The following is a 57,671-nucleotide window of genomic DNA, read 5'->3' as shown; positions in this document are numbered from 1 at the left end:
GACGGCCTTGCTGATGGCATCGACCGTAGCGTCGATCTGCGCCTGGGTGCGCTCGAGGGTGCGGTCGTGCTCGCGCTGCAGTTCGATCTGCTTGGAGCACAGGTTCAGGGCGGCCAGCACCAGCAGCTTGTCGCCGATCAGGGTCGGGTAGCTGCGCTTGGTCTCGGCCAGGGCGACATTGAGCATGCGCACGGCCTGGTTCAGGGTTTCTTCCTGGCCCTCGGGGGCCTTCAGCGAATAGTCGTTGCCCAGGATCGACACGACGTTGACCGGCTGCGCTTGCAGTCTCATGCGTTCACGACACCTGCGCTGGCGCGCTCGACCAGGGCCTGGATGCGCGCGGCGGTGGCGCCGTGCTTCTCTTCCTGCTCCATGAGCGACAACTGCAGGCTGTCGTTCTCTTCCTTGGCCTGGGCCAGTTCCTGGCTGAGGTTGGCGTTCTGTTCGGCCAGCTGTGCGTTCTTGTGCATCAGGTCGCTGACCAGTTGCTCGAGTTGATTCAGGGAAGTTTCCAACATGCGTCTATCTCGGTTGTTGCAAAGGGCGCACACGATAAGGAAAAACCTGCGCCCCCGCCATTAAATATCGGATTCAAAAGGTGTTTGCCGGGTTCAGGTTGACCCAGGATCAGCCCCCTTGTTCCGACCTGGGTCAACCGCTGGTCAGGAAAATAGTTAGCTGCCTCACAATTTCATCAAGTCAGCCTAAAGACTGGCCGGTCACGACCGATAGGCAGGCAGGTCTTCTTCCGTCGCATGGATCGCGGCACCTCTTCTGCCTTGGAAACCGCCTCCATGTCCTTACGCAATATGAATATCGCGCCCCGCGCGTTGCTCGGGTTCGCCGTGATCGGTGTGCTGATGCTCGGCCTGGGTATCTTCTCGCTGATCCAGATGGGCAACATCCGCCAGGCCGGCGTGACCATCGAAGAAGTCAGCGTGCCCAGCATCAAGACCCTCGACGAGCTGACCGCATTGAACCTGCGCCTGCGCACCCTCTCCTACCGCCTGCTGCTCAACCGCGAGCCGGCCACCCAGCAAGACACCCTGCGCCTGCTGGACGAGCGCAACGCGCAGATCGACAAGGCGCGCCGCGCCTACGAGCCGCTGGTTACCGCCGCCGACGAGAAGGCCGCCTTCGACCAGTACGGCCTGCTGCTCAACCAGTACCGCCAGCTCGAGGCACGCATGCGCAGCCTGAGCCAGGGCGGCGACCTCGATGCCCTGCGTGACCTGCTCAACCGCGACCTGCTGGACAACTCCGAGCAGATCAACAAGGTCATGGACGCGCTGGTGCGCATCAACACCGACCAGACCAGCGCCACCAACGCCCAGGCGGCCGAGCAGTATAGCGGCGCCTTCGCCCTGGTCATCAGCCTGCTGGTGGCGGCCACGGTGCTGACCTTGCTGTTCGCCTTCCTGCTCACCCGCAGCATCGTCAAACCCATTGACGAGGCGCTCAAGGCCGCCGAGCAGATCGCCGAAGGCGACCTGACCCATAGCATTCACGCCGACGGCACTGACGAGGCCGCGCGCCTGCTCAAGGCCATGGCCAAGATGCAGGACAAGCTGCGCGACACCCTGCAACTGATCGCCGGCTCCGCCACCCAGCTAGCCTCCGCCGCCGAAGAGCTGAACAGCGTCACCGACGAAAGCGCCCGTGGCCTGCAGCAGCAGAACAACGAGATCGAGCAGGCCGCCACCGCCGTTACCGAAATGACCAGTGCCGTCGAAGAAGTGGCCCGTAACGCGGTCAGCACTTCGGAAGCCTCCAGCGAAGCCAGCCGTTCGGCCGGCGATGGCCGCGACCTGGTACTGGAGACCGTGGGCGCCATCGAGCGCATGAGCGGCGATGTGCAGGCCACCGCCAAGCTGATCGCACACCTCGCCGAGCAGTCCCGTGATATCGGCAAGGTGCTCGACGTGATCCGCGGCCTGGCCGACCAGACCAACCTGCTGGCGCTCAACGCCGCCATCGAGGCCGCCCGCGCTGGCGAGGCCGGTCGTGGCTTTGCCGTGGTCGCCGACGAAGTGCGCGCCCTGGCTCACCGCACCCAGCAGTCCACCAGCGAGATCGAGCGGATGATCGGCAGCATCCAGGGCGGTACCGAGCAGGCCGTGGACTCGATGCGCACCAGCACCGAGCGCGCCGAATCGACCCTGAACATCGCCCGTGGCGCGGGCCTGGCGCTGGACACCATCGCCGGGGCGGTGGCGCAGATCAACGAGCGCAACCTGGTAATCGCCAGCGCCGCCGAAGAGCAGGCCCAGGTGGCCCGCGAGGTGGACCGCAACCTGGTGAACATCAACGACCTGTCGGTGCAGAGTGCCACCGGGGCGCACCAGACCAGCGCGGCGAGTGCCGAGCTGTCGCGGCTGGCGGTGGATCTGAACGGGTTGGTGGCGCGGTTCCGGACCTGATCGGAAACTCCCGGGGCTGAAGGCTGGCCCCGGGAGTGCTTGCTTTCCCCTAACAAATCCCCTGCAAGTCATCTCACGGCATTTCCTGGTAGCCCTCACGCATGTTTTGGCCTACACCTGAAAGCCACTCTATTACCAGCCCTGCTCCACTAACCTCATAGGCTGTACGCGCCAACACTTTTGGCCATAGCGTGTAGTTCGTACCCACTTTTTTCACAGCATCGACTAATGCGGGCCGGTACAACATAAAGGCCCCAGAGGTACCCGCAACCGTCATTCCAAGTTCGGCTAGCGTAAAATCCGTGGGCCCAATCTCCTGCCCGTGCAGAAAGGCATTAGTGATCCCCGAGTACATTAGAAGCACGTTAGCCCCTCTCCACTCCTTGCTCTTCTCCACATATTGGCCCACTGGGGTGGTTTCGCGATTGACCGCCTCAACAAACGTCCTTGCAACCGCGCCCATAGCAGTGTTGGCACTTGCTACCACCATGGCCCCCTTCGCGAATGCATCTTTATCGGGGACTGTTAGCCCAAGTAGCCGAGTACGAGGTACGGTCCCGATCCCGTTGCGATTTCTACCTCTAGGATCAGAATAATTGACCGGATCACCCGCACAATAGCCATAGGCATTGATCCCTCCCTTGCCAAACGGACTGAGCCCATCGGAGGACTGGAAACGCATGAGCACAGGATTGTAGACACGATGGCCGTTACCCAGGTGGTAGCGATCCATCCCGCTGTCACGCGGCTCCCCGCAGTACGCGACTACCGGCCCGTCGTGAGAAGGCAACGCGCCGTAGGGCGTATGGCAACGGCTGGAAAAACCTGTGCCAGAGAGTGGCGTTCTCTGCTTGTCCGCAGCGAGCAGATGGGAAGTCGACATATCCGTTCAACCTGCGTTCGTTTGCCGTCCCAGACATACTGACAGCAGTCCCCGCAGGTATGAAACTGACAGAATTACCAGGTAGCACTACTCACAGGCCAATGCGGGCGCAATCTCCGCAGAGGATTACCCAGCCAGCTGGGCTGGGCATAGCACAGAGAACTGAAGCTGAAGGCGGAGCATGTGGGAGCGCACCTGCCCAAGGCGCTCCCTGATGGATCAATACTCGATCCGCACATCCCCCTTCGGCACGCTGCAGCACGACAGGATGTAGCCCTCGGCTTCGTCTTCCTCGGTGATCCCGCCGTTGTGCTCCATCTCCACCTCGCCGCCGAGCTTGAGCACCTTGCAGGTGCCGCAGATGCCCATGCCGCAGGCCTTGGGGATCATCAGCCCGACCTTGGCCGCCGCCGCATGCACGGTCTCGCCCGGGGCCACGCGGATGCTCTTGTCGCTGCCGACGAACTCCACCAGGTTGAGGTCGGCCACATCCACTTCCGGCGCATCGGCAGCCGCTTCGGCATGCTCCACCGCGTCGGCCTTAGCTTCAGGCGGCGTCGCGCCGAACGATTCCTCGTGGTAGTTCTTCATGTCGAAGCCGACCGCTTCGAGCATGCGCTTGACCGCGCTCATGTAGGGCGTGGGGCCGCAGCAGAAGATGGTGCGCTCAAGGTAGTCCGGGGCGATCAGTTCCATCAATCGTTGGTTGAGATAGCCGCGATAACCCGCCCACGGCTCGCCCAGCCCGTGCTTCTCGCAAATGATATGCAGGCTGAAGTTGGGGATGCGCGAGGCCATCTGCTCCAGTTCACGGTGGTAGATGATGTCTTTCGGCGAGCGGGCGCTGTGCACGAACACCATGTCGACATTGGCGTTGGTGTCGTAGAACCAGCGGGCCATGGACATCACCGGGGTGATGCCGACGCCGCCGGACAGGTACAGGGTCTTGCCGGCCGGGAAGTCGATGGCGTTGAACAGCCCCACCGGCCCGTGCACCGGTAGCTCGGCGCCTTCGTGCATGGTGTCGTGGAGGAAGTTGGACACCAGCCCGCCCGGCACCCGCTTGACGGTGATCGAGAAGCTGTAAGGCACTGACGGCGAGCTGGAGATGGTGTACGAACGCATCACCGGCTTGCCTTCGATCTCCAGCTCCAGGGTGACGAACTGCCCGGGCTTGAAGAAGAACATGATTGGCTGGTCGGCCATGAAGCAGAAGGTGCGCACGTCCCAGGTTTCCTGGATGACCTTGACACAACGCACGATGTGGCGGCCATTGGCCCAGGTCTGGGTGGTAACCGGGTTGAGGAAGGTATCGGACATGTTCATCTCCAGCAGCCGACTGTCGGCCTTTCTTATGGCTCCGATAATGCGCATAGCGCCGTCTACGTACATTCCCATCCGCGACATCGGCGTGCTTATCGCGACCAGCCCCGCGCTACAAGGGCTGGCGCGTCGGAATTCGATGCGGCCATGTCGCCCGTGGATATGGTCCTTTCACTGCCCGGACGCACACTCCTCGGCAAAACAACACGCTGTTTATCTCGAAGAACAGCCTTGCGGCACTACAACAACGATTAGCCACTTCAGCCGGCCGCATGCGGCCACGAGGACCACACGATGGACGTCACCGCAACCCTGAGCCTGGGCGATCCACTGGAACCTGCACGCAAGGCCACCGCCGAGATGCTGCAGACCCGCGAGCGCACCTACTCGCTGCCGCAACCGTTCTACTGCGATGAACGCCTGTTCCAGATCGACATGCAGGAGATCTTCCACAAGGAGTGGCTGATCGCCGGCATGGTTTGCGAGATCCCGACCAAGGGCAACTACATCACCCTGCAGATCGGCAAGAACCCGATCATCGTGATACGCGGTGCCGAAGGTAAAGTGCATGCCTTCCACAACGTCTGCCGCCACCGCGGCTCGCGGCTGTGCGTCAGCGACAAAGGCAAGGTGGCCAAGCTGGTCTGCCACTACCACCAGTGGACCTACGAACTCGATGGCCGCCTGCTGTTCGCCGGCACCGAGATGGGCGCCGACTTCGACATGAACCAGTACGGCCTGAAACCGGTGAACGTGAAGGTGGCCGGGGGCTACATCTTCATCAGCCTGGCCGAGAATCCGCCGGCCATCGACGAGTTCCTCGCTACGCTCGAGCATTACATGGAACCGTACGACATGGAGAACACCAAGGTGGCGGTGCAGACCACCTTGATGGAGAAGGCCAACTGGAAGCTGGTGCTGGAGAACAACCGCGAGTGCTACCACTGCAACGGCTCACACCCAGAATTGCTGAAGACCCTGCTGGAATGGGACGACACCAACGACCCGCGCGCCAGCCAGGAATTCAAGGACCACGTGGCCGCCTCGGCCGCTGCCTGGGATGCCGAGAAAATCCCTTACCTGCACAAGAGCCATGGCCTGCGTAACCGCATCGTGCGCATGCCGCTGCTCAAGGGCACCGTGTCGATGACCATGGACGGCAAGGTGGCGTGCAAGAAGCTGATGGGGCGCATTAAGAATCCGGATCTGGGCTCGATGCGCATCCTGCACCTGCCGCATTCGTGGAACCACTGCATGGGCGACCACATGATCGTGTTCACCGTGTGGCCGATCAGCGCGCAGGAAACCATGGTCACCACCAAGTGGCTGGTGCACAAGGATGCGGTGGAGGGGGTGGATTACAACCCTGAAGAGATGCGCAAGGTGTGGGATGCCACCAATGACCAGGATCGCCGGTTGGCCGAAGAGAACCAGCGGGGGATCAACTCCACGGCGTATCAGCCGGGGCCATATTCGAAAACTTATGAGTTTGGCGTGGTGAATTTTATTGACTGGTATAGCCAGCGGGTTTTGAACAATTTGGGGGCGGAGCCTGCTGCATACCTTAAGGAAGTAATGGCGCAGTAATAGAGCGACCACGCCTGCGGTGGGTCGCAGGCGTGGCCATTTGTATCAGAGCTCAGTTCTACTCTCTACGATATTTTTGCTAGCGGGATAGGCTGGATTTATTCAGGTATTTTGCGTACGCACATGCACCTGTATCCCATCTAGAGAGAAAGGATCTCCACTATTCAAAGACGTCGGGCTTGATACAGGCGAACCATCTCGAGAAGACCTAGCACTCGTACTGCGCCTATGTCTCACGCCGTCATCAGGCGAAAGGTCCTGGCCTTGTGAAGACGAATTAACAGATTCTTCAGAACGCCCCCCTTGACGCCAAGAATGGTATCGATTCGATACATAATTGTACCCTGTTTTAAACCAATCGACTACATTTCCCATTAGGCTGACGATAGGTTTCCTAAGTACAACTGCCGCCGTTAAGACTGCTACATCATTGGCCATACTGTCGCCAAGCGGCTCCTTATATAACTGTAAAACTCCAGCAATACCAGTATAAACAGCAGTAGTGCCACCAATGGCAGCTTCCGCCAATTTCCCGCTAGAATAAGTCTGATTATTTTTCAATGATTTACTATCCTTGTATGCCATATAGCCACCGGCTAACGCACTAGCAAAAGAAGCTGCCCAACTTGGAAGTCCTAATATACGCCCACTAGGGTCGATGAAATTTATTGGATCACCCTTACAATACGCATAGCTATTCACCCCGCCTCTACCCATTGGACTCAACTGGTCAGCTGACATGAAACGCATCAATACCGAGTTGTAGGCGCGATGGCCATTACCCAGTAAATAAATTTCCAATCCAGGTTCTCGCAACTGTCCGGTGAAGCCAAGGGCTGTCATTTCTGGACGGCTGCCGCGACCATACGGCATGTATGCCTTATTCATGCATTCGGTTCGAGCCACCGACGTAATCGGGCTTGAAAGATGGTCAACTGCCAACAAGCGCATACTCATATGATTTCCTCGCCAACCAGACGATCAGTCCATACTGAATTACGCTATCACGACCGCTGACAAAGGGTACTGGCAAAAATGCTAGGTTGCCTTGCCTGCCGAAATGTCCCATCCTCCAGACTTCGCCTCCCCGGAGGGAAAGCCTTGAAAAAGTCCGATGCCTTCCGCCTGCTGGCAACCGATGCGCAGTGCTCGACAGTGCACCACTGTTCGGTCTGGGCAAATACTTCGATGGTTTACACGGTCTATGGGCACACACCTTCAGCAAGCCACCCAACATTGATGTACACAGGAAAGCTACGTGAACGCTCAGGCTTTTACAGCCTTGGAAATGGATATCGCGTCTACAACCCAGTGCTGATGCGCTTCCACTCGGCGGATGTGCTCAGTCCATTTCTAGCAGGCGGGATAAACACATATGCCTATTGCGAAGGGAATCCTGTGGGCTGGCAAGACCCTTCCGGGCATTACCGGTGGGGAAAGCGTAGTTTCATTCCATTACCAACGATCGTGGAGGAAAACACAACGACAACGAAGCCGACACTTTTGGCCTACCCTATTGAGGAGGCAGTGAAATCTGTACTAGAATCCCCAATTGACGCTTTTCCACAACATATGCAAAAAAACATAAAATCAATAAATGAGCAAAAGAGCAACATACTAAAGACCAAGGACGAGATAGACAAATACAGCATTTCCATTACCTATTCCGGCACACCAAATAATAAACTCCCACTTCCCGTTAGTGCACTCCTCACCTACATCACCATGAACAAAAAAATCCAGCACACTCACGAGACAATAGAACATAACGCGACGCACAGCTTGTTTCACCACATAAGAACAATGCCAATTGAGTCATTTATTGAAATTATCAGAAACATACAAGCCATCCGTAATGTCGAATCCGCCTAAATTTGACATGCACAGTGAATTGCAGCCCTCGCGCATCCCAATCAAGGAACCCTCAAGCTCCGTCGGCAGTGGTTTCTGATGTCCAGTGCCAACCCCAAACCTTATCCACAACCCTGCTGGTGCAGTAGAAGCCCCATCCGGCCTGGACAACCCTCCACCACCGCATCTGTGCAAATGGTTGTTTTTTGATCAAACCTATGGAAGCCGCGCCGTGCAAGGCCGACGATAAAAGCCGAACAGATTATCCACAGCCTGGCCAACAGCAATTGTGGGCAACTGGAAGGATCATGGAAATCCATTCACATAAGACTGCATACATGGCATTGATCGATTATTGCTCAATCGCTTGAAGGCCACGCTATACAGGCCCTGGAGAGATTGGCAAACACTTTATCCACAGAATCTCGAACAGATTTGGTGGGTAAAACACGCCATTTTTTTGAACAGTCACGGGTACGGCAGAGTAGGACTGATGAATTATCCACAGCCTGAAACTGCGTACGGAGCAGTAGCTATTTTGCAGAACGCCTATTCTTACCCCATTGCAGGGTAAGCCCACTGCTGAAAAAAGGGCGCAAGGCTCGCAGGAGTGGGTATTCCGGGAAACAGCGGCAGCGCTGAATAGATTCAGCGCAACACCCCTTCCTCCACCAGCAACTTCAGGATGGCCTCGGCACCTTCCTGCGCAGAAACATCCTTGAGCACTTTGCCTGCGCCACCACTGGCCTTGGCCGTGGCAGCCTTCATGCGGTCGGCACCGCTCTTGGCCTTGATCACCTTGAGCCGCTTGGGCCGCGGCCGGGCCGGTTGTAGGGCACCTTCGGCCCGCAGCGGATCGTCCACGACTTCTACCGTGCGCGCCGCCAGCACACCGCGCCGGGCCGGGCCGAAGGCCGATTGCCGTGGCTTGGGCGCGGCGTTATCCACAGTGGCCAGCAACGGCAGGCGCACTTTCAAGCGACGGCGCTGACCACGAGGGAGGGCCTGCAGCACCTGGGCGGTGCCGTTATCGATGGATTCCACCTCGGCCAGCCCCACCACCAGCGGCCAGCCCAGTTTCTCGGCCAACAGGAACGGCAGCATGCCCGAGCCTTCGCCCGTCTCGGCCTGGCTGCCGGTCAGCACCAGCTGGGCACCGGCATCGCGCAGGTAGTCGCCCAGCACGCCCAGCACATCGGCGCCAGCGGGCTGCTCCAGTACGTCCAGGTGTTCAAGCCCCATGCCCAGGTAGGCACGTAGCGCCTCTTCGCGAGGATCGCCGGCATGCACCACCTGCAAGTTATCCCCAGCCAGTTGCAAGCCCAGCTCCACGGCGCGAGCGTCCTGCTCTGCGCGTCGAGCGCGGCCTGAGCTGGGGTGGGCGCCGATCGACACCAGGCTGATGACTTTGGTACTCATGCTCGTGCCCCTATGCCGCGTCGCGCTGGCCGCTGCTGCGGAAGTTATCCACAGCCTCGATCAGTGCCTGGAGAATCGCCGAGCTGTCGCCAATCACCGACAGGTCAGCCCGTTTGATCATGTCGCAGCCCGGGTCCATGTTGATTGCCACCACCTTGTCGCAGGCGCCGATGCCCTGCAGGTGCTGGATGGCGCCGGATATACCCACAGCCACGTAGACCCGCGCCGTGACCCAGGTGCCGGTGGCGCCGACCTGGCGGTTGCGCGGCATGAAGCCGTCGTCCACTGCCACTCGCGAGGCACCCTCTGTAGCGCCAAGCGCCGCCGTGGCCCGGTGGTATAGGTCCCAGTCCTTGACACCGTTGCCGCCGGAGACGATGAACTCGGCTTCGGCCATGGCGATGGCCGCCGGGTCCACGGCCACCGAGCCGAGGTCTTCGATGCGCGACAGGCTGCGTGCTACACCTGTGGACAACTCCACCGGCAAGGCTTCATGGCGGGTTTCACTAACCGGTTCGGCGCATTCGGCAGCGGCGAGGATCAACCGCGGCACGTCGCGCTGGATATCCTGCTGGCCCGCGCCGGCACGGCCGATGCACTGGCCATCCTTGACCTGCCACACCCTCGTTGCCGGGCGCTCACCCAGGGCTGCGGCGAAGCGTCGGCCCAGCTCGCCGCCACCGCTGCGGCTGTCGGGCAATAGCCAGTGGCGTGGGGCGAACTGGTTATCCACAGCCCGCAGGCCCTGGACCAGTTGTTCCGGTGCATAACCCTCGAAGGCCTCACCCTCGATGACCAGCAGGCGGTCCACGCCGGCTGTGGAAAAGTTGCTTTCCTTGTGCTCGCCGAACACCACGGCCAGCACTGCGCCGTCGTTGCCGACGAGGCTGTGGGCCAGGCCCAGCAGGTCGCGGTCGTGGCTGCCGAGACGGCCACCGACCATGTCCGGTACCACGGCGATATAGAACGCAGGCGCGGCAACCTGGTGCAGCGGCAGCTGCACCTCGGCGGCGGCTGTGCGCCGCCCACCCACACCGGTGCCCTGCTGGGCGCCGCTGCGGTCGATGCGCTTGAGGCCGTTGGGGCCGATGAAGCCGGCGGCAATCGCATGGGGGTTCTTGCGCATCAGCCCATTGGGGCCCATCCAGCTGGTTTGTTGCGTCTGCATGGCCGCATGCAGCGGGTGCAGGCGGTTACGGGCGATCCACTCGGCGCGTGGGTCGCGGCGGATGATGTCGCTCATCAGTGCACCTCCGCAGGTTCACGTTTGGCCGCTGGCGACTTTGCGCTGGCGGGGGCCTCATCTTCGATCAGTACATCGGCGACCAGCTCGGCCAGGTCCTTGATCTGTGGGCGTGGTTCGACCACGCCTTCGAGCATCGCCGTGCACTGTGGGCAGCCCACGGCCACCAACTCGGCCTCGGTCTCGCGGATATCGTCCATGCGCATGTCGGGGATTCGCTGCTTGCCGGGGATATCGGTGATCGGCGCACCGCCGCCTCCGCCACAGCAGCGGGAACGGAAGCCCGAGCGCTGCATTTCGCGTACCTCGATACCGAGGGCCCTGAGCACGTCGCGCGGGGCTTGGTACTCGCCGTTGTAGCGGCCCAGGTAGCAGGGATCGTGATAGGTGACGCTGCCGCCCTTGTGCTGGCCGAGGTTGAGCTTGCCGGCGGCGATCAGTTCGGCGATGTAGGTGCTGTGGTGCTGCACCTGGTACTCGCCGCCAAGGGCGCCGTATTCGTTCTTCAGCACATGGAAGCTGTGCGGGTCGCAGGTGACGATGCGCTGGAACTGATATTTGGCCAGGGTCTGGATATTGCGCTTGGCCAACTGCTGGAACGTTGCCTCGTCGCCCAGGCGGCGCGCCACGTCACCGCTGTCGCGCTCTTCCAGGCCGAGCACGGCGAAATCCACGCCGGATGCCTTGAGCACTTTGACGAAGGCGCGCAGGGTGCGCTGGTTGCGCATGTCGAAGGCGCCATCGCCGACCCAGAACAGCACCTCGGTGGTTTTCACCTCTGAGAGCAGCTGCAGGTTGAGATCGGCCGCCCAGTTCATCCGCCCGCCCGGGGCGAAGCCGCCCGGGTTGTCGGTGGCGATCAGGTTGTCCAGCACCTCGGCGCCCTTGTTCGGCGTGGCGCCCTTTTCCAGGGTCAGATGGCGGCGCATGTCGACGATGGCATCGACGTGCTCGATCATCATCGGGCATTCCTCGACGCAGGCGCGGCAAGTCGTGCACGACCACAGCGTCTCGGCATCCACCAGGCCGTTGACGATCGGCTGGTGCGGGTGGCCGCCATGTTCGCCGATCGGCTTGCCCGGGTACGGGCTGCCGGCGAACCGCGCGTCGGTGCCACCGGCCAGGCCGATGACCATGTCCTGAATCAGCTTCTTCGGGTTCAGCGGCTGGCCAGCGGCGAACGCCGGGCACATGGCCTCGCATTTGCCACACTGCACGCAGGCGTCGAAACCGAGCAACTGGTTCCAGGTGAAGTCCACCGGTTTTTCCACGCCCAGCGGCGCATTCGGGTCTTCCAGATCCAGCGGCTTGAGGCCCGTGGAGCGGCCACCGCCAAAGCGTTCGGCGCGGCGGTGCCAGGCCAGGTGCAGGGCACCGGCGAACGCGTGCTTCATCGGCCCGCCCCAGGTCATGCCGAAGAACAGCTCGGACACGCCCCACAGCACGCCGATACCCAGCAGTGCCACCAGTACCCAGCCGCCCGTGCCTTCAGGCAGGATCCCCGCCACCGGCAAGGTGGCAATGAAGAAGCTCGCCGCGAACATCAGCAGGCTCTTGGGCAAACGCATCCACGGGCCCTTGGACAGCCGGGAGGGCGGGTTCAGCCGGCGTTTGAAAACAAACAGGGCGCCACTGAACATGATCACCGTGGCCACCAGCAAGGCGTAACCGAGGATCTTGCTGTGCAGGCCAAAGCCATGCACCAGGATCGCCAGCACGGCCGAGAGCACGAAGCCGCCGGCGGTGGCCACGTGGGTCTTGGACATGTACTTGTCGCGCTCGACCACATGGTGCAGGTCCACCAGGTAGCGCCGTGGCATGACCAGCAGACCGCCGATCAGGTCGACCTTGCTTGGCCGCCCGCGCCGCCACATGCGCACCCGGCGCAGGGCGCCGAGCACCGCCAGGGCGAGGGCGGTGAACAGCAGGATGGGTAGAAGGGTGTTCAACATGGGAGGCTCCCACAACAGCTGGATTCTTGCGCCACTCCCAAGAGCGGCGCGGAGCCCTGTAGGAGCGGATTTTTCCGCGATGAGGCCGGCACAGGCTGATGGGCTCTGTCGACGCTATCGCGGATAAATCCGCTCCTACAGGGGGGCCAATCCCGCCTCTAAGGGCGGTGCGATCAGAAATCCTTGCACAGCCGCAAGGCGTCGTAGATCGCCGCATGCACGTTGCGCTGGGCCACACAGTCGCCGATGCGGTACAGCAGGTAGCCCTCGCCCGGCTGGCTGAGGATCGGCTGCGGCTTGATGGCGAACAGCGCCTCCACATCGATCTGGCCCTTGTTGCGCGAACCGTCCTTGAGCGCGTAGTACAGCTGCTCGTCGGGACGCACACCGTTCTCCACCACCACCTGGTCGACCACCCGTTCTTCCTTGGCGCCGGTGTACTCGTTCTCGAGCACCGCCACCAGCTTGTCGCCTTCGCGGTAGACCTTCTCCAGCATCATGTCGCCGGTCATGATCACTTCTTTCGGATACATGCTGCGGTAGTAGGTCGGGAAGGTGGTGCCGCCCATGGCCACGCCCGGCTTGATGTCGTCGGTGACGATCTCGACCTGGCTGCCCTTGTCGGCAATGAAGTCGGCCACCGACATGCCGGTGAACTCGCAGATGGTGTCGTACACCAGCACGTTCTTGCCCGGCGCGACCTTGCCGTCGAGCACGTCCCAGCTGCTGACCACCAGGCCTTCGGCAGCGCCCCAGTGCTCGTTCTGTTCAAGGAATGAGTGTCCGCCCACCGCCAGCACGATCACATCCGGGCGCAGGTCCTGGATGGTCGCCACGTCGGCGGCAGTGCCCAGGCGCAGGTCGACCTTCAGGCGTGCCAGCTCCAGCTGGTACCAGCGGGTGATACCGGCAATCTGGTCACGCTGCGGGGCCTTGGCGGCGATGGTGATCTGCCCGCCAATCTGCTCCTTCTTCTCGAACAGGGTCACGTCGTGGCCACGTTCGGCTGCCACGCGGGCCGCTTCCATGCCGGCCGGGCCTGCGCCAACCACCACCACCTTGCGCTTGACCCCGGTGGTCTTCTCGATGATGTGCGGCACGCCCAGGTATTCACGGGAGGTGGCGGCGTTCTGGATGCACAGCACATCCAGGCCCTGGTACTGGCGGTCGATGCAGTAGTTGGCACCGACGCACTGCTTGATCTGGTCGATCTGGCCCATCTTGATCTTGGCGATCAGGTGCGGGTCGGCCATGTGCGCGCGGGTCATGCCGACCATGTCCACGTAGCCGCCTTCGAGAATGCGTGTGGCCTGGTTCGGGTCCTTGATGTTCTGCGCGTGCAGCACCGGGACCTTGACCACTTCCTTGATGCCGGCCGCCAGGTGCAGGAACGGCTCCGGCGGGTAGCTCATGTTGGGGATGACGTTGGCCAGGGTGTTGTGGGTGTCGCAGCCCGAGCCAACCACGCCGATGAAATCGAGCATGCCGGTGGCGTCGTAGTAGGCGGCGATCTGCTTCATGTCCTCGTGGCTGAGGCCATCGGGGTGGAACTCGTCGCCGCAGATGCGCATGCCCACGCAGAAGTCGTCGCCGACTTCCTTGCGCACGGCCTTGAGCACTTCCAGGCCGAACTTCATGCGGCCTTCGAAGGTGCCGCCCCATTCATCGGTACGCTTGTTGACCCGCGGGCTCCAGAACTGGTCGATCATGTGCTGGTGCACGGCCGACAGTTCGACGCCGTCCAGGCCGCCCTCCTTGGCCCGACGCGCAGCCTGGGCGTAATTGCCGATCACCCGCCAGATCTCTTCCACCTCGATGGTCTTGCAGGTGGCGCGGTGCACCGGTTCACGGATGCCCGAGGGTGACATCAACGTGGGCCAGTTGAAGCCGTCCCAGCGCGAGCGCCGGCCCATGTGGGTAATCTGGATCATGATCTTGGCGCCATGCTTGTGCATGGCGTCGGCGAGGTTCTGGAAGTGCGGGATGATGCGGTCGGTGGACAGGTTGACCGAGGCCCACCACTCCTGCGGGCTGTCGATGGCCACCACCGACGAGCCACCGCAGATCGCCAGGCCGATGCCGCCCTTGGCCTTCTCTTCGTAGTACTTCACATAGCGGTCGGTGGTCATGCCGCCATCGGTGGCATACACCTCGGCGTGCGCGGTGCTGAGCACGCGGTTGCGGATGGTCAGCTTGCCGATCTGGATCGGCTGGAACATTGCTTCGAAGGCCATGACGCTATCTCCGGCTTACAACGGCTTTGTAACGAACAGGCCATCTTCGTGGCCTTCTTCCGACCCGCCGTAGACCTGCTCGGCCACGGTGCGGATCGAGCTGCCGCGAGCGGCGAGAATCTGGTCCATGGCGCCGGCGAACCAGCCGGTGAACATGTAGTCGACCTTGCGGCCGCACTTGCCGTACACGTACACGAACGCCGAGTGCTTGAGCTTGACGCTGCAGGTGCCTTTGTCCAGGTCGATGTCCTGGATCTCGAACAGGCCCCAGCCACGCTGGCTCAGGCGCTTCATGTAATGCTCGAACACCGCCACGCCTTCGAGGCCATGGCATTCGGCCTCTTTCTCGCACCAGTGCCAGGCGGACTTGTAGCCGGCCTTGTAGAGGATCTCGGCATAGGCATCGGCGCCCAGCACTTCCTCGATGCCCATGTGGTTGTTGACGAAGAAATGCCGCGGCACATACAGCATCGGCAGGGCGTCACTGGTCCAGACACCGGTCTCGCTGTCGACTTCGATTGGCAATTGCGGGGCGATCTTGGCCATGGAAACTCAACTCCATACAAATTTTTATTGGTGTGCCCCGGCGTTGCTGGCAGGGGCTTTCAGGCTTGGAGAGCGGCTTACTCGCCCCAGACGTCTTTGAGTACGTTGACCCAGTTTTCACCCATGATCTTGCGCACCACGCGCTCGCTGTGGCCGCGCTTGAGCAGCGTCTCGGTCAGGTTGGGGAACTCGCCGACGGTGCGGATGCCCAGCGGGTTGATGATCTTGCCGAAGTTGGTCAGGCGCCGGGCGTAGCCCTTGTCGTGGGTCAGGTACTCGAAGAAGTCCTGGCCATGGCCCTGGGTAAAGTCGGTACCGATACCGATGGCGTCTTCACCGACGATGTTCATGGTGTACTCGATGGCTTCGGCGTAGTCGTCGATGGTCGAGTCGATGCCCTTGGCCAGGAAAGGCGCGAACATGGTCACACCGACGAAACCGCCGTGGTCGGCGATGAACTTCAGCTCTGCGTCGGACTTGTTGCGCGGATGTTCCTTGAGGCCTGAAGGCAGGCAGTGGGAATAGCAGACCGGCTTCTTCGATTCGAGGATGACTTCCTCGGAGGTTTTCGAACCGACATGGGACAGGTCGCACATGATGCCGACGCGATTCATCTCGGCGACGATCTCGCGACCGAAGCCCGACAGCCCGCCGTCGCGCTCGTAGCAGCCGGTACCGACCAGGTTCTGGGTGTTGTAGCACATCTGCACGATGCCCACGCCCAGTTGCTTGAACACGTCGACGTAGGCGATCTGGTCCTCGAACGCGTGGGCGTTCTGGAAGCCGAAGAGGATGCCGGTCTTGCCCAGTTCCTTGGCCTTGCGGATGTCGGCGGTGGTACGCACCGGCATCACCAGGTCGCTGTTGTCGCGGATCAGCTTCTGGCTGGAAGCGATGTTGTCGACGGTGGCCTTGAAGCCCTCCCACACCGACACCGTGCAGTTGGCCGCGGTCAGCCCGCCTTTGCGCATGTCCTCGAACAGCTCGCGGTTCCATTTGGCAATGATCAGGCCGTCGATGACGATGCTGTCGGCGTGAAGTTCGGCTGGGCTCATCAGGCTGTCCCCTTTTATTGAAGTTTGCAGGCGCCGAACCTTGTGCCGACGCTTTGGGGCCAGCATATGCCTGCGGCCCGAGGCGCCCCGATGCAAAAACGACAGGGGGTTTGCCGAAAGCGTCAATGGCCGACCTGGCACGCTCTAACGCGCCCCTCGGCAATGAGAGCGAGTCTCGACAACGCTGTTTCATGAACATTTTCTCGGGGAGCTATCGCCCGGGCCTGGGCTGAGCGAGAATCCAGCGACTCGCAGCCTCTTCAGGAGAAACCCGATGAAATCAATGGCATGGCTGGTCTTGCTGGCAGTGGCTTTCGGCGCTCACGCCGCCGAAGAGGAAAGCACCCCCTGCGACAACGTCGAGACCGACCAGCAGGGCTATGTCTGCGCCGCCTACAACAAGCAGACCGCCGAACGCGAGCTGAAGGCGGCCTATGACGACCTCATGCAGCGCATTCGCGACCAGTACGCGGATGAAAGCGACAAGGCCGCGGCGCTGAGCGGCAAGATGGAAGCCGCCGAGAAGCTGTGGACGCAGCTGCGTGACGCCGACTGCAAGGTCGAGACCTGGGCCGAGAAACCCGGCAGCAAGGCGTTCGAGGCAGCGTGGGACACCTGCGTGGCGCAACGTAGCGATGAGCGGTCGGAGTACCTGCAGGGCATCGGCCAGCAATGACCTTTTGCCCGCGACGGGCCGCCCAGCGGCCCCCGGGGAGTTCCCGCGCCGGACGCTAGCGCCTGAAGTCAGGCCGCAGCTCCTGGCCATCGATGCTCAGCGTCTTGTAACGCGGCGCCACCAGTTTCACCGCCCCCTCGCGAATCCCGTTGGCCAGGCCTTCGAGGTTTTCCATGTTGCCGCTCAGGCTGCCCACCTCACGCCACTCGCGGTCCTCCCAGGTGAACACGAACAGCTGCGATGCATAGGTGTGCCGGGGGATCATCAGCACTTCGTTGTGCCCGTCGCCATCCAGGTCGACTGCCCACAGGTAGCAGCCCTTGCCACCGCACTGGCTTTGCGCAAGCGTCGCGTCGGCCAATGACTCGCTGCTCGATTGCACCGGCCCGAGCCACTCGAACTTCGGGCCATGGTCTTCGGCCACTGTCGGTTGACGCACCTGGGCCATCTGCGCCAGCAACTGCTCACGGCGACCCGCATCGAACAGTTCATCCGTCTGCAGCCGCTGCTCGAGCTGCTCGAAGGCTTCACGCCCCGGCTGGCCGAGGTCGCGATACAAGGTCTCGGCGTCGAACTCGGTGATCGCCGTGTGCCCGTTGACCAGACGCTGCACCTGGCTCCTCGCACTCAATGCCTGCGGATCGAGCAGCGGCGTGTAGAACACCACCACCAGCAGCGCACTGAGCAGGGCGATCCATGGATTGCTCAGGCGCAGGCTGTGCAGCCAGGCCTGGCGCGAAGCCAGCACCGCCCAGACCGCCGCCAGGCCATGCGCCAGCATCACGCCCACCAGCATCGACGCCATGATCCGTGTCGGTGTCAGCCCGTACTGATCGATACGCAGCCAGCTCGCATAGGCCGCCAGGCCCACCAGCACCGGCAGGCACAGCAGGCTGGCCTCCACCAGACGCTTGAGCGGCGCGGGGTAGACGCTACCTTGCCGGCCATCCTGGAACACGCCGTTGACCAAAAATAGGTTGATGCCCGCCAGTACCAGCAGAAGCGTGGTCGAATAGCCGGTGTCCCATACCGGTTGCAGGCCGGAGAACGGCAATGTCAGGGTGAACAGCACGGCGATCAGCGCACTGAGCGGCAGCAGGAAGCGGCACAGCGTCAGCAGGATGCCGCGCAGCAGGCCGATGATCTTCTCGTTTTCCCGGCCCATGCGCATGCCCAGCGAAAACACCACCGGCAACACCAGCCAGAGAAACACCGGTGACTCCACCGCGTCCTTGACCTGCGCAACGCCCAGCATGCTGAAAAGCAGCGCGCACAACCACAGCAGTTGCCAGAACAGTCCGGTCAGCAGCTGTGCCAGGAAGACGATGAAAACGTTGTTCCAGGCATGCCGGAACAGGTCTTCGTAGCGCGGGCGCAACCCTTCGCCGGTCGGCCAGGCGAGAATGAACGCAGTGCCGATATAGGCCAGCACGATGGCGGCCAGGAACCAGGTCTGCTGCAGCCAGTCCATTTGCCCGGTATCGAAGAGCCAGGCACTGATCCCGCTGAGCAGCACGGTCAGGCCCAGTACCAACCAGCCGGTGCCACGCTGCAGCACCGCGCTGCCAAGCAGCTGCAGGTTCACGCCCGCTACCGCCACCGCGACGCACAGGGCTACCGACAGGCTGAAACCCAGCAGCTGCCCCTCTCCCTTCACGGTGGTGAGCCACACCAGGCCCTGGATCAGGCCGATGACGACGTAGAACAACAAGGAGCGACTTGGCGCTGGCATTGCAAATCCTTTTGGCCAGTGAGGTAGGAGGCGCGCAAGTCTACCGAAACCGGCTCGTACCACGCCAAGGCCTTTACCTTGCGGGCTGGTGACTGCCAATTATCACAACGCCATTCCCTCACGAGCGCGGCGGTGTAGAATCGAGCCATTCATCGCCAGACACCCCCGGCGGGTTTATGAGCTCTGGTCGAGCCTGCGGCGATCCCGCGCGGTCCTTCGACCCCCATCCGTGCCTGTGGCAACCGGCCTTCGGCGTTTTTAGGACAAGAGAAGCTCACTCCCTCATTAGTGACCTGATTAAGCCGCCAGGAGCGCTCCATGCCTGATTATCGTTCCAAGACCTCCACCCATGGCCGCAACATGGCCGGCGCCCGTGCCCTGTGGCGCGCCACCGGGATGAAGGACGAAGACTTCAAGAAACCGATCATCGCCATCGCCAACTCGTTCACCCAGTTCGTCCCGGGCCACGTGCACCTGAAGGACCTGGGCCAGCTGGTCGCTCGCGAGATCGAACGCGCCGGTGGCGTGGCCAAGGAATTCAACACCATCGCCGTTGATGACGGCATCGCCATGGGCCACGACGGCATGCTGTACTCGCTGCCCAGCCGCGAGATCATCGCCGACGCCGTCGAGTACATGGTCAACGCCCACTGCGCCGACGCCATCGTCTGCATCTCCAACTGCGACAAGATCACCCCCGGCATGCTGATGGCTGCCCTGCGCCTGAACATCCCGGTGATCTTCGTCTCCGGCGGCCCGATGGAAGCCGGCAAGACCAAGCTGGCCAGCCACGGCCTGGACCTGGTCGACGCCATGGTCATCGCCGCCGACTCCTCGGCCAGCGACGAGAAGGTCGCCGAGTACGAGCGCAGCGCCTGCCCGACCTGCGGTTCGTGCTCCGGCATGTTCACCGCCAACTCGATGAACTGCCTGACCGAGGCCTTGGGCCTGGCCCTGCCGGGCAACGGCTCCACGCTGGCGACCCACTCCGACCGCGAGCAGCTGTTCCTTACCGCTGGCCGCACCATCGTCGAACTGTGCAAGCGCTACTACGGCGAGGGCGACGCGTCCGTGCTGCCGCGCAGCATCGCCAACTTCAAGGCGTTCGAGAACGCCATGATGCTCGACATCGCCATGGGCGGCTCGACCAACACCATCCTGCACCTGCTGGCCGCGGCCCAGGAAGGCGAGGTGGACTTCGACCTGCGCGACATCGATCGCCTGTCGCGCAAGGTGCCGCAGCTGTGCAAGGTGGCGCCGAACATCCAGAAGTACCACATGGAAGATGTGCATCGCGCCGGCGGCATCTTCAGCATTCTCGGCTCGCTGGCCCGTGGCGGCCTGCTGCACACCGACCTGCCGACCGTGCACAGCCCCAGCATGGAAGAAGCCATCGCCAAGTGGGACATCACCCAGACCGATGACGAAGCGGTGCACACCTTCTTCAAGGCAGGCCCGGCCGGTATCCCGACCCAGACCGCCTTCAGCCAGTCGACCCGCTGGGAAACCCTGGACGACGACCGCGAAAACGGCTGCATCCGCAGCTTCGAGCACGCCTACTCGCAAGAGGGCGGCCTGGCCGTGCTGTACGGCAACATCGCCCTGGACGGTTGCGTGGTGAAGACCGCCGGCGTGGATGAGTCGATCCACGTGTTCGAAGGCAACGCGAAGATCTTCGAAAGCCAGGACAGCGCGGTACGCGGCATCCTCGCCGACGAAGTGAAGGCCGGCGATATCGTCATCATCCGCTACGAAGGCCCGAAAGGCGGCCCGGGCATGCAGGAGATGCTCTACCCGACCTCGTACCTGAAGTCCAAGGGCCTGGGCAAGGCCTGCGCGCTGCTCACCGATGGCCGCTTCTCCGGCGGCACCTCGGGCCTGTCCATCGGCCATGCCTCGCCGGAAGCCGCCGCAGGCGGTGCCATTGGCCTGGTGCGCGATGGCGACAAGGTACTGATCGACATCCCCAACCGTTCGATCAACCTGCTGGTCAGCGATGAAGAGCTGGCCGCGCGTCGTGTCGAGCAGGACAAGAAAGGCTGGAAGCCGGCTGAGGTGCGCCCACGTAAAGTGACCACTGCGCTGAAGGCCTACGCCCTGCTGGCCACCAGCGCCGACAAGGGCGCGGTGCGCAACAAGGCAATGCTCGAAGGGCTGTGAGGCTCTGACGGCAATAAGAACCGGCGCCTGGTGCGCCGGTTTTTTTTATGCCTGAGGAGGCCTCATCGCCGGCAAGCCGGCTCCCACAATTTAATCGCAGGCCTTGGCATTGCACCTGTGGGAGCTGGCTTGCCAGCGATTGGGCCGGAACAGGTTATGCGTATTTCACTGAATCTGCTCCGGCGTCACGATCACCCAGTTCTTGTCCGCCGTCACCGGCAAGCCTTCCTTGGCCTGGGCCGCTGCATTCTTCGCGATCATGCCGTTGAGCTGATCCATGTACTTGGCCTTGCGGTTTATCCACAGGTGGATGCCGCCTTTGTTCACATCGACGCCGTGGAACTGCATGTAGCCGTCACTGGTCGGGGTGTCGCCCCCCACCAGCACCGGCTTCTTCCATTCGTCGATGTAGGTGAGGATGGCCGCCTGCTTGCCCGCCATCCAGGTGGCCGGGGTCCACAGGTACGGGGTCAGCTCCAGGCCTTCGTTGGCCTTGGGATCGTACTGCCCGGCGCTGATCTGCTTGCGCGCCGTGGTCAGCTGGCCACTGGCGCGGTCCTTGAGCAGCAGGCTCACACCGATCACGTTCTGTGGTTTGACGTTGTAGCCGTACTTGGGATCTGAGGCGACCATGCGTACCAGCTCTTCGGACGCCGCCGAGATCACATAGACCTCGATGCCGTTCTCCATCAGCTTGTTGTACAGCTCGGCCTGGCCCGTGAACACCTTCGGCGGCTGCACCTCGATACTCTTGACCTGGTCGCCCTCGAAGTAGGTGCTGGGGATCGGCTTGCCCGAGGCCATCAGCTCGTCGACCTGCTGCTTCAGTTCCTTGAGAGTGAAGCCCGAGAACACCTGCGCCACCCAGGGGTAGCAGACCATGTCGTCGAGCTCGCACAGGCGGTAGTAATAACTGAACAGGCTCTCCTTGTGCTCGGCGCTGTCCTTGAACGGAATCAACTTGAGCGAGGGGTCGAGCTTGTCGCGGGTCAGCAGGCCCTTGTTCTCCATGAACGGCAGCAGTGCCTCTTCGAGGTCGAAGCGGTAGCTGGTGTTGTCCATGTCGAACACCGCGTAGTTACCCTTGTTGGCGTTGGCGGCAATCATCGCGTCGAGCTTCTGCGCAGCTTCGGCCGGCCAGTGCTTGAGCTCGGTGGCCGCCCAACTGCTGGCACTGAGCAACAGGGCAAGGCCGCCGGCAAGGATTTTCGGAGCTGACATCATGTGCGGTTCTCCCAAAGACGTGGCCGCTCAACCCTAGACCTGATTTGTGACAAGCAGGCATGCGCCACCGACCTCGAAGCAACCGCAAACGCCATGTGTATTGCCAAAAACGACCAGGCGTTATTCCATAAACGACTATGCAAATTCCTTTTAGGTATAAATTCGTTTGTTTTCAGGCTGTTAGCATTTCCGTTCGTAATCGCTCACAGAGGCGATGCCTCTTTTGCCTTTTTCCGGAGCTTCAATGAACCTGCCGCTGTCACTCAACCTGCTGGCGTTCCTGGCCCTGCTGCTGGGCCTGGCGCAAACCCGTCGTACCGACTGGAGCCTGGCCAAGAAGGTGCTGCTGGGCCTGGCCCTCGGCGTCGGCTTCGGCCTGGTGCTGCATACGATCTACGGCGCCGGGCACCCGGTGCTCAAGGCCACCCTCGGCTGGCTCGACCTGGTCGGCAATGGCTACGTCGGTTTGCTGCAGATGATCGTCATGCCGCTGATCTTCGCCTCGATCCTCAGCGCCGTGGCCCGCCTGCACAACGCCTCGGCACTGGGCCGCATCAGTGTGTTGAGCATCGGCACCCTGCTGCTGACCACCGCGATCGCCGCACTGATCGGTATCGCCCTGACCAACCTGTTCGGCCTGAGTGCCGAGGGGCTGGTGGCCGGCGCCCAGGAAAGCGCCCGCCTGCAGGCCATCCACAGCGACTACGCGGGCAAGGTCGCCGACCTCAACATCCCGCAACTGCTGCTGTCGTTCATCCCGACCAACCCGGTCGGCGACCTGGCCCGGGCCAAGCCGACCTCGATCATCAGCGTGGTGATCTTCGCCGTGTTCCTGGGCCTCGCCGCTTTGCAGCTGATCAAGGACGACAAGGACAAGGGCGAGCGCGCCCTGTCGGCCATCGACGTGCTGCAGGCCTGGGTCATGCGCCTGGTGCGCCTGGTGATGAAGCTCACCCCCTACGGCGTGCTGGCCCTGATGACCAAGGTAGTGGCCAGCTCCAACCTCGACGACATCCTCAAGCTGGGCAGCTTCGTGGTGGTGTCGTACATCGGCCTGGGCCTGATGTTCGTGGTCCACGGGGTGATCCTGGCGCTGACCGGCGTCAGCCCGCTGCGCTTCTTCCGTAAAGTCTGGCCGGTGCTGACCTTCGCCTTCACCAGCCGCTCGAGCGCCGCCAGCATCCCGCTGAACATCGAGGCGCAGACCCTGCGCCTGGGCGTGCCGCAGTCGATTGCCAGCTTCAGCGCGTCGTTCGGTGCCACCATCGGCCAGAACGGCTGTGCCGGCCTGTACCCGGCGATGCTGGCGGTAATGGTCGCCCCCGCGGTGGGCATCGATACCTTCGACCCGCTGTGGATCGCCACCCTGGTGGCCATCGTCACCCTCAGCTCGGCAGGCGTTGCCGGCGTCGGCGGCGGCGCGACCTTCGCCGCGCTGATCGTGCTGCCGGCCATGGGCCTGCCGGTGGAACTGGTGGCGCTGCTGATCTCGGTGGAACCGCTGATCGACATGGGCCGCACGGCGTTGAACGTGAATGGCTCGATGACGGCAGGCGTGGTTACCAGCCAGTTGCTCAAGCAGACCGACCAGCAGGTGCTGGCTGGGGATGAGCATGCACAACTGAGTCACTCCTGAAAGATTATCGGGGGCGCGTTGCGCACCCGGCGATCCAGGCTCAGTACGTCGCGCGCAGCTTGAGCGTCAGGTTGCGCGGCTCGCCATAGAAGTTCGAGCCCCAGGCACTGTCCACACGCTCGTAGTACACACGGTCGAACAGGTTGTTGGCCGTGAGTGTCGCCGACAGGTGCTTGTTGAAGCGATAGCCCACCTGCGCCGTGGCCACGCTGTAGCCACCCTGCACGAAGTCCACGCTGTTGCGCGTGTAGTAGGTGGAACTGACCACCCGCACACCACCACCGACACTGAACCCTTCCAGCGGCCCATCGGCGAACGCATAGCGCGTCCACACATTGAAGTTGTGCTTGGGCGTGATGCTGATGCCCTGGTAGTCGGCCTGACGCCCCGACTCCAGGCGGGTGAAGGCGTAGCCGGTGCTGACGCTCCAGTTGTCGGTCAGGTTGCCGGACAACTCGGTTTCCCAACCCTGGCTGCGCACCTTGGCCTGGGCCTCGTAGAACGGCGTCTGGTCGATTTGCTGGGCGCGGTTCTCGTCATAGATGCGGAACACCGCCACGCTGCCGTTCAGGCGACCATCAAAGAACTCCCGCTTCAGGCCCAACTCATACTGTTTGCCCTCGCGCGGCGCCACCGTGCTGTTGCCGCCGGCCATCTGCGTCTGCGGCTTGTACACCGTGGTGTAGCTGGCATAGGCCGACAGTTCGGGGGTGAGCTTGGCGACCAGCGCACCGTAGGGGATCACCTTGCGGCGAACACTGGTGTGGGGGTCGGAGAATTCGTTGAAGAACGGGTTGGCATTGTGGCCATCGCTGTCGAACCAGATCACCCGGCTGCCGAGGATCACGTCCAGCCAGTCGTTGGCGCTAACCTTGGTGCGGGCATACAGTCCGTACTGGTTCGACTTGGACGAGTTGCCGTTGTCCATGGCGTAGTCGATCTTGGGGATGTCGATGCTGCCCGGGTCGAACACGTTGATATCGAACCACTCCCGGCCACCGTAGCGAAAGTCCTTGTCCACATGCTGGTAGTCGGCGCCCACGGTGAACTCATGGGTACGCCCGAACGCCTCGAACGGCCGCGTCACGAAGCTGTCCAGGCCGAGGGTCTTGATGTGGGTGTAGTAGTTGTAGGCCACCGCGGAACTGGCACCGGTCACCGGGTCCACGGCGCCGTCGGTCCAGGTGAAGTTGCGCGTGGGTGCCTCGGCGTCGCGATAGGTCAGCGAGGTCTTGAACTGGCCACCATCGTCCAGCGCATGGTCGACCTCGAAGAAGCTTTCCCAGACCCGCTCGTCCAGCTCGTTCCACTTCGCGTCGACGAAGGTCGAGCGCTTGACGTCGAGCAGCTTGCCGCTGTCGTAGGCCGGCAGACCGAACGCGGGCACCGACTTGTTGCGCTGGTAGGCGCCGCCCAGGGTCAGGGTGGTGGCCGGCGACAGGTCGTACTCCAGGCGCCCGTACATCATCGGGCGCTCGTTCTGGGCGTAGTCGACGAAGGCCTGGTTGTTCTCGTAGGCGGTGACAAAACGCCCGCGCAGGCTGCCATCGCTGTTCAGCGGCCCGGTGACGTCAACCGTGGAGTGGTAACGGTCATAGGTACCCGCCGACAGCTCACCAGACAGGGCAAACTTGCCCAAGGCGCGCTTGCGCACCAGGTTGATGGTGCCGCCGGGCTCGCCCGCGCCCTGGTACAGGCCGGATGGCCCGCGCAGCACTTCGACGCGGTCATACATGGCCAGGTCGAACGCCGTGGCCATGTCGCCTTGCCCGGTGGGCTGGGTGACGCCATCGACCTGCACCAGGTCGACCGGGAAGCCGCGCATGTAAACGTCATTGAGGTTGGAGCCAGTGTTGTAGCTCTTGATCGTGGTACCGGTCACCTGCCGCATGGCGTCCTGCAGGCTGTTCATGTTCTGGTCGTCCAGGCGCTGGCGGGTCATTACCGACACCGACTGCGGGATGTCCTTGAGCTTCTGCTCGCCCTTGCCAAGGGTCAGCGACCCAGTGGTATAGGAGCCGGTGCCTTCGGTGGTGGTGCCCAACTGGCTGCTATCGATCTTCACCGCGCCCAGTTGCATCGCGTCGTCGTTCCCGGCGCGCTGGCGCTCCAGGGTGACGCTGTCGTTATCGATGTAGGCGGCATTCAGGCCAGTGCCCTGGAGCAGGCGGGCCAGTGCCTGGTCCTGTGGATAACTGCCACTCAGGCCCGGCGAGCGCAGGCCCTGGGTGAACTCACCGGGTACCAGCACCTGGATCCGGGTAACCGCACTGAAGGCCGCCAGGGCCGAGTCCAGCGACTGCGCCGGGATGTCGAAACGGTAGACCTGAGCCTGCGTGGCGGCCTGGGCCTGCAAGGGTCCGGCCAGCGCGGCGCTGCCAAGCGCGATGGCCAGGCCGAGCACGGCTCGAGTGGCGGTGGTTTTCATCAATGGGGCTCCCCGAAAGCGTCAAAGTGATCGACTGGCGCGGCACTGTCTGAGAGTGCTTATTATTTGCGCCTACGAAATCAAGGACGTCGGCCCGGCGGGAATCCCCGAAAAAATTTTCAATCAGCCTTCGCGCAGGATGCGCAGGTAAGGTGTGTACTGGTCGGCACGCACGCCCAGGGTATGGGTCAAGGCCTTGAGCACGGCCTCCGGCTTGTCGATGTCGAACACGCCGGAGACCTTGCGCTGGCGCAGGCCGTCGCCCAGCACCAGGGTCTGTCCGGGCCAGTACCGATTGAGTTCGGTCACCACCTCACCCAGCGGCTGCTGACTGAATACCAGTTGCCGCTCGCGCCAGGCGAAGGCGCGGGCGGGCTCGAAGCCATGCACCGCGCCCGGCCCGCCTGCCGCGTACTCCAACGCCTGCCCGGGCTCGAGGAATACGCCCTGGCCGGTACCGGCACGGACCTCGACTTTGCCTTGGGCCAGTTGCACACGGGTCTGCCCGTCTGCCTCGGCCACGCTGAAGCGCGTGCCCACCACCCGCACCCAGCCATCCCCGGCACGCACCACAAAGGGCCGGGCCGGGTCGCGGGTCACCTCGAACCAGGCCTCGCCACGCAACAGCCGGACACGTCGCTCGGTGATCCCCAGTTCGACCTGCACGGCGCTGTCGGTGTTGAGTTGGATGCGCGAGCCATCCTCCAGCTGCAGGCTGCGCGTCTCGCCCGTGGCGGTGGCGTAATCGGCACGCCAGCGGTCGAGCCAGGGCGTCTGGACGAGCAGCACACCCAACAGCACCGCCGCCGCGGCAACGCCTGCCAGCTTGGGCCAGACCCGGACTCGGGGGGCGCGCCAGGCCGCCTGCTGGTGTTCCCGCAGATGCCTGGCAGGGCCTTGCAAGGCCCCCAGCAAATCGAGCACTTCCTCCCAGGCCTTGGCATGCGCCGGCCCCTGCGCGCGCCATACGGCGAACGCCTGGCGTTCGTCCAGGGTGACGTCCTCGGCATGCAAACGGTAATACCAGGCTGTGGCTTCGGCGAACAGGCGCTCGCTGTCGGGCAGGTCGCTCATGGGATCGGTCGCACTCTCGGGATGACGGCTCATGGACGTTGCCCTCTCGCGTCACCGGCCAGCCGCGCCTGGATGAAGGCGCGGCAGTCGAGCAATGCCCGGCGCAGCTGGTACTCGACACTGCGGGGCGTGACGTTCATGCGCTCGCCGATCTCGCGGTAGGTGCAACCGTCGACATGATAGAGCAGGAAGATGTGCCGGGTCGCCTCGGGCAGGGCCTGGATCGCCGCCTGCATCAGCGCCTGCTCCTGCTGTGCGGCCAACTGGTCCTCGGCGCCGGGGGCTTCGCTGGCCAGTTCGTCACTGGGCTCGCCGCCATCCAGGCGCTCGCGGCGAATGGCCTGGCGCTGGTGATCGCGCACCAGGTTGCTGGCAATCGTGAAGAGGAAGGCCGGCAGGTTGTCGATCTGCTTGTCGGCAGGCAGCCGCGCCAGGCGCAGGAAGGACTCCTGGGTCAGGTCGGCGGCCACTTGGCTATTGCCGGTGCGCCGTGCGACGAACGCCTCCAGGGCCTTCTTGTGCTCGGTGAACAACCGGGCGATCTGCTTGTTCCACGAAGACACGGCACTTCCTGGCTCTGGGTCTCAAGAGGAGCGAACGCTAGCAGAAGATGATATTTGTTCGCAATTGCAGTTATCGCGTATCAGCGGGCCCCGAAAACACTCAAGCCTTGTCCCACACTTCGAAGTGATAGGCCGGCTTGTCCGCTTCGGACTGCGCGTCGCTCGAGGTCAACTGCCACTGCCCGTGGTCGAACTCCGGGAACCAGGCATCACCCTGCGGCGACAATTCCACCCGGGTCAGGTACATCCGGCTCACCAGTCCTTTTGCCAGCGCCTGCCCATACAGCTGCGCACCGCCGATCAGCATCAATTCCCCGACGCCCTGCTCGCGCGCCCACTGCTCGGCGCGCACCAGCGCCGCCTCCAGCGAGGCGAACACCTCGGCGCCGGCCAGTTGCAGCCCAGGTTGCCGGCTGACGACGATGTTCAGCCGCCCCGGCAATGGCCGGCCCAGCGAATCCCAGGTCTTGCGCCCCATGATGATCGGCTTGCCCAGGGTGGTGGCCTTGAAGTACTTGAAGTCCCCGGGCAGATGCCAGGGCATGGTGTTGTCGATGCCGATCACACGGTTCTCGGCGAGCGCCGCGATCAGGCTGAGGGGTAGTGATGTATTCATGCCGGCGAGGATAGCACCGGGCGCGTGGGTTATGCTTGCGGCCAGACCTGTGCAATGGAAGAGCTTGTGACTGCACCCACTCCACTCGACAAGCGCTGGCTCACCGAAGCGGTACGCCTGCGCGAGGAACACGCCGGCCCTCTGGAAGACCAGGAAGCCAACCGCCGCGCCCGTCAGCAGGGCGGCGACCTGGCCACGCGCATCGAGGCCCGCGCCCTGTGGCTGGCCGAGCGCGACGGCATGGACACGGCGCTGCGCCACTGGAAGCAGGGCGCACGGCTGGCATTGCTGAGCTTGATGGTCCTGGCCCTGTTCAGTGGCGCCGGCTTGGGGCTGGCGGCACTGGGCGACGGCCAGCGGCCGGTGAACGTGTTCTGGGCCCTGGGCAGTCTGCTCGGGCTGAATCTCATGCTGCTGCTTGGCTGGGCCGTGGGTTTCTTCTTCGCCAGTGAGCAAGGCGCGGCGCTGGGCCGCCTGTGGCTGTGGCTAAGCGAGCGTTTTGCCCGTGACGCCAAGGCCGCACAACTGGCCCCCGCGTTGCTGGTGCTGCTGCAGCGCCAGCGCCTGAACCGCTGGCTGCTCGGCCTGTTGGTGCATGGCCTGTGGTCACTGGCGATGCTCGCGGCGCTGTGCATGCTCCTGGCCCTGTTGGCGACGCGACGCTACGGCTTCGTCTGGGAAACCACGCTGCTTGCCGCCGAACCTTTCATCACGCTGACCCAGGCCCTTGGCGCCCTGCCCTCGCTGCTCGGTTTCGCCGTTCCCGACGAGGCAATGATTCGCGCCAGCGGCGACACCCTGCCGGCACTCGATCTGGCGCGCCAGGCCTGGGCGAGCTGGCTGCTCGGCGTGGTGCTGGTCTATGGCCTGCTGCCCCGCCTGCTGCTGGCCGCGCTGTGCCTGTGGCGCTGGCGCCAGGGCCGCGAGCGCCTGGCGCTGGATCTCAATCTGCCCGGCTACGCGCAGTTGCGCGAAGCCCTGATGCCGCGCAGCGAACGCCTCGGCGTGCAGGACCCTGCCCCCGACACCCTGCCCCGCTTCGAGGCCGGACAGCTGGAGCGCGACAGCGGCGGTGCCCTGCTGGTCGGGCTGGAGCTGGACGACCAGCGCCCCTGGCCACCCGCACTGCCCCGTTCGGTCACCCATGCGGGCGTGCTCGACAGCCGCGAGTCGCGCAACAAGCTGCTCGAGCAACTCAGCCGTTTCCCCCCGGCGCGCCTGGCCGTCGCTTGCGACCCACGCCGCTCGCCCGACCGTGGCAGCCTGGCCTTGCTCGCTGAGCTGGCGCGCAACGCCGGCGCCACGCGCATCTGGCTGCTGCAGGCGCAGCCCGGCCAGGCCCTGGACGCGGCACGCCTGGGCGACTGGCACGAGGCCCTTGACCGCCTGGGCCTGCCCCATGCCGACACCTCGCCCCTGACCTGGCTGGAGCATGGCCATGACTGAGCCGCTGAAACTGGCCGTGGTCGGCCACACCAACGTCGGCAAGACCTCGCTGCTGCGCACCCTCACCCGCGATGTCGGCTTCGGCGAGGTCTCGCACCGCCCCAGCACCACCCGCCATGTCGAAGGCGCCCGCCTGTCGGTGGACGGCGAGCCGTTGCTGGAGCTGTACGACACCCCTGGCCTGGAGGACGCCATCGCCCTGCTCGACTACCTGGAGCGCCTCGAACGCCCGGGCGAGCGCCTGGACGGTCCCGCTCGCCTTGAACGTTTCCTCCAGGGCAGCGAGGCGCGCCAGCGCTTCGAGCAGGAAGCCAAGGTGCTGTGCCAGCTGCTGGCGAGCCATGCCGGCCTGTATGTGATCGACGCCCGCGAACCGGTGCTGGCCAAGTACCGCGACGAGCTGGAGGTGCTGGCCAGCTGCGGCAAGCCGCTGTTGCCGGTACTCAACTTCGTTGCCAGCAGCCAGCACCGCGAGCCCGAATGGCGCGAGGCCCTGGCGCGCCTGGGCCTGCATGCGCTGGTGCGTTTCGACAGCGTGGCCCCGCCCGAGGATGGCGAGCGCCGCCTCTACGAAAGCCTGGCGCTGCTGCTGGAAGAGGCCCGCCCTGCCCTGCAACGGCTGATCGATGACCAGCAGGCCCAGCGTGAAGCCCGCCGCCACAGCGGCAAGCGTTTGGTTGCCGAACTGCTGCTCGACTGTGCCGCCTGCCGACGCAGCGTAGAGGCCGAGCCCGCCGCCGAGGCGCAGGCCATCGAAGCCCTGCGCCAGGCGGTGCGCCAGCGCGAGCAACGCTGTGTCGAGGCGCTGCTCAAGCTGTATGCGTTCCGGCGCGAGGACGCCAATGCCGGCGACTTGCCGCTGCTCGATGGGCGCTGGGGCGACGACCTGTTCAATCCGGAGACCCTGAAGCTGCTCGGTGTGCGCCTGGGCAGCGGCGTGGCGGCGGGCGCGGCGGCAGGTGCCGGCGTCGACCTGCTGGTTGGCGGCCTGACTCTGGGCGCCGCCGCGCTCGCCGGGGCCATTGCCGGCGGCGCGCTGCAGACCGCGCGCAACTATGGCTCGCGCCTGATGGGCAAGCTCAAGGGCCAGCGCGAGCTGACGGTGGATGACGCCGTGCTGCGCCTGCTGGCGCTGCGTCAGCAACAGTTGATACTGGCCCTGGAGGCACGCGGGCACGCGGCGCAGGACAGCATTCGCCTGGCGGCGCCGGAGGACAAAGGCTGGCGCGAAGGCAAGCTGCCCGAGGCCTTGCGCAAGGCGCGGGCGCATCCGCAGTGGTCGACGCTCAATCCCGGGGCACGGGTCAGCCAGGCCGAGCGGCAGGAGCAACTGGAAGCCCTGGTGGCGGAACTGTAGCTCCGTGCGCGGCGCCAACCCGCGATGATGGCTAGTGCTTTGCCTTACGCCTTTGCTCTCGGTACTGCGCCAGGAGAGCGCGCATTTCTCTGTACCTGTCGCTATTGATCAACAGCAACTACCAGTGCTGCCAGCAGGCAGCTCGCGTAGATGAACATGTTGGGACGATATCCATAGGCCGGCAGCGCGATCACCAGGCTGGCCAGGCACATCCCGGCCACGAGCCAGGCCCCCCACGTCCGCCCCCGAACCACAGCGCCATGGCCCAACATGAAGACTGCCAGCGTCAGGAACAGACTCGAAGCGAAGGCGCCATCCTTCAGGCAGTTCCGGCAATACGTGCTCCACACCAGCGCAAATGTCCAGGACACGGCAATGATCGACGAGAAGTAGGCGCCGATGAATACGCCGAAGTAACGCTTCAGAAAAGGCTTGAGCGTCATTGCGCTAGCGCCGCACCTTGCGCAGCTCCACCAACCGCCGGCGCATCTCTCGATGCCGCTGGCTGTTGAGTACCAGCAGCGCGAGCAATGGCAACGCCAGCAGGATTGCCAGCAACACAGCATTCACTCCACTACCGAGCAGGCTCAACGCCATCAGCAAGGCCACAGTCGGTACAGGGAGCACCACCCATACTGCCCATGTGAGGCCCCGGACCATCGCGAAATGCCCGGAACACAGCAGCAAGACCAGCACTGCGCTGGACATCATGGTGAACAAGGGGTTATCCGGGTGATTGCGCCAGTGACTGTCGATCCACAGAGTGGCTGACAACGCCGCCGACAGGAGGCAAATGAAAAACCCCAGCAAGAACGTCGGGAAGTAACGGCGCATGAAAGTCTGGAATTGCGCAGGCTTCATCATCACTCGATCTCTTCATATAGCCCTACGGCTATGCTCTGCACCGTGGCACTCCCGGCCAACCCGAAAGTGGCGCCGAGCGAGTCGCGCATCAGGGTCTGCGTGGCGTGGCTTATCTCGGTCGGGGTGTAGCGCTTGGTCATGGTCCCTGCCGCCTGCTGCAACTTGATCTGCCTGGCCGTCAGGCTCGGGTGCTTGATCGACAGCAGCTCGTCGGTCAGCGCCTTGCGCTGCTGGCGGCTGAGGCTCTTGGATAACTCCAGCCAGCTGCGACCCGTGGCGGCCTTGTGTACTTGCAGGTACTTCAACGTGCTCAGGCCCGACGCGCCGACACCCAGCAACGAGACGCCATCGAGCACCATCGAGGCGGCCTGGTACCACTGGTTCTCATCGAGGGCATCGTTGGCCGCTGGGTTGGTCACCTCACGCACCGTGCGCATTACACCGATGCCGCACTGGATGCTGCTGGCGGTGGCGGCGGCGCCACCGACATAGGTCAGTACCAGGCTGGTACCACCGGAAAAGGGCGCGGCAATAGTGCCACTGAATACCACGAACCAGCCGATCACAGCGCCCGCGCAGGAAAGGGTCGTGTTGACCGCCTCCTTGACCACCCGCGACTCGCGCGGATTGTGCTGCAGCTGCTGGGTGTACTGGTCAGGTGTCTGGTACTTCTTGATCTCGCGCAGGATCACACGCTTGGGGCGGATGCTGCAGATCGGCTGAAACTCACGCAGGGTGACAATGTTGTATTCGGCGTCGATGTACACCACACCGGCACCGACGATACGCGGGTCGGCGTCGATGGCGGCGAACATCTGCGGCAGGTTGATCCGTGCCTGGATACGCTGACGGGCAAGAAACTGGGAGTTGTTGGCCAGGGAATTGACCAGAAGATCTGTCACGAATAGGTTTCCTTGCACAAAGCCTGGCCAAGTCGCATGACCTGCAGGCGTGGGCTTGCCCCGCGCCTACAGGTCATGCGAGCAGCCTTAACGGATCACACGTTCGGGCACGGCACCGGCGCCCAGTCACCCATGTCCGGGTTGCGGCACATGGCGTTGACCTGGTCGGTACCCGCCTTGGCTACCTGCTGGGCCTCGGCTTTCTTGCCGTTGGCGTTCTGCAGGGTCTTCTCGGTGGCCACCGCTTCCTGTGGCACCTTGGTGTTGGTCTTGGCCGGCTGGACCTTCTTCACATCCTTCTTCTTGCCGGTGGTTGCCACCTTCGGCGGCTCGGCCACGGCGACCACTTCGGTGCGCTGCACGCCCACCTGCTTGAGGTCCTGCTCGTAGGCCTGGGTGTAGTTGTTGAGGTTCTCACCCAGACGCCCGTTCACGGTCGTCAGCAGGTTGTTCGACTCCTGCAGGCCGGCAACGATCTCGGCCAAGCGCTTGCGGCCCTCGGTGTCGTTGATGCGGCCAGCCTTGCGGTTCTGGATCAGGCTGGCGAACTCGCGCTGGTAGCAGCTCTGCGACGACTTGGCGTAGGCCGTGGTGCGGTCCATGTCGGCCGCGCTCTTGTCGATGTCGGTGGCGTACGAGGCGATGCGCTGCTTGTCGTCGCTGATCTGCTTCTGGCGTTCGGTGTAATAGCCCGCCGCGCCACCGACCAGGGCGCCACCAGCGGCACCGATGGCGGCGTTGCGGCCGCGGTTTTCCTTGTCGACCAGGGCGCCGGTGAGGGCGCCGCCGACCGCGCCGAGCAGCGCACCGGTGGCTACCGAGCGGGTCATGTCACCGTCGGTGGAGCGCAGGTGCTGCACCGGCTCGTAGCAGTTGGGGTAGTACTCGACCTTGGTCGTGGCGCCAACCTTGGACGCCGGCGAGCTGGCGCAACCGCTCAACAGCACGGTGCTGAAACCGGCTGCCAGCAGCAGCGCGGTACGGGCCTGGGATGCAGTGATCAGGGGTTTGCGGGTGAACATGGTCTGGTTTCTCTTCTTGGGTTTCTCGGTATCCGGGGGCCTCGTGCCACCCGGGAGTCCTTTCTGTCGAAGCTGTCCTTAGGGTCGCGGGGCGGCCGATGCCAGCAGCTCCTTGAGGATCGTCGCCGGATCGGCCCGCCGGTTCTGGCGGTACTCCCCGACGTGGCGGACGAACAGGGTGGCGCGGGTGACCAGGCTGTTGCCCAGCACAGGCTTGCGATTGAGCTCTTCCTTGACCCGCTGGAACTGCGCCTGGATCACCGCGTCGGTGTAGCGCGTGCCGCTGGCCAGGTTGTCGATGTAGATCGCCACGGCGCCGTCGAGGGCGGCGCGGCCATTGGCGATGGCGGCGCCGTACATGCGCGCGCTGGTCTGGTCGCCGGAGGCTTCGGCCTTGGCCTGGGTGTTCTGCAGATTGGTCAGGCGGATGTTGTAGTTGTTGACGGTTTCGGCCACCAGGGCGGCGGACTGGATCAGGTTGCCGGCCGCTTCCTCGCGCTGGCGGGCGATCAGCGACACGTTGCGCTTGAGCTCTTCGTTGACCAGCCCCAGCTCGGCCTGCTGGCGCGGGTCGGTGGCGGCGGCGATGATGCTGTCCAGGCGCTTGGTCGGGTCCTGGGCAGCGTCGATGTCGTCGGTCAGGCCGGCCAGGCGACCTTCCTTCTGCCACTGCTCGAACAGCTCCTGGTAGCGCGAGCGCGGCGCCGACAAGGCGCCGATGGCCACGCGGAAGCCAGTGGTCTCGTTGCGCTGCTCGGTGCCGTCGACGCCGAACAGCGGGTACTCGCGGCGCATGCCGGTGAACAAGGTGCCCTCGCCTTCGAGGTAGTTGCCGCCCTTGACCACGAAGCCGCCGTAGGCGCCCTGCAGGCGCCCGGCGTTGACCAGCTGGAACGACTCCTGAACCATCTCGGCGGCGTTGCCGATCACATCGAACAAGCCCAGCGGGTTGGGCTGTTTGGTGCCGATCGGCATCAGCCGCGCCGCCTGCCCGGTACCACCGGCGACCTGGTTGAACACTGCGAAGTCGCCCAGCGGCCCTTCGCTGTCGGCGCCTTCGACCTTACGCGGGAACAACCGCCCTTCTAGCTCCTGGCGGCTGACCGCCGAACCGCCACGGGCGGCGAACTCCCATTCCACCTCGGTGGGCAGGCGCACGAAGCCCACGCCACCATCCTCGGCCTTGCTGCCTCGGCCGCTGACCGGCAGCAGGTCGCGGTGGTGCTTCATCAGCCAGGCGCTGTAGACGGCGGCGAAGCGTTCGGCCTCGAAGCGCGACAGTTTTACCTTGGGCAGGCGCCCCGCCGCGTCGTTGCTCGCCTCACAGGCCGGTGCCGCGTCGCCGCCGGCCAGCGACGGCGCCTGGGCCATCACCTGGGCGTACTGCCGGGCGGTCACTTCGTACTTGCCAATGAAGTACATCATCGGCGTGAGCGGGCTGCCTTTCTCGACCTTCGGCAGGCTTGGCGCAACCGCCTTCTGCCACTGTGGCGCCAGGTCCTGCAGGCTGAACTGGCCATTGATGAAGTCGCGTCGGTAACCAGAGATGAACGACTGCTTGTAGCCGGCCTCGCCTTCGCTGAACGGGTAGCCGAGGTTGACCTCGCGGTCGTCGAGGCTGCCCTGGGCCAGCACATAGACACTGCGCAGCACCAGCTCACCGCCGCACGGCAGCGGCAGGCTGACATCGCCCGGCAACGGCTTGGGGTTGTCGAACTTGCTTTCAGTCCCCGGCTGCGCCTGGGCAACTGGCTTGGCCTTGTCGTCGCCATCGGCCGGGGAACAGGCGCCCAGGCTCAAAGCGGTCAGGAGCAGGGCGGCAGCCCCGAGGCGGCGATCAGACATCACGTATTCCTTGGCAAGCCTCGATGCGCGCCACCCGCCAGCCGCCCAGGGCGGCGGCGGCGGTGCTGGCCAGCAGCACGGCACACAATGCAACGAGGTAGTGCATGGGCAGCAGGTGGCTGGCGAACTCGCCGGGCACCTGCATGAAAAGTCGGTTCAGGCCATGTTCGGCCAGCAGGTACAACAGCCCCGCCACGGCGGCGGCCAGCAGCCCGCTGTAGAGCGCCTGGAGCACCACGAACAACAGCAGCGCAGCAGTGCCGAAGCCCAGCAGACGCAAAACTGCCAGCTCGCGCTGCTTGCGCTCGACCGCCGCCACGGCGCCTGCGGCGATGGCCGCTACGGCGCCGGCCACAGCCAGGCTGGCGATGATCCAGAACACCAGGTCGAGATTGCGGCTGAGCGATTGCACCTGGGCGATCTGCGCGGCCTGTGTGGAAACCAGCAGCTTGCGTTCGGCGAAGAACTGGCGCAGCGGCTCGACATCGTTCAGTTCGCGGGCATACAGGCGGAAGGCCGGGTACACCCGCGCTGACGCGCTCCCTTGCTCCTCCCCCTGCCAGCCCAGCGCCGCCACGGGGCGGCCATCGCGGTAATCCTCGACGGCTTCGAGCAGTTGCAGCGAGGCAAACAGGCCATCGCGCTCGAACGCTGCCAGAGGCAGCACGCTGCTGACCTGCAGGCGCGTGCGTCGCCATTGCAGCTGCCCGGCCTGCTGCCGGCTGAAGCTGGCCTGCAGTTCGTCCCCGGCCCTGGCACCAAGTTTTTCCGCGGCGGTATAGCTCAGCACCACCTGTTGCAGGCCGTCCGGCGGAGCGACCTGCGCCAGCAAGGGATCGCCCTCGGCGGTGGGCAGCATCTCCACCGTCAGGCCACGCCCATGGGCCGGCAGCAACAGCTCGGCGGTGGCAGCGATCTGCCGGGTGCGCGGGATGGCAAAGGCCACTCGCGGGTGCTGGGTCAGTTCCTCGATGAACTCGGCGCGAAAGCGCCCACCGCCCAGCGGAATGATCTCGCGCACACCCGGGTCGCGCTGCAGGCGCTCGGTCAGGCTGCCGACCAGGCCGAACTTCAGCCCGAACAGCACCAGCAACGGCGCGATCACCGCCACCAGCGCCAGCACGGCGCACGCCGACAACCGCGCATCGTTGCGGTAGTCCTGCCAGGCCAGCCCGGCGATCAGCAGCGGGCGCATCAGGCGGCCCTCTCCAGGCTCGCCGTGACGCCGCCGTCGGCGTCGCGCCGGCAGGCCATGCGCAGCACCGTCAGCCCGGCCTTGTGAGCCAAAGCTTCGTCATGGGTGGCGACCACGCAGGTCACCTGGCGCGCCTCGGCCTCGCGCAACAGCAATTGCATCACCCTATCGGCGTTCACCGGGTCCAGGGACGCCGTGGGTTCATCGGCCAGCAACAATGCCGGGCCATGGGCCAGGGCACGGGCACAGCTGACCCGCTGGCGCTGGCCGAGGGACAGGGTCGCGGGCTTCTTGCCCAGCTGGTCGTGCACATCCAGCGCTTCGGCCAGACGCTCGACGCTGCCGTCATCGCCGAGCCCCAGCAACTGGCGTGGCAGGCGGATATTGCCGCGCACATCGAGAAAACCCAGCAACCCACCAGCCTGCAGCACATAGCCCAGGTGACGGCTGCGCCAGCTGGCCAGGCGGTCGAGCTGCCGGGCACGCCACAGCCCGGCGACATCCTCGCCGCCCAGGGCAAAGCCCTGCGCCGCGTCCGGCACCAGCACCAGCGCCAGCAGGTCGAGCAAGGTGCTCTTGCCGCAGCCGCTGGGCCCGACCAGCGCCACCCGCTCGCCCGCCGCCAGGTGCAACCGGTCGATCTCCAGGCTGTAACGCTGGGCACCCTGCCCGCGTGTCTTGCGCACCGCGTCCAGGCGGATCATCACGGCAAGGTCGACAGCGGGACACGGTACAGGGCGTCGCCCGGCTCGGCCTTGCCGAAGCGCACCCAGTTGGCCATGTCATTGTGGAAGGTTTCGTACAGGCGGATCTTCGAGTCCAGTTCGTCGATGAAGTCTTCCTGCTCGGCCACCGACAGCGACAGCCACAGGTCCTGGGTCATGCTCAGGGACTTGCTGCGGTACGGCAGGCCGTCGAGGTATTCGCCGAGCACGCCGCCCTGGGCCAGGTTGGCGCCCTTGCGCAACGCGCCGGGGTCGCGGCTCATGTAGGCACTGGCGCTGGCGATTTCGTTGAAGAAGTCGCCCGGCGAGCTGCGGGTCTTGCGCGCGGCATCGACGATCAGCTTGAGCGACTGCTGCAGGTCGTTGAGCTGCAGCTTGGTCAGCATCACGCACACCTGCAGGGTCGGCAGCGTCGGGTTGGTCAGGTCGCGGTCGGCGGTCCAGGCGCTGACCAGTTGCGGCGCCTGGCTAGCGCCATGGCGGCCAAGGAAGTCCATGTGCATGGCGTAGCCGATGGCCTGCGACTTGGCCGCCAGGCTCGAGGCCGAGGTCAGCAGCGGTACGGCTTGCGGTTGCTGGTTGCGCACCTGGTGCACCAGCTCGGCGAAGGTCGAGCCGATCTCGCGCACGCGGTCGCCGAAGGCACCGACTTCACCGCCCGGCACGCTGACGTAGAGGTCGCCGATCTGCGGGTTGCTGTCGGCGGTGAGCACGCGGTACTGGGACTCGGCCGCACCGTGGTTCTTGACCCCGGCGGGGGTGCGCAGGTGCAGGGCGTAGATCTTGATCTGCTTGCTCAGCGCGGCCTGACGCACTTCGGCTTCGTTCATCTGGGTGCTGCTGAACGGGTCGTTCTTGCGCAGTGCGCCGGCATCGCTGACCAGCAGGATCAGGCGCCCGCCGTAGCCGGACCAGTCCATGCCCTCGACCGCCTGCATCACGCCGGCAAAGGCGTCCTCGTTGAACGAGTGGCTGGAAACGCTGGTGGCCTTGACCTGCGAGGCGGCCTTGAGGAAACGCGCCGGATCGCGGCCCTGCTCCAGGCTGACCAGGGTCTTGCTCAGGTACTCCAGGCCCGGGGTGCGCTTGACGCTGTTGCGAAAGCCCACCAAGCCGAAGCTGACGCTGTCCAGCTCGCCACGGGCCGCCAGTTGCTGCTGCAGCTCGCTGACCACCTGGCGTACCCGATCGATGTACGGCTGCATGGACACCGAGGTGTCCACCACCAGGACGATGCCGGTACGGAAGCTGTTGTCGCCGACCGCCGCGACGCCGGCCGCCTTGGGCGCGCTGTCGCGGGCGCTGGCACCGGGGTCGATGGAGGCGATGTTGAGCAGTTGCACCGGCTGGCCGCCGGCGTCGAAGCTTTCGCGGTAGTCGAAGATCGGCATCAGGTAGAACTGGTTCTGCGGCACGGCGCTGGCCGCCGGTTCCAGGGCCATGACCTGGGGCACCTGGTCGGGATTGTTCTGCGCCTTGAGCAGGCTGTCGCGAGCCAGCGGGGTGTCGTCGAGCAGATGCTGCACATCGTCCACCTGGCGCATGAACATCACCGGCGAGCGGCCCGAGCGTTCGGTGAACTTGAGCACCAGGCTCTGTTTCCAGTCGCTGGTCTGCGCCGCCGGCAGCCAACCCTCGCGCTGGCCGTCGCTGGCGGCGCCGACCTGGACCCAGGACTGGCCGCCGACGTCCTTGCGCTGGTAGACATAGAGCACGGAGAAAGCTGGCAGTGTCTCGCCCGAGGCATCGCCAGGCTGAGCCACCAGCTGGGCGTCGGGCTTGGTCAGCACACGCTGGAACAGGGTCTTCTTGCCGGGCATCAGCAGTGGACGACCGTCGTCCGAGGCGGCCACCGGCGTGACTTGGGGTTCGCTGGGGACCACGCTGTCGGCGGGCGCCTGCACCACCGGCGTTTCAGGCGCGGGCGCGTCATTGCCGCCGAGCAACCAGAAGAACGCGCCCCCCAGCCCCAGCGCCGCCGCTATCGCCACCGCCAGCACGGCCTTGGCCGGCTTGTTCGAGGCGGGCTTCACAGCAGGCGCGGGCTTGGGTTCGGACTGCCGGGCAGGCTCGCTCACCGGAGCCGCAACGGCCTGCGGAATGTCGATGGACACCGGCTGCGGGATGGCCGGTGGCGGGATCGGCAGCGGGCGGACCAATGTGCTGTCGTTGTCCTCGGCCGGCGCCTGGACCGTCAGGCGGTCCAGCGCGGCCAGCAACGCCGCCGCGTCGGCGAAGCGCTCGTTGGGATCCTTGGCCAGCAGACCGCGCAGGATGTCCTGGTAGCGGCCATGTTCAATGGGCAGCTCCGGCAGCGGCTCGGTCAGGTGCGCCAGCGCCGTGGACAACGCATCGGTGCCGTTGTACGGCAGCTTGCCGACGAGGATTTCGTACAGCACCACACCCAGTGCATACAGGTCGGCGCGCCCGTCGATGTCCATGCCGCGCGCCTGTTCCGGGCTCATGTAGCTCGGCGTGCCGACGGCGAAGCCGGCCTGGGTGAACTGGGTGCGGTCATCCAGCGACTTGGCGATGCCGAAGTCCGACAGCACCGCGGTGCCGTCGGCGCGGAACAGGATGTTGGCGGGCTTGACGTCGCGGTGCACCAGGCCCTGGGCATGGGCATAACCCAGCGCCTGGGCGATCTGGCGCACGTAGACGAGGCCTTGCTCGGGCGTCAGCCCCTCGGCGATCCGCTCCTTCAACGTGCCGCTGGGCAGGTACTCCATGGCCATGTAGTACAGCTCGCCGACATTGCCGATGTCATGGATGGTGGCGATGTTCGGGTGCGCCAGCCGCGCCAGGGTGCGGCCCTCGCGCAGGAAGCGCTCGCAGAAGGTCGGGTCGGCGGCCAGGCTCGCCGCCATGATCTTCAGCGCCACCTTGCGCTCCAGGGAGCGCTGGGTGGCGAGGTACACGCTGGCCATGGCGCCCTGGCCAAGCTCGCTGTCGATGTCGAATCCGGGAATCTGCATGTCCATGATGTCTTCAGCTGGCCTTCACGACGACGGCGGTGATGTTGTCGGGGGCGCCACGGGTCAGCCCCAGGTGTACGAGGCTGCGCACCACCTCATAAGAGTCGGCGTGGCCGAGCACCTCGGCGATCTCGTGGTCTTCGGCGGTCTTGTTCAGGCCGTCACTGCACAGCAGGTAGGTGTCGCCGGGCTGCACCTGCAAGGCGACGGCCTGCAGCTCGAGGTGGTCCTCGACGCCGATGGCGCGGGTGACGATGTTGCCGCGAGGATGCACACGGGCTTCGGCTTCGTTGAGCAGGCCACTGTCCTGCAGCTCCTGGACGTAGCTGTGGTCGTGGCTCAGGCGCTCGATACGGCCGTCGCGCAGGCGGTACAGGCGGCTGTCGCCGGCCCACAGGCCGATGGCCTGGTCGCCTCGGGCGGCCAGCACCACCACGGTACTGCCCATCATCGCCACGCCACGGCGCGCGGTTTCCTCGCGCACGATGCCGTTGACCCAGGCGAGGCCGTCGCGCACTTCGCCGGCAAAGTCGTCCAGTGAATCGAGCATCGGCAGGCTGCGCAGGCTATCGACCGCCAGGCTGCTGACATAATCGCCCGCCGCATGGCCGCCCATGCCGTCGGCCACCGCCCACAGGCCTGCCCAGGTCAACTCCAGGCAGGCGTCCTCGTTGATCTTGCGCACCATGCCGACATGGCTGTAGCTGGCCGCTGTGTACTGCATGCCGGTCATCCGATCCGCGCCTCGCTACCCAATAGAAAACCGGCGAAATCCTCACTGCGCGGCAAGCCCGCGCAGCGCATCAGCCCCGGGGCGATCCGTTCGGAACCCCTGCCCCACCAAAGGCTCATGCCTTCACAGGCGCATTCGGCCAAGGCCAGGGCGCGCCCCTGCGGCGTGGTCGCATCCAACCGCTGCAGCCCGCCCACCGTTGCACGCGGCTCTTGCACAAGCGGCCTCGCGCCGCGAAAAGGCTGCAAGGCAGCCTCGAAATCCTCGAAGGCGGCACCCGGCTCAAGCGTCGCCAACAAGGTCTCCTCGACCGCCTCGAACCATTCCTCGGCCCCGGCCACCACAGGCGCCAGCGGCTCCCCCGGCTCCAGCACCTGGGCCACGGTCAGCGGGAAGTACCGCCCCACCCGGTCGATGCTCGGCATCAGCACCCCGACCACCGCCTCAGGCCCACAAAGCCCCGGCGCCAGGGCGAAGCGCCACAAGGGGCTGACCAGATAGGCCTCGAGCCAGCGCTCGCCCAGGGCCTGCTGGCTCGCCTGGATTCCCGCCGCCAGCCACTGGTCCCAGGGCTGGATGAAACCGTGCGGCAGGCCGCGGCTGACAAAGTCGCCGCGGCAGGCCAGCTTTCCGTAGAAACCCACGTCGTTCACAGATGCTCCGGCAGGCTGAAACCGCTGAGCACTCGGCTGCGGAACGGGTTGAAGGCGCTGCTGGCACGCAGCTCGTAGGACACGCTGGCGCCGTCGACGCGCAGGCGCAGGTTGAAGCGCTCCGGCGAGCCACCGGCGACCAGGTCGGACTGGTCAAGCAGGCGGAACCAGGCCCACGGCCCTTCCACGGTCAGCCCCGAACGACCGCTGGCCGAGGGCGGCGAGATCGACAGGCGCACCACGCCGATGCTGTTGGGGTTCGGCCACTGCAACGCCACCGGCCGGCTCGGGCCGTGGTCGTAGCTCACCTGCTGGCCGTCGAGGTCGAGCAGGAACTGGGTGATGGTCGCGTCCATTGCCACCGGCTTGAGCTCGAAGCGCACCCCCGGCTGCACGCCGTTGCTGTTGCGGAAGAACGCGTCGCGGATGCTCGCCGCGCGCTGGAAGGTGTACAGCACGTTGCTGTTGATCCCCAGCTTCTGCGCCGCGCCGGGCTGCCAGCTCCAAGGCGTGCTCGAAGTGTTGACGTAGGGTTGCAGGTACTTGCGGAAGTAGTTGTCCATCACCCCGCCGACGCCGAAGAACAGGCCGAAGTCCTCCAGGGTCGCATCCCGCGAGCTGCCGGCCACCAACGGATAGCGACCGCTGAGGGACTGGCGATAGACGTTCACCACCTCGCTGGTCCAGGCGGCGTTGAGCTGATTGCGTACCCCACCCATGACCAGGTTGTGGGTCGAGCCAAGCACCGAGCTCACCAGGTTCTGCACTACCTTCGGCTGACGCGCGGCCCCCAGGGCAACACGCTGCGCGGCAGCCTGGGCCTGGTTCTTGGCCTCGCCCAGCAGCGCGTCGCCACTGGCGCCGACCATGGCGCTGACCTGAACGTACAGTGCATTGAGGTCGGTAAGCAGGCCGTCGATGGCCGCAGGCTGACCTTCGCCGGTTTCCACCAGCGCGGCCAGTTCAGCGAAGTGCGCGGTGACCGGGTCCACCTCGCGGGCGGCCGGGTTGTCGCTGGGTAGCGGCGCATCACCGAGCAGGCCACCCAGGCGTTGGCGCAACTGATCGACACCGGCCTGTTCAGCCTTGGCCTGGACCTTGTCGAGGGTGGTCGGCTGCGCCAGATTGGTCTCCTTGGCGACCGCCTGCAGCAGCTTCTTCATCGGCGAGGTCGGCCCGGACAACACCCGCAGCACATCGGCGGCCTGGCCGACGCTGGTGATCGGCACGAAGTCCAGGTCGGCCAGCAAGGCATCCCAATGGCGGATGTAGTCCTGGTAGTACAGTTGCAGCACATCGTCGGCCAGGCGCTTGGCATCGGCCGATTCGCTGGCCTCGCGACCCAGCACCCAGCGCTCCTCGGCCAGGGTCTCGCTGTGGGCCAGGCTGGCGGCGAGAAACGCCTTGCGGTAGCCCTCGACGGTGAAGATGCCCGGCAGCGGCTCGCTCAGCGGCTTGCCGTCCTTGAAGCGGAACACCAGCGCGGCGTCACGCCCGGCGGCATCGCTGACGCGGAAGTCGCTGACCCCGGCGGGCAGCTTCTGGCGCTTGACCCGGTCGTAGACCCGTTGGGCCACCGGCAGTTGCTGCAGCTGGCGACGGGTGTCGTCGATCAGGCGCTGGTCCAGGCGGGCGTTCGGCGGACGCTTGTCGAACAGTGCAGCCAGGTGCTGCTCCAGGGCCTGGCGCAGGTCCGGGGCCAGGTCGCGCGGCAGGCTGCGTTCCCAGTCGAGGGTGACCCAGGCCTTGATGAACTCGGCGTCGTAGTGTTCGCCGTCGGCCAGCATCAGGTAGGCCTTGAGCCCCTCGTAGAGGTAGTCGGACGGCCCCCCTGCGTACAACTGCTCCTCGATGCGAGTGACCAGGCGCGGGGCGAAGATGGCGATCAGCAGCTTGCGATAGACGCTGTCCGACTCGCCTTCGAGCATGTCGCCCTGATACAGCCCCAGGCCCTCGGCCCAGCCGGGCGGATCCTCGGCCAGGCGGCGCACGCCATTGAGCAGCGGCAGCACTTCGACCACGTTGCGCTGCGCCGGGCTCAGTTCCTGCACGCTCTTGCCCAGCGGCTTGAGGCGGCTATCGACCTCGGCGATGTATTGCTGGTTGGCGCGGTAGCTCAGGGTCCACAGGGTACCGACAACCAGCACCAGGGCCACGCTCAGGGCCAGGGCGCCACGGGCGATCCACTTGCGCCGCTGCTCGACCTTCGGGTTGCTGCCGACCAAGCCGCGCTCGGCGAAGGCCACGGCGCTGAACAGCTTCTCGATGAAGTAGCTGCGCCCGGTGCCGTTCTGTCGCGCCAGGTGGGCACGGTCCAGGCCCATGCTCTGGGCCATGCTGCCGATCAGGCGGTCGATGGGGCTGCCTTCCTGGGTACCGCTGGTGAAGTACACGCCGCGCAGCAGTGCACGCTCTTCGAAGGCGTTGGGCTTGAAAATGCCGTCGAGGAAGGTTTTCAGGTTGCCGCGCAAGGCGGCGAACTGCTGGACGAAGCCGTAGACCAGGTCGCGCCGTGCCGGATCGCGCTCCTGCTGCAGACGCTCGACCAGGCGTTGGTTCAGGCGCTGCTCCAGCAAGGCGAACTCACTGCCGAACTGCGCCAGCGGCCCGTCGCCCTGCTGGCCGTCGTCGAGCGGGAAGGTCATGCCCCACACCTGGGCGCGCTCCTCCTTGCTCAGGGTGTCGAAGAACTCCATGAACCCCGGCACCAGGTCGAGCTTGGTCAGCATCAGGTAGATCGGGAAGCGCACGCCCAGCTGGCTGTATAGCTCCTGGATGCGGGTACGGATCGCCGCCGCATGGGCGGCGCGCTCGGCGTCGCTGCCCAGCAGCAGGTCGGACAGGCTGATGGCAATGAACGCGCCGTCGATGGGGCGGCGTGAGCGTTGGCTCTTGAGCAGGTCGAGGAAGCCCAGCCAGGCCGCCTTGTCCACCTGAGCATGGCTGTCCTGGGTGGTGTAGCGGCCGGCGGTGTCCAGCAGTACGGCCTGGTCGGTGAACCACCAGTCGCAGTTACGCGTACCGCCAACACCACGGATGGCGCCCTCGCCCAGCTGCGCCGCCAGCGGGAAGTGCAGGCCGGAATTGACCAGCGCGGTGGTCTTGCCCGAGCCGGGCGGGCCGATGATCACGTACCACGGCAGTTCATACAGGTTGCGTCGCTCGTCGCCGCCAAGGCGTGCCTTCTTCAGCAGCACCAGGGCTTCGTCCATGCGCTGGCGCAGGGTCGCCAGTTCTTCGGCGGTGGCCACGCTGGCGGGGTCCGGCGCGGTCTCAGCGGCCAGGCTCTGCATGACCTTGGCCGCTTGACGGCGGGCCTGGACGATGCGCCAAACGCGGTAGGCGATCCACACCGCGAACAACAGGCCGATCAGCACCAGGCGCGGAGCGGCCGGCACCAGCATGTCCAGCAACGGGCCGAGGAACCAGATGATCAGGCTCAGGGCCAGCAGGCCCAGCAGCGGAATCACCCAGCGAATGACAAAACTGAAAAACGCCTTCACTCGACGCCCTCCGCCAGAACGGTGATTTCAACCCGGCGATTCTTCGCCCGGCCTTGCGCGCTGTCGTTTGACGCCAGCGGTTCGGTGTCGCTCAGGCCCTGCGCGGTAAAGCGCTCGGGCTGGCCGGTGCGGGCGGCGAGGAGGTTCTTCACCTCTTCGGCGCGGGCCTGGGACAACGCCCAGTTGGACGGGAAGCGCAGCGTGGCGATGCGCTGGTTGTCGCTGTGGCCGGTGACTTTCACGTTGCCTTTCACTTTCGCCACGGCTTCGGCGATGCGCAGCATCAACGGCTCGAAGTCGCCCTTGATGCTGGCGCTGGCCGAGGCGAACAGTTCGTCGCCACGGATGGTCACCACCGAACGGTCCACCGCGTCCTGCACGGCGACCCGGCCGGCCTTGATGTCTTCGGCGAGGAAACCGGCCAGGCGCGGACGCTCCACGGGCTTGGGCTGCACCACCGGACGATCCATGGCCTGCACCGGGATCTCGCCCAGGGCATGAATGCCGCGGAACACCGGCTCCGCGTCGGCCGCCAGCTTCAGGCGCAGGCCGAACAGCACCAGCAGCAACAACGCCAGGGCCACCGCCAGGCCGACCCAGGGCGGCACGAACTGCGCCAGGCGATCGCGGGCCACGGTGACACCGCGCCAGTGCGGCGACAGCTCGCGCTCGAACTCGCCACGGGCGCTGCGGATGGTCGCGGCGGTGCGCTCGCGCAAGGCTTCGAGCTGGGCGCGGCCACCGTTCATCACCCGGTAGCGGCCTTCGAAGCCCAGGCTGGTGCACAGGTACAGCAACTCCAGCAGGTGCAGGCGTTCACGCGGGCTCTGCAGGCAGTGTTCCATCAGCTGGAACACCTTCTCGCCGCCCCAGGCCTCGTTGTGCACGGTAATCAGCAGGCTCTGCTTGCCCCAGTCGCTGGCGCTGCCCCAGGGCGTGCTCAGCACCGCCTCGTCGAGCGCGGTGCACAAGGCATAGCGCGCCAGCAGCACCTCGTTGCGCGGTACCCCGGCGGCCTCGGCGCGCACTTCGAACTGGCGCAGGTAGGCCAGCAGTTGCGCACGCAGGCTGGCCGGGGCCGGATGGGCGATGGTGTTGCGCAGGCGCGTGAGCAGCGCCAGCAATGGACCGGCCGCCTGCTCCAGCGGGTTCAGGCCCGCCGCCTGGCCCGGCGCCAGCGGTTCGGCCGGCACGTTCAGGGGTGGCGGCGGCGCAGCTTGCGCAGGCCCCGGCGCGGCCGGTTGCGGGCCACGGCCACCGGGGCGCGGCATGAACTGGGTGCGGTCGTTGGCGAGCGGATCGTCCGATTGCATCGCGGCTTATCCTCGAATGGCCCAGAAGGCCAGGTTCAGGCCGGGGAACTCGCCGGCGACGTAGAAGGCAAAACCACCGGAATGCTGCAGCTGCTTCCAGTGTTCGCTGCCCCGGTCGAGCTCGAAGTAGGTGGAACCGGCGTGGAACGGGATCTGCCGTGGCGCCACCGGCAGCGGCAGCAGGCCGATGCCCGGCAGTTGCAGGTTGACCAGGTCGCGGATGTGCTCCACCGCGCCGATCTTGCTCTGCTGGCCAAAGCGGCTGCGCAGGGTCTCGCTGGGCACGTCGGCGCGCACCACCAGCACGAAGCTGGCGCTGTCGAGCAGACTGCGGTCGGCGAGCATGCCGACGTGGATGCCGTAGGCCTTCTCGACCAGCGGGATGGCCACGGCCTTGCTGTCGATCAGCATCGACAGCGCCTCGCGCAGCGCGGCCATTAGCGGGGCGAAGGTCGCCGCCAGGTCGTCGTGCTGGTACACCGGATAGCTTTCCGGACGACGGCCATCGCGGGTGAAGGTGGCGAACTCGCCGGCCAGGGCCACCAGCTCGCTGTACAGCCGCTCGGGGTGCAGCGGCGTCAGCTGGTTGAGGTGCTCGACCAGCGGCTGGGCGCGGTTGACCAGTTGCAGCAGCATGAAGTCGGCGATCTCCGAGGCGCCGCCATTGGCCGAGGCGACCACGCGCCCGGCCAGGGCTTCGCCGCGCTGGTGCAGCAGACCCAGCAGCTCGCCACGAAAGCCTGAGAGCTGGTTGCTGGCGGCCACGTCGAGCAGCGGCGGGATGTAGCTGTCATCCAGCACCAGCGCACGGTCGGCACGCTTCTCGCGGATACGCACCACGCCCAACGCGGCATAGTCGCTCAGGCCATCCTCGGCGCGCAGCAGGCGCAGGGCGCGGCTGCCCAGGGCAAGCGGCGCGCGGTTTTCGAACGGGGCATTGTCGTCGCGCACTTCGCTGACACGGCTGACGTAACGCGCACCGTCAGGCACCTCGCCGTCGTCCACGGTATCGCGGGCGCCGGCACGCTTGAGCGGCAGGCCGAGGTAGATCACACCGTTGCGCAGGTCGTCGGGAATCTCCAGCGGCGCGGGCGGCAGGTCGTCACGGGGAATATCGAACGGCGTGCCATCCGGCAGCAGGCCACGGGCGCTGAGGATCGCCAGCTTGCCCTGGGCCAGCAGGCCCTGATCGATCAGCAGTTCGGAAAAGCCCCAGGCGGCGGCGCTGAGCGGCCGGCTGCGGGCATCGACGAAGTTTTCCAGGTAGCGGTCGTGCTGCTGGAAGTGCTGGGTGGTGATGAACATCCCTTCCGACCAGACCACGCGATTGTTCCAGGACATGCTTTCTCCGATTGCCTAGCGGGCAGGCTCAGGTTGTGGGGTGGCCACGGCGCTGCGCACGGCGCGCACATCGAGGCTGATCTGATAGTCACGGGGCGGTACCGGCAGCACGCTGCGCCACTGGGCGCGGTCGACCTCGCGGTAACCGACCACCAGGCCGACCTGGCGCGTGGCCGGGTCGAGCGGGCGCTCCAGGCGCAGCTGCTCGCCGGGCTGGAGCAGGACTTCATCCTGGTCGATCAGGTCGGCGGCCAAGGTGGCCTGGGCGCGTTCGGCCAGGGCGAAATAGTCGGCACGGGCAAAGGCGGCGCTGTTCTTCAGCTCGTAGATGCGCACCCGTACCGGCGCGGGCATGCCGCTGGCACCGGGGTTGAGCCCGGCGGCGGCGCTGAAGTACAGGGTGACGCCCGTGGCGGGCGCCGCCTCGGGGGCAGGCTCGCTCGGCGTGTCCTTGCTGCAGGCACTGAGCAGCACCATGGCCAGGGCTGCGATCAGTCTTGTTGCACTCATCCTCGTCCTCATGACGTCTTGTGTTCTTCCTGTATCCCGGGCGTTGGCCTCAGGAACGTTGAATGCGTTGGCTGTGGGCCTCGTAGGCGCGGCTGAACTCACGGCCGAACAGGTCCTGGAAGTCGTCTTCGGCCTCTCGGGAAATCTGGCTGTAGAGCTCGGTGAACTGCTGCCAGCAATGGGCCTGGCGCGAACCGCCGAACAGCTTGGCGAGCCCGGCGGCGGGTGCCAGGCGCTCTTCCAGGCGGGCGGGTTCGAAACGTTTGAGCAGGTGCTTGAGCGCCGCCTCGATGCCCGCCATCACCGCCAACTGGTGGGCGCGCAGGTCGTCGAAGCTGTCGCGTACCGCCTGGTCTGGGGCCATGAACGCCTGGTTGCCCTCGCGCAGCAGCAACAACAGTGCTTCGTCGGCATTGGGGGCGAACTTCAGCGGGTTGTTCTGTACCGGGGCGATGGTGGTCTGCTGCATGCGGAACTCGCCTTTCAGGCTGCTGCGCGCGCGCAACACATCGATCAGGCCTTCGACCATGAGCCGGTAGCTGCGGCCAATGGCCTCCATCTGCGCGGCGGCATCGACGGCGTCGATGCGCAGGTGCTCGATGCCTGCGCCACGCAGGAACGCCTGGAGCAGCGCATCGCTGTCAGCAGGCGCGGCAGCCGTCACGACGGGCTGCGGCCGAACAACAGGCTCGCTCGGGGTCAGTGGCTCCGGCAGCGGCGGTGGCGGAGCTGGCGCCAGTACAGGGGTGGGCTGGAGAACAGGTGCCGGGGTTTCATCGAACAGGTTCCAGTCATCCGGGATCACGCCCGGCGCGCCGGGCGTGGCTGCCGGTAACGGCGCGGGCGGCGGCGCCACCGGCGTGGGCGGTCGAAAATCATGCTGCTGCGCGGGGACATGATCCGGCTGGCTGACAGGCGGCACGCTGGAAGGGCCGAGGAAATCGAACAGATCCGGCAGGGTGTCGTGGCTCGATGCCCCCTGCAGAAAGGCGGCGGGCGCGCCGGCGATGGGCGCACTGGCGATGGGCGCACTTGGGGCGGCCCCCTGGTTGGCCATCAAGGCCTCGAAACTATGGGCCTCAGGCTGCCCGGCAAACGGGATCGACAAGCCGGAATCGATACGTGCCTGGATCTCGTAATCGCCAATTCGAATAACTTCGCCGTCCATCAACGGCTCACTGTTACCGCGACGCAGGCGAATACCGGCATGCACCAACTCCACGCCATTGGTGCTGTTATCGGTCAAATAGTAGCGACCATCCTTGAACTGGATCACACAATGTTTCGAAGAAACAAGGCGTTCCGGATCGGGAAGTACCCAATCATTATCCGCGGCCCGACCGACGCTGATGGCACCGTTTTCCAGCAACTTCTCCGGGCACTGCCCCGGGGTGATCTTGTGATAACTGGTAATGGTCAGGCAAAGTGCCATCATGCCTCCTTGCATATATATGAAACACTAATCTATCCATTTGAGTGGATAAACTAGCCCGACCTCGCATTTCGACCAAGCCCTTTGAAATCAAGGGCCCGATGCCAAAACACGCTTCCCGGAAGGTCGTATTAAACCCTATCGGCAAGGCACTTTGATGGCACCTGACCAATGGACGCCAAGGGTTGCCAACTGGTTCACAGTCACCTTGCGCGGCGCGTAGCTTACCTTGACAGCAATTTGGAAATAAACCATAAATGCGCAACTTAAGAGTGCCAAAGTGATATCACGGTGATATCAACTTCGCATTCTTTGAAAAGTTTGTGCGCCAATTCACATTTGTAACTTGGCGCATACGAAGCCCTCGCCAAGGGCCGATATGGAGATCGATTTCTGGTGAACTCACCGCAGCTGCTCGCCGCTGTTTCCGCAGACTTCCCGTGCGGCGACGACCTCGAATACGACGCCGATTTCCTGCAACTGGAACGCGATGCCCAGGGCCGCCCCGAGCGCGTGATGGGCGATGCCGTGCAAGCAGCCGAACCGCCGCAGTGGCGTGCCATCGAACAGTCCTGCACCGACCTGCTGCAACGCAGCAAGGACCTGCGCATCACCCACTTCCTGGTCCAGGCCAACCTGGCGCTGCACGGCCTGCCGGGCCTGGCCGCCAGCCTCGAGCTGATCCGCGACCTGCTCGGCGAGTACTGGCTGCACCTGCACCCGCAGCTGGACGCCGCCGACGACAACGACCCTACCGTACGCATCAACGCCCTGGCCGGCCTTACCTGCGACACCAACATCGGCCTGCTGCGCGACGCCGTGCTGGTGCGCTCCCGGGCGTTCGGCCCGGTGACCCTGCGCGCCGCCCTGCATGCAGCCGGTGTGCAGCACTTCGCCAGCGAACAGCTGAGCGCCGAGGAACTGGCCGCCGCCCTGCGCGATGCCGACCCCGAGCAGCTCGAACAGTGCCGCCAGGCGCTGCAACTGGCCCGCGACGCCCTTGACGTCATCGAGAGCCGGGTCAATGACCAGGTCGGCTCGTCCAGCGGCGTCGATCTGTCCGCGTTGCGCCAGCCGCTGCGCCAGGTCCAGCAAGTGCTGGCCGACTACAGCCCGGAAGGCGCAGCGCCGCCTTCGAGCAGCAGCGAAGAACAACCCGCCAGCAGCAGCCATGACGACCGGCAACCCGTTGCCAGCGCCGCCGCACCCCGCCCGACGGCGCGGCCCGGCGAAGTGAACAGCCGCGACGACGTGCTGCAGAGCCTCGAACGCCTGCTCCAGTACTACGCCCGCCACGAGCCCTCGAGCCCGTTGCCGGTACTGCTGCGCCGGGCGAAGAACCTGGTCAACGCCGATTTCGCGACCATCGTCCGCGACCTGATCCCCGAGGGTCTGTCGCAATTCGAGAACCTGCGCGGCCCCGAAGGCGACTGACGCCTCGACACCGCATCAACACCGACGCCCGCAACAAGCAACGCCGCCGTACCGGCGACCAGGAGGAACAACGTGGCGAAAGACAGCTCCCAGAAGTTCATCGCGCGCAACCGTGCGCCGCGGGTGCAGATCGAATATGACGTCGAGCTGTACGGCGCCGAGAAGAAGGTCCAGCTGCCCTTTGTCATGGGCGTGCTCTCGGACCTCGCCGGCAAGCCCGCCGAGCCACTGCCGGCGGTGGCCGACCGCAAGTTCCTGGAGATCGACGTCGACAATTTCGACTCGCGCCTCAAGGCCATGAAGCCCCGCGTGGCGTTCAACGTGCCCAACGAGCTGACCGGTGAAGGCAACCTGAGCCTGGACATCACCTTCGAGAGCATGGACGACTTCAGCCCCGCCGCCGTGGCACGCAAGGTCGACGCCCTGAACCAGCTGCTCGAGGCCCGTACCCAGCTGGCCAACCTGCTGACCTACATGGACGGCAAGACCGGTGCCGAGGACATCATCCTCAAGGCCATCAAGGACCCGGCCCTGCTGCAGGCCCTGGCCAGCGCGCCGAAATCCGCCGACACCGAGCCGAAGGCCTGAGGAGACCGACCATGAACGATCCGTTGCGCGACAGCCAGGCCCCGCAGGCGGCCACCCAGGACCCGAGCGAGTTCGCCAGCCTGCTGCTGCAGGAGTTCAAGCCCAAGACCGAGCGGGCCAAGGAAGCCGTCGAGAGCGCCGTGCGCACCCTCGCCGAGCAGGCCCTGGCGCAGACCAGCCTGGTGTCCAACGATGCCATCGGCTCGATCGAGCAGATCATCGCCGCCATCGACGCCAAGCTCACCGCCCAGGTCAACCAGATCATCCACCACGATGACTTCCAGAAACTGGAAAGCGCCTGGCGTGGCCTGCACTACCTGGTCAACAACACCGAGAGCGACGAGCAGCTGAAGATCCGCGTGCTCAACATCTCGAAGAACGACCTGCACAAGACCCTGAAGAAGTTCAAGGGCACCGCCTGGGACCAGAGCCCGGTGTTCAAGAAGCTCTACGAAGAGGAATATGGCCAGTTCGGCGGCGAGCCGTACGGCTGCCTGGTGGGCGACTACTACTTCGACCAGTCGCCGCCCGACGTCGAGCTGCTCGGCGAAGTGTCCAAGGTCTGTGCCTCGATGCACGCGCCGTTCATCTCCGCCGCCTCGCCGACGGTCATGGGCATGGGTTCGTGGCAGGAGCTGAGCAACCCGCGCGACCTGACCAAGATCTTCACCACCCCGGAATACGCCGGCTGGCGCTCGCTGCGCGAATCGGAAGACTCGCGCTACATCGGCCTGACCATGCCGCGCTTCCTGGCGCGCCTGCCCTACGGCGCCAAGACCGACCCGGTGGAGGCCTTCGCCTTCGAAGAAGACACCGACGGCGCCGACAGCAGCAAGTACACCTGGGCCAACGCCGCCTACGCCATGGCGGTGAACATCAACCGTTCGTTCAAGCACTACGGCTGGTGCTCGCGCATCCGCGGCGTGGAGTCGGGCGGCGAAGTCGAAGGCCTGCCGGCGCACACCTTCCCCACCGACGACGGTGGCGTGGACATGAAGTGCCCGACCGAGATCGCCATTTCCGACCGCCGCGAGGCGGAACTGGCCAAGAACGGCTTCATGCCGCTGCTGCACAAGAAGAACACCGACTTCGCCGCCTTCATCGGCGCGCAGTCGCTGCAGAAACCGGCCGAGTACGACGACCCGGACGCCACTGCCAACGCCAACCTGGCCGCGCGCCTGCCGTACCTGTTCGCCACCTGCCGCTTCGCCCATTACCTGAAGTGCATCGTTCGCGACAAGATCGGCTCGTTCAAGGAAAAGGACGAGATGCAGCGCTGGCTGCAGGACTGGATCCTCAACTACGTCGACGGCGACCCGGCGCACTCCACCGAGACCACCAAGGCCCAGCACCCGCTGGCGGCCGCCGAAGTGGTGGTCGAGGAAGTCGAAGGCAACCCGGGTTACTACAACTCGCGCTTCTACCTGCGCCCGCACTACCAGCTCGAAGGGCTGACCGTGTCGCTGCGCCTGGTGTCGAAGCTGCCTTCGGCCAAAGGGGCCTGATCATCGCGGGGCCCGCCCGCGCCCACGATGGGGGCGGGCGGGCTCCGCGATCAGCCACTACTACCGCTAACCGACGCGAAATCCCGAGGACATCATGGCTGTAGATATTTTCATCAAGATCGGCGACATCAAGGGCGAGTCCCACGACAAGGCCCACAAGGACGAAATCGACGTGCTCAACTGGAGCTGGGGCATGTCCCAGTCCGGCAACATGCACCTGGGCAGCGGCGGCGGTTCGGGCAAGGTCAACATCCAGGACCTGTCGATCACCAAGTACATCGACAAGTCCAGCCCCAACCTGATGGCTCACTGCTCCAGCGGCAAGCACATCGACAAGGTCAAGCTGACCGTGCGCAAGGCTGGCGGTGAAAGCCAGGTCGAGTACCTGATCATCAACCTCGAAGAGGTGATCATCAGCTCGCTGAGCACCGGCGGTTCGGGCAGCGACGACCGCCTGACGGAGAACGTGACCCTGAACTTCGCCAAGGTCACCGTCGACTACCAGCCGCAGAAGGCCGACGGCACCAAGGAAGGCGGCCCGATCAAGTACGGCTGGAACATCCGCTCGAACGTCAAGATCTGATCGACCGCGCCCGTGCCGCGCCTGGGCGCGGCGCGGGCGCACCTCCCCACGCGTCACCCGCTCACGGTGAACATCATGGCCAAGCCTTCTTTCATCAACCTGTGGAATGCCTACCCGAGCGTGTCCTCGCCCTGCGACGGCCCGTGGGACAACCAGTGCGCCATCCGCATGAGCATCGCGCTCAATGGCGAGATGAGCCTCAAGGTCAACAAATCGACCTATACCGAACCCAAGTGCGCCCACGAGCATGCCCGTGGCGCCGAATCCCTGGCCAACTGGCTGGAAACGCGACTGTTCTACCCGCTGAAGATTGCCGGTACCGCCCAGGCCCGCGAAGCGCTCAAGGCCAAGACCGGGATCATCTTCTACAGGGACTGCTTCGCCCGCAACGGGCAGAGCCAGGAGAACCGCACGGGCGACCATATCGACCTGTGGAACCGCGGCCTGACCAAAGGTTTCTCCGACCACAACTACCAGTCGAAGCAAGTCTGGTTCTGGGAGCTCACATGACCCGCGCTGCCCTGGCCGGTGCCCTGTTGCTGGCCCTGAGCGCCTGTGCCGACGCCGAACTGCTGAACCAGGCCAACCTGGGTGGGCAGACCGTGACGCTGAGCGAGAATGCCGGCCTGTGTGTGCTCGATCGCGGCGAACAGCGCCTGGCGCTGGACATGCAATGGCCCTGCGGCCTGAGCCCGGACCGCGCCGGCAAGGCCCGGGTCGAGCAGTTCAATGGCACGCCGATCGTGCTGGTGACCCATGTGCAGCCACACCCGACGCTCAAGGGCGAATGCCTGAAGACCTCGCGCGCCGTGCGCCTGACCCAGGCCGGCCTGGAAGCCTCAACCCCGGCGCCGAGCGCCTCGTGCGACACCGGCTTCGAAGACCAGAAAATGTTCACAGGGATGTTCCAGTGGTAGCTGAAATCGCCACCCGCGACCGCCTGCAGCCTTCGCTGCTGGATCGCCTGACCGACGATGACCCGGGCAACCCGCAGGAAGCCCCCGACAAGCGCGTGCTCAGCCTGCAGCAGCTCAAGGCCTCGGTACTGCGCGACCTGGCCTGGCTGCTCAACACCACGTCGCTGCTCGACACCGGCGCCACGCTGAACTCCCCGGCCGGCGCCTCGGTGATCAACTACGGGCTGCCGGCATTGGCCGGCAACAGCGCGTCGAACATCGACCTCAACGCGCTCGAACGCATCATCCACCAGGCCATCGCCACCTATGAGCCGCGCATCCTCGCCCATACCCTGAAGGTACGTGCCCAGGCCGCGCCCGGCGAGATGAACGCCAACGCCCTGAGCTTCGAGATCGAAGGCGACCTGTGGGCCCAGCCGGCGGCCCTGCCACTGCTGCTGCAGACCGACGTCGACCTGGAATCCGGGCACGTGCGCGTGGCCCCCGCCGACCGCCGGAGGCGCGCATGAACCCGCGCCTGCTCGAGCTGTACAACCAGGAACTGCAGCACATCCGCGAGGGTGCCGCCGAGTTCGCCAAGGAATACCCGAAGATCGCCGGGCGCCTGACGCTGTCCGGGATCGAGTGCGCCGACCCTTACGTCGAGCGCCTGCTCGAAGGTTTCGCCTATCTCACCGCGCGGGTGCAACTCAAGCTCGACGCCGAGTACCCGACTTTCACCCACAACCTGCTGGAAATCGCCTACCCGCACTACCTGGCGCCGACGCCGTCGATGACCGTGGTGCAACTGCAGACCGATCCCGACGAAGGCTCGCTGGCCGCCGGATTCCAGCTACCCCGTGACAGCGTCCTGCGCGCCAATCTTGGGCGCAACTCGCAAACGCCCTGCGAATTTCGCAGCACCCAGGACGTCACCCTGTGGCCGTTGCAGGTGGCCCGGGCCGAGTACTTCGGCAACCCCGGCGCCGTGCTCGGGCGCCTGGCCGCCAGCGAACCGAAAGCCCGCGCCGGGCTGCGCCTGACCCTGCGCAGCGGCGCCGAGATTCCGTTCTCCAGCCTGCCGCTGACGCACTTGCCGCTGTACCTCAACGGCGCCGACGAAACCCCGTTCCGCCTGTACGAACAATTGCTGGGCAGCGCCTGCGCGGTGTTCGTGCGCCAGCCGGGCGCCGACTGGGTCGAACGCATCCCGGTCGAGGACGCCTTGCTGCCCTGTGGCTTCGATGACCGCGAAGCAGCGTTGCCGGTGGTGCCGCAGGCCTTCCAGGGCTATCGCCTGCTACAGGAGTATTTCGCCCTGCCCCAGCGCTACCTGTTCGTCGACTTCGCCGGGCTGGAGCGCGCGGTCAAGCGCTGCGACGGCCAGGAGCTGGAGCTGCTGGTGCTGTTCGACCGCATCGACGCCGCGCTGGAAAGCAGCGTGGGCCCTGCCCAGTTCGTGCCGTTCTGCACCCCGGCGATCAACCTGTTCCCGCGCCGGGTGGATCGCATCCACCTGACCGACCGGGTCCACGAGCACCATGTGATCGCCGACCGTACCCGGCCCACCGATTTCGAGATCCACTCATTGCAGCGGGTCACCGGCCACGGTACCGGGCCGGACCAGGAATTCCTGCCGTTCTACGCGGTGCGCGACCCGTCGCGCTATGGCCGTGACCAGGCGTACTATCTGGTGCGCCGCGAACCGCGCGTGCTCTCCAGCGAGCAGCGGCGCAACGGTACGCGCTCCAGCTACATGGGTAGCGAGACCTTCGTCAGCCTGGTCGATGGCAACCAGGCGCCGTACCGCCATGACCTGCGCCAGCTGGGCATCAGCGCGCTGTGCAGCAACCGCGACCTGCCGCTGTTCATGAATGTCGGCGACGGGCGCAGCGACTTCAGCCTGGCCGACAGCGCACCGGTATCCGCCGTGCGCTGCCTGGCCGGCCCCAGCCGACCAAAGGCCAGCCACGCCCACGACAACCGGGCCTGGCGCCTGATCAGCCAGTTGTCACTGAACTACCTGTCGCTGGCCGAGCAAGGCCAAGGCGCCGCCGCCCTGCGCGAGCTGCTGCGCCTGTACGGCGACCAGCAGGACAGCGCCCTGCAGCTGCAGATCGACGGCCTGCGCGAAGTCAGCTGCAAACCCTGCACGCGGCGCCTGCCGATGCCCGGGCCGATCGTCTTCGGCCGTGGCCTGGAGATCACCCTGACGTTCGACGAGAAC

Annotated in this window: 48 protein-coding genes and 1 pseudogene (2 of these 49 running past the window's edge); 17 read left to right on the top strand and 32 right to left on the bottom strand. The window is 65.1% G+C overall.

Going from position 1 to position 57,671, the window contains the following annotated elements; all coding sequences use genetic code 11:
• Positions 1-291, bottom strand: partial view of a cell division protein ZapA gene (locus ACODS9_RS05835; RefSeq protein WP_023630184.1) — the 5' portion only. 12 nt of this gene lie to the left of the window's left edge; 291 of the gene's 303 nt are visible here — the first part of the coding sequence; its start codon is at positions 289-291; its stop codon lies beyond the left edge, outside the window.
• A complete protein-coding gene (locus ACODS9_RS05830) occupies positions 288-518 on the bottom strand; it encodes a hypothetical protein (protein WP_023630185.1) in 231 nt (76 codons plus the stop codon). Before ACODS9_RS05830 ends, ACODS9_RS05835 begins: the two co-directional genes overlap by 4 nt.
• A 237-nt stretch (positions 519-755) precedes the next feature.
• Here ACODS9_RS05830 and ACODS9_RS05825 point away from each other — a divergent pair.
• Positions 756-1,565, top strand: a pseudogene (locus ACODS9_RS05825) (MCP four helix bundle domain-containing protein); the annotation flags it as partial.
• On the top strand, positions 1,548-2,420 hold the full coding sequence (locus ACODS9_RS05820) for a methyl-accepting chemotaxis protein (protein WP_371918340.1): 873 nt from the start codon (positions 1,548-1,550) through the stop codon (positions 2,418-2,420). The pseudogene ACODS9_RS05825 and the gene ACODS9_RS05820, both read left to right, overlap by 18 nt.
• Positions 2,421-2,493: 73 nt before the next feature.
• On the opposite strand, the gene ACODS9_RS05815 is transcribed toward ACODS9_RS05820, so the two are convergent.
• Positions 2,494-3,303 carry an RHS repeat-associated core domain-containing protein gene (locus tag ACODS9_RS05815; RefSeq protein ID WP_489093483.1) on the bottom strand — a complete coding sequence of 270 codons (810 nt, stop codon included), beginning with the start codon at positions 3,301-3,303 and terminating at the stop codon, positions 2,494-2,496.
• A 219-nt stretch (positions 3,304-3,522) separates the two neighbouring features.
• Entirely contained in the window at positions 3,523-4,623 is a 1,101-nt protein-coding gene (gbcB, locus tag ACODS9_RS05810) for a glycine-betaine demethylase subunit GbcB (protein ID WP_046857453.1), read from the bottom strand.
• 297 nt (positions 4,624-4,920) lie between these two features.
• Between gbcB and gbcA the strand changes: the two genes are divergently transcribed.
• A complete protein-coding gene (gene gbcA, locus ACODS9_RS05805) occupies positions 4,921-6,213 on the top strand; it encodes a glycine-betaine demethylase subunit GbcA (RefSeq protein WP_401107677.1) in 1,293 nt (430 codons plus the stop codon).
• Positions 6,214-6,315: 102 nt separating this feature from the next.
• On the opposite strand, the gene ACODS9_RS05800 is transcribed toward gbcA, so the two are convergent.
• A complete protein-coding gene (locus ACODS9_RS05800; RefSeq protein ID WP_489093482.1) occupies positions 6,316-7,170 on the bottom strand; it encodes an RHS repeat-associated core domain-containing protein in 855 nt (284 codons plus the stop codon).
• A gap of 144 nt (positions 7,171-7,314) precedes the next feature.
• On the opposite strand from ACODS9_RS05800, the gene ACODS9_RS05795 reads away from it, so the two are divergent.
• Positions 7,315-8,085 carry an RHS repeat-associated core domain-containing protein gene (locus ACODS9_RS05795; protein WP_489093481.1) on the top strand — a complete coding sequence of 257 codons (771 nt, stop codon included), beginning with the start codon at positions 7,315-7,317 and terminating at the stop codon, positions 8,083-8,085.
• Positions 8,086-8,712: 627 nt separating this feature from the next.
• Here ACODS9_RS05795 and etfB read toward each other — a convergent pair.
• The 6 genes from etfB to ACODS9_RS05765 all read right to left on the bottom strand — a co-directional run bounded on the left by etfB (position 8,713) and on the right by ACODS9_RS05765 (position 16,513).
• Positions 8,713-9,483, bottom strand: a complete 771-nt coding sequence (gene etfB / locus ACODS9_RS05790; RefSeq protein ID WP_489093480.1) for an electron transfer flavoprotein subunit beta — start codon at positions 9,481-9,483, stop codon at positions 8,713-8,715.
• Between the two features lie 10 nt (positions 9,484-9,493).
• Positions 9,494-10,726, bottom strand: coding sequence for an electron transfer flavoprotein subunit alpha (gene etfA / locus ACODS9_RS05785; protein WP_489093479.1), 1,233 nt, complete (start codon positions 10,724-10,726; stop codon positions 9,494-9,496).
• Entirely contained in the window at positions 10,726-12,678 is a 1,953-nt protein-coding gene (dgcB, locus tag ACODS9_RS05780) for a dimethylglycine demethylation protein DgcB (RefSeq protein WP_489093478.1), read from the bottom strand. The genes etfA and dgcB overlap by 1 nt, the downstream gene beginning before the upstream one ends.
• Positions 12,679-12,851: 173 nt before the next feature.
• The gene (gene dgcA, locus ACODS9_RS05775) at positions 12,852-14,912 is read right to left on the bottom strand and encodes a dimethylglycine demethylation protein DgcA (protein ID WP_038707195.1); all 2,061 of its coding nucleotides are present in this window, start codon (positions 14,910-14,912) and stop codon (positions 12,852-12,854) included.
• 15 nt (positions 14,913-14,927) lie between these two features.
• On the bottom strand, positions 14,928-15,458 hold the full coding sequence (locus tag ACODS9_RS05770) for a DUF5943 domain-containing protein (RefSeq protein ID WP_012316656.1): 531 nt from the start codon (positions 15,456-15,458) through the stop codon (positions 14,928-14,930).
• 77 nt (positions 15,459-15,535) lie between these two features.
• Complete coding sequence (locus tag ACODS9_RS05765) at positions 15,536-16,513, bottom strand: dipeptidase (protein WP_139667934.1); 978 nt, start codon at positions 16,511-16,513, stop codon at positions 15,536-15,538.
• Between the two features lie 274 nt (positions 16,514-16,787).
• Here ACODS9_RS05765 and ACODS9_RS05760 point away from each other — a divergent pair, with 274 nt between their 5' ends.
• Positions 16,788-17,189 (top strand): lysozyme inhibitor LprI family protein, encoded by a 402-nt coding sequence (locus tag ACODS9_RS05760; protein WP_489093477.1) that lies wholly within the window; start codon positions 16,788-16,790, stop codon positions 17,187-17,189.
• Between the two features lie 55 nt (positions 17,190-17,244).
• Here the strand turns inward: ACODS9_RS05760 and ACODS9_RS05755 are convergent, their stop codons facing one another.
• Positions 17,245-18,921, bottom strand: coding sequence for a DUF4153 domain-containing protein (locus ACODS9_RS05755; protein ID WP_489093476.1), 1,677 nt, complete (start codon positions 18,919-18,921; stop codon positions 17,245-17,247).
• A 318-nt stretch (positions 18,922-19,239) separates the two neighbouring features.
• Between ACODS9_RS05755 and ilvD the strand changes: the two genes are divergently transcribed.
• Positions 19,240-21,081, top strand: coding sequence for a dihydroxy-acid dehydratase (gene ilvD, locus ACODS9_RS05750; RefSeq protein WP_046857461.1), 1,842 nt, complete (start codon positions 19,240-19,242; stop codon positions 21,079-21,081).
• 165 nt (positions 21,082-21,246) lie between these two features.
• On the opposite strand, the gene ACODS9_RS05745 is transcribed toward ilvD, so the two are convergent.
• Positions 21,247-22,302, bottom strand: a complete 1,056-nt coding sequence (locus tag ACODS9_RS05745) for an HAD family hydrolase (RefSeq protein ID WP_401107654.1) — start codon at positions 22,300-22,302, stop codon at positions 21,247-21,249.
• A 247-nt stretch (positions 22,303-22,549) separates the two neighbouring features.
• Here ACODS9_RS05745 and ACODS9_RS05740 point away from each other — a divergent pair, with 247 nt between their 5' ends.
• A complete protein-coding gene (locus tag ACODS9_RS05740; protein ID WP_401107651.1) occupies positions 22,550-23,941 on the top strand; it encodes an L-cystine transporter in 1,392 nt (463 codons plus the stop codon).
• A gap of 40 nt (positions 23,942-23,981) precedes the next feature.
• Here the strand turns inward: ACODS9_RS05740 and ACODS9_RS05735 are convergent, their stop codons facing one another.
• The 4 genes from ACODS9_RS05735 to ACODS9_RS05720 form a co-directional block, all read right to left on the bottom strand.
• Entirely contained in the window at positions 23,982-26,372 is a 2,391-nt protein-coding gene (locus tag ACODS9_RS05735) for a TonB-dependent siderophore receptor (protein ID WP_489093475.1), read from the bottom strand.
• A 120-nt stretch (positions 26,373-26,492) separates the two neighbouring features.
• Positions 26,493-27,476, bottom strand: a complete 984-nt coding sequence (locus ACODS9_RS05730) for a FecR family protein (RefSeq protein WP_401107646.1) — start codon at positions 27,474-27,476, stop codon at positions 26,493-26,495.
• Positions 27,473-28,006 carry an RNA polymerase sigma factor gene (locus tag ACODS9_RS05725; RefSeq protein ID WP_198753764.1) on the bottom strand — a complete coding sequence of 178 codons (534 nt, stop codon included), beginning with the start codon at positions 28,004-28,006 and terminating at the stop codon, positions 27,473-27,475. Before ACODS9_RS05725 ends, ACODS9_RS05730 begins: the two co-directional genes overlap by 4 nt.
• 100 nt (positions 28,007-28,106) lie before the next feature.
• Positions 28,107-28,622 (bottom strand): dihydrofolate reductase, encoded by a 516-nt coding sequence (locus ACODS9_RS05720; RefSeq protein ID WP_489093474.1) that lies wholly within the window; start codon positions 28,620-28,622, stop codon positions 28,107-28,109.
• A gap of 54 nt (positions 28,623-28,676) precedes the next feature.
• On the opposite strand from ACODS9_RS05720, the gene ACODS9_RS05715 reads away from it, so the two are divergent.
• On the top strand, positions 28,677-30,068 hold the full coding sequence (locus ACODS9_RS05715; RefSeq protein WP_489093473.1) for a DUF2868 domain-containing protein: 1,392 nt from the start codon (positions 28,677-28,679) through the stop codon (positions 30,066-30,068).
• Positions 30,061-31,425, top strand: coding sequence for a GTPase/DUF3482 domain-containing protein (locus tag ACODS9_RS05710; RefSeq protein ID WP_489093472.1), 1,365 nt, complete (start codon positions 30,061-30,063; stop codon positions 31,423-31,425). The genes ACODS9_RS05715 and ACODS9_RS05710 overlap by 8 nt, the downstream gene beginning before the upstream one ends.
• Positions 31,426-31,526: 101 nt before the next feature.
• On the opposite strand, the gene ACODS9_RS05705 is transcribed toward ACODS9_RS05710, so the two are convergent.
• The 15 genes from ACODS9_RS05705 to tagH form a co-directional block, all read right to left on the bottom strand.
• Positions 31,527-31,868, bottom strand: coding sequence for a hypothetical protein (locus tag ACODS9_RS05705; RefSeq protein ID WP_489093471.1), 342 nt, complete (start codon positions 31,866-31,868; stop codon positions 31,527-31,529).
• A gap of 4 nt (positions 31,869-31,872) precedes the next feature.
• Positions 31,873-32,289: a hypothetical protein gene (locus tag ACODS9_RS05700; RefSeq protein WP_052752660.1), complete on the bottom strand. Its 417-nt coding sequence runs from the start codon at positions 32,287-32,289 to the stop codon at positions 31,873-31,875.
• Positions 32,289-33,191, bottom strand: a complete 903-nt coding sequence (gene ssp4 / locus ACODS9_RS05695; protein ID WP_046857471.1) for an Ssp4 family T6SS effector — start codon at positions 33,189-33,191, stop codon at positions 32,289-32,291. The genes ACODS9_RS05700 and ssp4 overlap by 1 nt, the downstream gene beginning before the upstream one ends.
• Before the next feature lie 95 nt (positions 33,192-33,286).
• A complete protein-coding gene (tagQ, locus tag ACODS9_RS05690) occupies positions 33,287-34,213 on the bottom strand; it encodes a type VI secretion system-associated lipoprotein TagQ (RefSeq protein WP_367857368.1) in 927 nt (308 codons plus the stop codon).
• 78 nt (positions 34,214-34,291) lie between these two features.
• Positions 34,292-36,058, bottom strand: coding sequence for a formylglycine-generating enzyme family protein (locus ACODS9_RS05685; protein ID WP_489093470.1), 1,767 nt, complete (start codon positions 36,056-36,058; stop codon positions 34,292-34,294).
• Complete coding sequence (locus ACODS9_RS05680) at positions 36,051-37,253, bottom strand: FtsX-like permease family protein (RefSeq protein WP_489093469.1); 1,203 nt, start codon at positions 37,251-37,253, stop codon at positions 36,051-36,053. Before ACODS9_RS05680 ends, ACODS9_RS05685 begins: the two co-directional genes overlap by 8 nt.
• On the bottom strand, positions 37,253-37,957 hold the full coding sequence (locus ACODS9_RS05675; protein ID WP_401107624.1) for an ABC transporter ATP-binding protein: 705 nt from the start codon (positions 37,955-37,957) through the stop codon (positions 37,253-37,255). Before ACODS9_RS05675 ends, ACODS9_RS05680 begins: the two co-directional genes overlap by 1 nt.
• On the bottom strand, positions 37,957-40,959 hold the full coding sequence (locus ACODS9_RS05670) for a serine/threonine-protein kinase (RefSeq protein ID WP_489093468.1): 3,003 nt from the start codon (positions 40,957-40,959) through the stop codon (positions 37,957-37,959). The genes ACODS9_RS05675 and ACODS9_RS05670 overlap by 1 nt, the downstream gene beginning before the upstream one ends.
• Positions 40,960-40,966: 7 nt before the next feature.
• The gene (locus ACODS9_RS05665; RefSeq protein ID WP_489093467.1) at positions 40,967-41,686 is read right to left on the bottom strand and encodes a PP2C family protein-serine/threonine phosphatase; all 720 of its coding nucleotides are present in this window, start codon (positions 41,684-41,686) and stop codon (positions 40,967-40,969) included.
• A complete protein-coding gene (gene tagF, locus ACODS9_RS05660; RefSeq protein ID WP_367857373.1) occupies positions 41,683-42,339 on the bottom strand; it encodes a type VI secretion system-associated protein TagF in 657 nt (218 codons plus the stop codon). The genes ACODS9_RS05665 and tagF overlap by 4 nt, the downstream gene beginning before the upstream one ends.
• Positions 42,336-45,842 (bottom strand): type VI secretion system membrane subunit TssM, encoded by a 3,507-nt coding sequence (tssM, locus tag ACODS9_RS05655; protein ID WP_489093466.1) that lies wholly within the window; start codon positions 45,840-45,842, stop codon positions 42,336-42,338. Before tssM ends, tagF begins: the two co-directional genes overlap by 4 nt.
• Complete coding sequence (locus ACODS9_RS05650) at positions 45,839-47,155, bottom strand: DotU family type VI secretion system protein (RefSeq protein ID WP_489093465.1); 1,317 nt, start codon at positions 47,153-47,155, stop codon at positions 45,839-45,841. Before ACODS9_RS05650 ends, tssM begins: the two co-directional genes overlap by 4 nt.
• Before the next feature lie 6 nt (positions 47,156-47,161).
• Complete coding sequence (tssK, locus tag ACODS9_RS05645) at positions 47,162-48,496, bottom strand: type VI secretion system baseplate subunit TssK (protein WP_367857376.1); 1,335 nt, start codon at positions 48,494-48,496, stop codon at positions 47,162-47,164.
• Positions 48,497-48,511: 15 nt separating this feature from the next.
• Positions 48,512-49,006, bottom strand: a complete 495-nt coding sequence (gene tssJ, locus ACODS9_RS05640; RefSeq protein ID WP_094011582.1) for a type VI secretion system lipoprotein TssJ — start codon at positions 49,004-49,006, stop codon at positions 48,512-48,514.
• A gap of 49 nt (positions 49,007-49,055) precedes the next feature.
• Positions 49,056-50,438 (bottom strand): type VI secretion system-associated FHA domain protein TagH, encoded by a 1,383-nt coding sequence (tagH, locus tag ACODS9_RS05635; protein ID WP_489093464.1) that lies wholly within the window; start codon positions 50,436-50,438, stop codon positions 49,056-49,058.
• Between the two features lie 396 nt (positions 50,439-50,834).
• On the opposite strand from tagH, the gene tssA reads away from it, so the two are divergent.
• From tssA to tssF, 8 genes are all read left to right on the top strand, one after another.
• A complete protein-coding gene (gene tssA, locus ACODS9_RS05630) occupies positions 50,835-51,872 on the top strand; it encodes a type VI secretion system protein TssA (RefSeq protein WP_217867564.1) in 1,038 nt (345 codons plus the stop codon).
• 72 nt (positions 51,873-51,944) lie between these two features.
• Positions 51,945-52,460: a type VI secretion system contractile sheath small subunit gene (gene tssB, locus ACODS9_RS05625; RefSeq protein ID WP_489093463.1), complete on the top strand. Its 516-nt coding sequence runs from the start codon at positions 51,945-51,947 to the stop codon at positions 52,458-52,460.
• A gap of 11 nt (positions 52,461-52,471) precedes the next feature.
• On the top strand, positions 52,472-53,965 hold the full coding sequence (gene tssC / locus ACODS9_RS05620) for a type VI secretion system contractile sheath large subunit (protein WP_046857484.1): 1,494 nt from the start codon (positions 52,472-52,474) through the stop codon (positions 53,963-53,965).
• 94 nt (positions 53,966-54,059) lie between these two features.
• On the top strand, positions 54,060-54,548 hold the full coding sequence (locus ACODS9_RS05615) for an Hcp family type VI secretion system effector (protein WP_023632508.1): 489 nt from the start codon (positions 54,060-54,062) through the stop codon (positions 54,546-54,548).
• 75 nt (positions 54,549-54,623) lie between these two features.
• On the top strand, positions 54,624-55,058 hold the full coding sequence (locus tag ACODS9_RS05610) for a type VI secretion system amidase effector protein Tae4 (protein ID WP_046857485.1): 435 nt from the start codon (positions 54,624-54,626) through the stop codon (positions 55,056-55,058).
• A complete protein-coding gene (locus ACODS9_RS05605; RefSeq protein WP_401107607.1) occupies positions 55,055-55,465 on the top strand; it encodes a hypothetical protein in 411 nt (136 codons plus the stop codon). Before ACODS9_RS05610 ends, ACODS9_RS05605 begins: the two co-directional genes overlap by 4 nt.
• On the top strand, positions 55,459-55,974 hold the full coding sequence (tssE, locus tag ACODS9_RS05600; protein WP_038707176.1) for a type VI secretion system baseplate subunit TssE: 516 nt from the start codon (positions 55,459-55,461) through the stop codon (positions 55,972-55,974). Before ACODS9_RS05605 ends, tssE begins: the two co-directional genes overlap by 7 nt.
• Positions 55,971-57,671: the 5' portion of a type VI secretion system baseplate subunit TssF gene (tssF, locus tag ACODS9_RS05595; RefSeq protein WP_104444619.1), read on the top strand. It continues 162 nt past the right edge of the window; the window shows 1,701 of its 1,863 coding nt (coding positions 1-1,701); the start codon lies at positions 55,971-55,973; its stop codon lies off the right edge, out of view. Before tssE ends, tssF begins: the two co-directional genes overlap by 4 nt.

The sequence above is a fragment of the Pseudomonas sp. FG36 genome, assembly GCF_057809275.1.
The sequence above is the reverse complement of the archived record's forward strand: the minus strand, read 5'-3'. Positions and strand labels throughout refer to the sequence as shown.

What these genes read in the sequence shown, in the direction of transcription:
- ACODS9_RS05730 (WP_401107646.1), bottom strand. Translation starts at nt 27,476, where the DNA reads ATGAGCCGTCATCCCGAGAGTGCGACCGATCCCATGAGCGACCTGCCC.
- ACODS9_RS05800 (WP_489093482.1), bottom strand. Translation starts at nt 7,170, where the DNA reads ATGAGTATGCGCTTGTTGGCAGTTGACCATCTTTCAAGCCCGATTACG.
- ACODS9_RS05650 (WP_489093465.1), bottom strand. Translation starts at nt 47,155, where the DNA reads ATGCAATCGGACGATCCGCTCGCCAACGACCGCACCCAGTTCATGCCG.
- etfA (WP_489093479.1), bottom strand. Translation starts at nt 10,726, where the DNA reads ATGAGCGACATCATCCGCCGCGACCCACGCGCCGAGTGGATCGCCCGT.
- tssC (WP_046857484.1), top strand. Translation starts at nt 52,472, where the DNA reads ATGAACGATCCGTTGCGCGACAGCCAGGCCCCGCAGGCGGCCACCCAG.
- ACODS9_RS05665 (WP_489093467.1), bottom strand. Translation starts at nt 41,686, where the DNA reads ATGACCGGCATGCAGTACACAGCGGCCAGCTACAGCCATGTCGGCATG.
- tssJ (WP_094011582.1), bottom strand. Translation starts at nt 49,006, where the DNA reads ATGAGTGCAACAAGACTGATCGCAGCCCTGGCCATGGTGCTGCTCAGT.
- dgcB (WP_489093478.1), bottom strand. Translation starts at nt 12,678, where the DNA reads ATGTTGAACACCCTTCTACCCATCCTGCTGTTCACCGCCCTCGCCCTG.
- tagQ (WP_367857368.1), bottom strand. Translation starts at nt 34,213, where the DNA reads ATGTTCACCCGCAAACCCCTGATCACTGCATCCCAGGCCCGTACCGCG.
- ACODS9_RS05680 (WP_489093469.1), bottom strand. Translation starts at nt 37,253, where the DNA reads ATGCGCCCGCTGCTGATCGCCGGGCTGGCCTGGCAGGACTACCGCAAC.
- ilvD (WP_046857461.1), top strand. Translation starts at nt 19,240, where the DNA reads ATGCCTGATTATCGTTCCAAGACCTCCACCCATGGCCGCAACATGGCC.
- etfB (WP_489093480.1), bottom strand. Translation starts at nt 9,483, where the DNA reads ATGAGTACCAAAGTCATCAGCCTGGTGTCGATCGGCGCCCACCCCAGC.
- ACODS9_RS05720 (WP_489093474.1), bottom strand. Translation starts at nt 28,622, where the DNA reads ATGAATACATCACTACCCCTCAGCCTGATCGCGGCGCTCGCCGAGAAC.
- ACODS9_RS05675 (WP_401107624.1), bottom strand. Translation starts at nt 37,957, where the DNA reads ATGATCCGCCTGGACGCGGTGCGCAAGACACGCGGGCAGGGTGCCCAG.
- ACODS9_RS05710 (WP_489093472.1), top strand. Translation starts at nt 30,061, where the DNA reads ATGACTGAGCCGCTGAAACTGGCCGTGGTCGGCCACACCAACGTCGGC.
- ACODS9_RS05615 (WP_023632508.1), top strand. Translation starts at nt 54,060, where the DNA reads ATGGCTGTAGATATTTTCATCAAGATCGGCGACATCAAGGGCGAGTCC.
- ACODS9_RS05760 (WP_489093477.1), top strand. Translation starts at nt 16,788, where the DNA reads ATGAAATCAATGGCATGGCTGGTCTTGCTGGCAGTGGCTTTCGGCGCT.
- ACODS9_RS05715 (WP_489093473.1), top strand. Translation starts at nt 28,677, where the DNA reads ATGGAAGAGCTTGTGACTGCACCCACTCCACTCGACAAGCGCTGGCTC.
- gbcA (WP_401107677.1), top strand. Translation starts at nt 4,921, where the DNA reads ATGGACGTCACCGCAACCCTGAGCCTGGGCGATCCACTGGAACCTGCA.
- ACODS9_RS05815 (WP_489093483.1), bottom strand. Translation starts at nt 3,303, where the DNA reads ATGTCGACTTCCCATCTGCTCGCTGCGGACAAGCAGAGAACGCCACTC.
- ACODS9_RS05755 (WP_489093476.1), bottom strand. Translation starts at nt 18,921, where the DNA reads ATGCCAGCGCCAAGTCGCTCCTTGTTGTTCTACGTCGTCATCGGCCTG.
- ACODS9_RS05605 (WP_401107607.1), top strand. Translation starts at nt 55,055, where the DNA reads ATGACCCGCGCTGCCCTGGCCGGTGCCCTGTTGCTGGCCCTGAGCGCC.
- dgcA (WP_038707195.1), bottom strand. Translation starts at nt 14,912, where the DNA reads ATGGCCTTCGAAGCAATGTTCCAGCCGATCCAGATCGGCAAGCTGACC.
- tagH (WP_489093464.1), bottom strand. Translation starts at nt 50,438, where the DNA reads ATGGCACTTTGCCTGACCATTACCAGTTATCACAAGATCACCCCGGGG.
- ACODS9_RS05765 (WP_139667934.1), bottom strand. Translation starts at nt 16,513, where the DNA reads ATGAGCCCAGCCGAACTTCACGCCGACAGCATCGTCATCGACGGCCTG.
- ACODS9_RS05685 (WP_489093470.1), bottom strand. Translation starts at nt 36,058, where the DNA reads ATGTCTGATCGCCGCCTCGGGGCTGCCGCCCTGCTCCTGACCGCTTTG.
- tssK (WP_367857376.1), bottom strand. Translation starts at nt 48,496, where the DNA reads ATGTCCTGGAACAATCGCGTGGTCTGGTCGGAAGGGATGTTCATCACC.
- gbcB (WP_046857453.1), bottom strand. Translation starts at nt 4,623, where the DNA reads ATGTCCGATACCTTCCTCAACCCGGTTACCACCCAGACCTGGGCCAAT.
- ACODS9_RS05610 (WP_046857485.1), top strand. Translation starts at nt 54,624, where the DNA reads ATGGCCAAGCCTTCTTTCATCAACCTGTGGAATGCCTACCCGAGCGTG.
- ACODS9_RS05830 (WP_023630185.1), bottom strand. Translation starts at nt 518, where the DNA reads ATGTTGGAAACTTCCCTGAATCAACTCGAGCAACTGGTCAGCGACCTG.
- ACODS9_RS05705 (WP_489093471.1), bottom strand. Translation starts at nt 31,868, where the DNA reads ATGACGCTCAAGCCTTTTCTGAAGCGTTACTTCGGCGTATTCATCGGC.
- ACODS9_RS05745 (WP_401107654.1), bottom strand. Translation starts at nt 22,302, where the DNA reads ATGTCAGCTCCGAAAATCCTTGCCGGCGGCCTTGCCCTGTTGCTCAGT.
- ACODS9_RS05820 (WP_371918340.1), top strand. Translation starts at nt 1,548, where the DNA reads ATGGCCAAGATGCAGGACAAGCTGCGCGACACCCTGCAACTGATCGCC.
- ACODS9_RS05740 (WP_401107651.1), top strand. Translation starts at nt 22,550, where the DNA reads ATGAACCTGCCGCTGTCACTCAACCTGCTGGCGTTCCTGGCCCTGCTG.
- ACODS9_RS05770 (WP_012316656.1), bottom strand. Translation starts at nt 15,458, where the DNA reads ATGGCCAAGATCGCCCCGCAATTGCCAATCGAAGTCGACAGCGAGACC.
- ACODS9_RS05670 (WP_489093468.1), bottom strand. Translation starts at nt 40,959, where the DNA reads ATGGACATGCAGATTCCCGGATTCGACATCGACAGCGAGCTTGGCCAG.
- ACODS9_RS05700 (WP_052752660.1), bottom strand. Translation starts at nt 32,289, where the DNA reads ATGATGAAGCCTGCGCAATTCCAGACTTTCATGCGCCGTTACTTCCCG.